This is a genomic window from Gynuella sp. (assembly GCF_050297175.1).
GTDB lineage: Bacteria > Pseudomonadota > Gammaproteobacteria > Pseudomonadales > Natronospirillaceae > Gynuella.
The window spans coordinates 287,643-345,313 of sequence record NZ_JBNKSF010000035.1; the positions used below are offsets into that span (position 1 = coordinate 287,643).

A 57,671-nucleotide genomic window follows, 5' to 3' on the forward strand; every position below is an offset into this window, starting at 1 on the left:
TCTGGCGGAGATCAGGAGCAAGGAAGGTTATATGGCCACAATTCAGGAAATGGATGATGGCTGGCTGCTATTGGAGAATCATTGTCCGATCTGTGCAGCTGCCCGGCAATGTCAGAATTTCTGTCGTTCAGAGTTATCCATATTTCAGAACTTACTGGCCGGACAAGCGAATATAACAAGGGAGGAACACATCATCGCCGGGGCCCGGCGCTGTGTGTATCGGATCACTCCTATTTGACCGGACAAAATAGAATGTTTCATCCGCTATAAACGCTGGATGAAACAATCATGACCGGTCAGATGACAATCAATTCAGCATGTAATGCACCTGCCTCTTTGATCGCCTCCAGAATGGCCACCAGATCACCCGGTGCGGCACCGACCTGATTCACCGCATCGACAATGTCCTGCAATGTTGCGGTACCACCAAACAAAAACATACGTCCGTCTCCCTGCTGAACGTTAATCTGGGAATCCGGCACAACAACGGTATCACCTTCAGTCAGAGGATTTGGTTGGCTGACCATGGGATTTTCTTTAATGGTGACGGTCAAACTGCCGTGAGTCACGGCGACCGGGTCAATCGTCACCTTGTTACCGACCACAATTGTGCCAGTACGGCTATTAATAATCACCTTGGCACGATCTACTGCCGGCTGTACTTCAATATTTTCGAGCACGGACAAAAAAGAAACTCTCTGATTGGCATCACGAGGTGCATTCACTCTGACAGACCCGGCATCCATCGCGTAGGCACTACCATCTCCTAACAGGTCGTTGATGGCCTTCGCCACCCGTGTTGCCGTGGTAAAATCGGCGTTGTGCAAATTAAAGGTCAGAAAATCTCCCTGATTAAAACCACTCTTGACTGCACGTTCGACCGTCGCACCGTTAGGAATTCTGCCAACGACCGGAACATTGACGGTAATACTGGAACCGTCCTGGCCATCAACACCAAATCCGCCAACAATCAAATTACCTTGAGCCACTGCATAGACATTGCCGTCAGCACCAGTCAGAGGGGTCAATAACAGGCTACCACCACGCAGGCTGGTCGCATTACCAATGGACGATACGGTAATGTCGATTTCCTGGCCAGGTTTGGAAAAAGCCGGCAAACTAGCGTGAATTGAAACAGCCGCCACGTTTTTCAGTTTTGGATCAGTACCGGGAGGAATGGTAATACCAAACTGTTTCATCATATTGGTGAACGTCTGGTTGGTAAACGGCGCTTTATCACCGGTACCATCCAGACCAACGACCAAACCATATCCGACCAGTTGGTTACTCCTGACACCGTCGACCTGGGCGATATCTTTCAACCGGTCCAGTCCCCAGGAAAATTGAGCACAGGTAACCAGCCCCAACGTAATCATTAAAGTACGAAATTTCATAGGTCACCCCTTAAAATGGAAACCATGGGCTGTTAAAGAAGCGACTCAACCAGCCACTGGAGTTGGAATCCGCCAGTGTTCCGGTCCCCGCATAACTGATACGGGCATCCGCCAATTTCTGTGACGACACCATGTTGTCCAGAGAGATATCCTCTGGTCGAACCAGACCGGATATACGAATATATTCATCACCTTGATTTAAGGTCATCCATTTTTCCCCACGGACACGCAATACACCATTAGGCAGAATTTCGGAAATGGTCACCGTGATATACCCTTGTAGACTGTTACTCTGGTTTGCCTGACCTGAGCCGGAGAAATCCCGCTCACCGGACAACTGTGCATCCATGCTAAGACCACTGATATTGACGGCACCTCCACTGATTACAGGATTGTCGATTGAAGTCGATGAGTTCTTTTTAGTCGTTGTCGCTGAAGATTTTTTCGATACGGTTTTTTCATCCAGTTCAATGGTAATAATATCCCCCACCCTGCGGGCCTTTTTATCTCCATACAATTGCAACCCCGAGGCGGCATTGTAAATCGAACCGCTGGGAGTCGGTGGTGGAATCAACGACTCCGAGGGGACAGGTGCAAAATCCGGGTCATTCGGCATAGCACGATACTTGGGGTAAGTGGAGCAACCAACCATGGAGATCGTCAGCAGAAAAAAAGCCAGACTCACCAAAATGATTTTGATAAAACCGTCCATCACACAATTCTTTTTCCGTTTCATCTCATGCCCTCCTATAGATTTGAGGTAATGAATCCCAACATCTGATCAGCCGTACTGACCACTTTTGAATTCATCTCATAAGCTCTTTGAGTGGCAATCATATCCACCATCTCTTCAACGATTTTAACGTTTGAACTTTCCAGCGCTCCCTGCACCATCTTGCCAAAACCTTCTTCACTGGGAACGCCAATCTGCGGTTCACCACTCGATCCAGTTTCCAGGAACAGGTTATTGCCGATTGCCTGTAATCCCGTCGGGTTAATAAAATCGACTATTTCAATAGTACCGATTTCCTGCGGCAGATTGTCACCAGCGGACACAACCGAAACCGTACCATCAGAACCAATGGTGACAGTAGAGGTCTGTTCCGGTAACTGTATGGCCGGCTCCAGAAGATAACCGCTGTTATTAACGATTTCGCCATCAGCATTCTGAGTGAATGTACCGTCACGGGTATAGGCGATCGTGCCATCTGGCAGTACTATCTGGAAAAAACCCCGACCATTGATAGCCAGATCAAGGGGATTATCGGTAATCTGCAAATCACCTTGGGAAAATATTTTTTGGGTACCAACGGTCCTGACCCCAGTACCCAGCTGCAAACCAGAGGGCAATTGTGAGTCCTGATTTTCCTGCGCTCCAGGCTGACGCTGAATCTGATAAATAAGATCCTGAAATACGGCGCGGTCTTTTTTGAATCCGGTGGTACTGACGTTGGCCAGATTATTGGAAATAGTCGACAGACTTATATCCTGCGCTTCCAATCCGGTTTTACCTACCCATAATGCTCTGTGCATGTGCCTGCTCCTGTTACCCGCTTAACGACTCTGGGGAACTAAATAAAACTGTTTTGCTTAGCTCATTTGTAAAATACTTTCCGATGCCCTGGAAACTTCGTCGGCAGTTTTCATCATTTTGACCTGCATTTCATACTGACGATTCAGGGAAATAATGTTGGTCAACTCTGCCACACTGTTAACGTTAGAACTTTCGACAAACCCCTGAACCACTCGTAACGCCGGATCTGCCGGTAACACCTGACCAGCCGCCTGACCGGTTGGACGAAACAAACCGTCAGTACCCTTCTCAAAATTCTGCAGATCAGGATTCACCAGTTTAATTTGGTCCACCACAACCAAGGCATTAACGGCGGCGCCAGCGGGCCGAATGGTAATGGTACCGTCATCACCAATATCCAGATGTTCGTAGTCCGGAATGGCAACCGGCGCACCACCGACTCCCATGACAGGTTCACCATTACCATTGATCAACTCTCCCAATGCCGTAACAGTAAAGTCACCGCGGCGAGTATAGGCTTCCTGACCATTGGCATCCTGAACCGCAAAAAAACCATCTCCCTGAATTGCGGTATCCAGCGGGTTGCTGGTTTCAATCAACGGGCCATCGTTGAAGTCAGATGCTGGCCGTTCAGTCAATGCATAGGCACGAGTCGGAAAATGTTCCCCCCATACCGGCATTGAACGGGCCTGTTCCCAATCGGCTTTAAAACCGGTAGTCCGGGCATTAGCCAAATTATTGGCGTGTGCCTGCTGCGACAGCATGTTCTGGCTGGCTCCGGTCATAGCTACATATAGAGCACGATCCATTGATTTCCCCTGACTGCAAAACTGCAGAACTAATCGGTTATGACATTCGTATAATCAGGATATAGCGAAGGTTGTGCCAAGTATTGGCAACCCTTAAACGACGGGGGTTACAGCCATTACCAGTAATAGTGTGAGAAAAAAACGGCAACAATTTTCCGTTTTCCATTGCCTGTTGCGACGGGGTTATCCGCCTGCCGGATGGTGATGGCGATTTGGGATGGGTTACACGGAACATTGCTGGTAAAAGGCGAAATGAATATTTCTTTACCAGCTCTCCTTCTGGCACTCAATCCTCTGACGGGAGTCAGAGCGACAGAGCAGGTCTTATGACCTGCTCAATCTCCAGAAACACGATTACCTGAGGTTAATAATGGTCTGCGTAACGGCATTGGCCGTTTCAATAGTTTTGGCACTAGCCTGGTAATTACGCTGGGCGATAATCAAATGCACCAGCTCTTCTGACAACTCCACTGTAGAATCCTCGAGTGCGGATGAGTCAATGGACCCCAGAGTTCCGGTACCGGCAACACCGACAATCGCATTTCCGGATTCGTAGCTTTCTATCCACTCACTTGAGCCAACAGGTATCAATCCTTCGATATTGTTAAATGTTGACAGCACCACCTGACCCAGTGCTCTGGACTCACCATTGGTATAGTGGGCATAGATGGTTCCATCATCGGCGATATCCAGATCAGTCAAACTACCGCTGGCATAGCCGTTCTGTTGAAAGTCATCATTAGTGAACTTAGCGCCCCACTGAGTGGTTTCATCAAATGAAATAGCAAAATTGGAACTGGTGGACGGTTCAGAAATCGGTAACGAACCACCCTCTGACACATTCACCGAAGAATACGCGCCGGTCGGATTGCCTTCTTCATCCACCGGATCCCAGTTGGATATCAACCAATCACCCGTAGCATCGACATTCAATGTTCCATCCGCATTAAAGTACAGTATGTGTGAGGCCATCGTTGGCTGGGTATTTTCCGGAAAGTCGAGACTGGTATCCGGGTCACCAATATCGGCGCCATCGATTTGCGCGTACACAGTCCAGGAGTTAAGACTCAGCGGAGTATTTTCATCGGATGGATTTTTAACATAATACAATTGCAGATCATGCTGATTACCCAAAGAATCATACATCGCTATCGTCGCGGTTTCGTTGTAAGTATCGGGATCATCGGGATCAAATGCATTGATGGTGTAGTCTTCAAAGCTGGAGTCAGACAAACCATTAAACAAACCGGTCACCCGTGGCTCCGGGTCGGTCATGCTATAGCCTTCGTTTAGAATGACTTCAACCGACCCACCAATCACAGCATTGGTTTCTGCACCATCTGCCCCGCCCAAGGTCTGAGAAGCGGTACTCTCAAGCCCGCGCACAACGAGTTGATCACTGCTATCAGAAGATTCAATCCGCACACTGATGTCAATACCAGTGCTCGATGTTAAGGTGATGTTGCCGGTGTCTGCATCATATTCGGCCGTAATACTGTTCAGGCTGGTTTGTTGATACTGGTTAATTTCATCGGCCATGTCCTGAAAATCATCCGCGGTAATAACCTGACCGTTAATGTAAATGTCCATATTGCCGGAATTCACGTAATCACCTGCCAGCAGTTGTACTGAGGTTTCAGCCGATGCAGTAATACCGGAATAGTTCGTCAACTGAGCTGCGATAACAGATGCCTGGGCACCTTCATCAACGGTAACACGTGTGGAATCACCATCAGGATCCACCAGATAAAATGACTGCTCGGGGTAGCCATTATCCACTGCGGCCTCTCCAGCCTCCAGCAGACTTGAGTCATAGGGATCCACCTGCAGCAATGCATACAGCTCAGAAATATCAATATCACTACCAATGGCCTGAACATTGGAAATAGTGATCTGTGACGCCTCACCTTCCTGTGTAGCTACAAACTGCAGCACATCGTTGCCGTCTGTATCTTTGCTCACCACGGCCTGTACACCGATATAATCATCGGCATCCACGGAAGCCAATTCACGATTAATGGCTGCCGCAAGTTGATCCATAGAAGTGATTTCCTCATTCAGGGAAATCTCCACGGAACCAGAACGTTCTTCCGGGTCCGGATCCGGTACAATCAGGTTAATACGAAAACTATTGGTCCGATCAATAGGATCCTCACCGGCCACGTCATACACACTGTTCAATCCCAGAGATTCGAGCGCCTCATTAGTACCGGTAATATTAACATCCAGAGGAAATGCACCCACTTGAGTCCGGGAAATCATGAGTCGGCCATTGGTGTGAGAAACCTCAACCTCTCCGGATAATGCCGGTGTGATCAGAATCTGGGTATTGATTGCAGCGACCAGTGCATCGTAATTGTTATACACGTCTTCCGGAATCGTAATGGTGGAATAAGCACCACCATCTACAGATATCTGCAATTGATTATTTGCCAGTACCGCAGGATCACCAAGCGTAGTGGTCGGTCCGGGTGAGGACACAGTTGCCATACCCAGAGTACTCATATTCACGCCGGCAGAGGTATTGTTGGTGCCGTCGTGAATAAATGAAATACCGATAGGACCGGTACCAGCGGCAGTATCTGCAGCCACTTCCAATTGATTGGTGGATGCATTCACACTGACACTGACATAAGTGCCACCTAACTGAGTGTTAATGGCCGTCTCAAGATCATTCGCAAAAGCCGCCTGTGAAGCCCAACCACCTGCTGGTACCGTCAGCGACACGGATGAAGACGCACTACCCACCACAGCGGTAAACACAATGTCATTGCCGGCATCAGCATCGGCGAAATTACCGACACTGTCCAAAGCATTCATGGTAGTACCGGATGAGACCACGGTAGCAGTACCCGGATCAGCACCGTGGAAATTCAATTCACTGACAATATTGCCCTGCACACTCGCAGCCGTACCTGGGTCACTGCTCAAATCGATAGAGCCACCACTGGCAAACAAATCGGTGCCGGTTACCGGAGCGATAACCGTATAGGCATCAAACCCCAGATAAGGATCCGTCAATAGATTACCGGTCGCATCTGCCAATGAGACAATCGCGCTGCCATCCGTCGCGTAAGTGCCAGCCATTACAAAGTCGATGCCGGTTCCGGCAGCATTCACTTCAGCAGAGACTTTACCGGCCAGATCTGATCCACGCAGGGCACTGTTGATGGCACCAACGAGGTCAGAGACCGTTGAATAGGTTGTGGTATCGGAAAATGGCTGAATAGTATCGGTCAATGTTGCTGTACCACCAGCGATACTGGGTCCCTGAACGGTAATCCCAAACGACCAGTTTGCCTCTGCTGCCGAAGGCGTCCAGGGCCCACCACTCAGAACACCAACAGTTGAAATATCGCCAGCTCCCTGAAACTCAGAGCGGGTACCGGCGGTCGTTGGATAACCCACAGTGGACAGAGTCGTAGCACTGTCTTCTGCTGGACCTACCTGTGCAGCACCAACGGCCAGACCATCTGTTGTCGTAATTTTACCGTCAGACTGCAATACCTTCGCTCCGGCCGGAACATTCACTTCTGATAATACAGATGTTGTCCCTCGCGGAGCCTGGTTACTGGTATCCACTTGTAGATCTTCCAGTACACCACTGATAACTTTTCCGCGACTGTCGGTCGCGTAACCCTGTAACTTGGCTCCACTCGTGGTGACGATATAACCCTCATCGTCGGTACCAAAAATACCAGATCGGGTATAAGTCACATCACCGTTGTTATACTTGGTAATGAAAAAGCCCGTACCATCAATCGCCAGATCGAGCACAGAATCAGTATCATTTATGTCCCCCTGCTCGAATTTCTGACCAACATTCTCCAGCGTTACACCACTGCCAGAAGTATCCTGACCGGTACCAAGGATGCTGTTGGTATAAGCATCGCCAAACTCTGCTCGGCTGGCTTTGAAACCCGTGGTGCTGGCATTGGCAATGTTATTTCCGGTAATACTCAAATCTTTACTGGCCGCAGCAACACCACTCAAACCTGTACTAAAGCTCATACTTTCTCTCCTGCTTTATCCTCTAACCCAGATGCAATCAGTGTCACCTACCAGGCCACCAGCATGTAGCCACACCCAGGCATACCAATCTACCGTTTTACCCGTTGCCCTGATTAACCATCAAGATCATTAATCTGTACAACGTCCTTCAAACCGACCGAATCACCACCCAACAGATTCAGAGTCACATTACCTCGACTGTCTATCGCCACACTCTCAACCTTGGTACTCATGGAAGTATCAAGAATGGTGTATTGGTCATCGATGTCCGCCGATACTGTGAACGTATAGTTACCTTCATCATGGGCAATGTAATTACCCTCTTCATCCTGCTCCAGATTCATATCTTCGAGGTCAAGAATCTCACCATTGATTTCAAGATAAGCACCATCCCATTTGAACTGCAGCTTGTCGCCAAGATCTGACAACGCAATTTCTTCAACAATCTGTCGGTCTTCGTTCTTAATAGTCAGCACAATGTTAGATGCAGACTCCGGTATATCCGTGATGCCATAAATAATGTCACCATGAACCAGCTGACTCTCATCACGCCCATCCAGCGTCACAGAACTGCCCACCAAACTCGAAGCCTGTAACGCCTGACTGGAGGTATATGCACTCGCCAGATCAGCCATTGAGCCATTCACGTTTTCAATGCCTTCAACCATACTGAACTGTGCCAACTGGGCGACGAACTCAGCATTATCCTGCGGGTCCAGCGGATTCTGGTTATTCAGCTGAGCAATCATTAATTCCAGAAATTCTGTCTTGCCCAGCTCTGTAGAACTGGAATCACTGGATGACGGATCGAGAGCATATTGGTCCAGCACACCATTACGGCCACTGACACCATTCACATTACTCATGACTTATTCTCCCCTATTTACCCATGGTCAAGGTCTTTTGCAGCATGGTTTTAGCGGTGTTAAACACCTCCACATTCACTGCAAAACTCCGTGATGCAGACATCATGTCTGCCATTTCCTCAACTACATTTACGTTGGGGTAGTAGACGTATCCGTTTTCATCTGCCATTGGATGAGTCGGTTCATAGCGGATATCCAGCGGCGCATCTTTTTCAACAATCGCGGCTACCTTGACGCCACTGCCGACATCAGTCTCTAGATCCACCGGGCTGAAGTCACGGTTGATCAACGAATCCTGTAATACCTGAAATACCGGCTTACGCGCACGATAGGTTGTGTCAATACTGCTACTAACGGTTTCGGCATTCGCGAGGTTGCTGGCCGTAGTGTTCAGGCGAACAGACTGAGCCGTCATCCCTGAACCCGAAATATTGATCACATTAGTCAGGGACATGATTACTCTCCTCGAATGGCATTAGTCATGCCGTTAAATTTACGGTTCAGGAATTCGAAACTGGCATTGAATGCCATGGCATTTTTAGTGAACTCTGCATTCTCAACATTGTCATCCACCGTGTTGCCATCGATGGAAGGCTGTGTTGGCCAACGGTACTGAAGGTCATAGTTCTCTTGAACACGACCGCCGATGTGACGATTGTCAGTAGTGTTCATTTCCAGGCTACGCTGTTTTTCCACTTCTCCATTCAACACCGCTTGGAAGTCAAAATCCCTGGCTTTAAACCCTGGGGTGTCCGCATTAGCCAGATTATTTGCCAGCACTTCCGAACGCTCGGCCCGGACCAACAGGGCCTGGGGATGTATACTGAGTGCGTTTTGAAAACTAATTGCGGACATTATTGGACCTTCCATTCTCGAATATGACATTGCTATAAACCTTATAGCAGTGACCGTGCCAAAAAATAGGCCCTTAAAAATCAAGCAGTTACTGAGTTTTAACGAAATTATGAGGAAACCGGCGGCAACCATTTTCCGCAAGCGGCAAGGAGCAGCAGGATACGGAAGGGAACCATTCTGTCGAAACCCAGAACCAACGACACATCCAGCGATATTCAGATCAACGACGGCCTTCGAGTAATCAGCCCCCCATGTCACCATGGGTCAGAAGTTCCTTAATGAAGATAACCAGGAGCAACGGATAGATCTCAATATAACCTGACAAAAACAATGAATATGGAGATCAAGCAAGCAATAACCACAAAAAAAATATGCTTTATTGTTACCACAAAATAACACAAATAATTTTCGTAAGAACTTCTAACCGCAAATATAAAATCCACAACAAAAAAATATTATTTTGCACACTAACAGTTCCAGAAAATAAAACCATGCACCACATTTGTATAAACAATTTTCTCACATAACTATAAAAAATAACGATATTACAAAATAAAAACACAACATCCCCTATAAAACACCTAAAACCTCCATTAAAAGAATATTTTCCTCAACCTTTAGTATGATATCTAAAATGAACGCATGGATATTGCCTTGCCTCATACCAAGCAACACAGAAAAATTTGCCACTGGTGAATTGCACTGCAAGCTAACACTCTGATAACGTAATTATCAGACTAACCAAAAAATCAAAACCAGATAGCTTTTTACCGTACATATCATTTTTATACGGGTGTATTTTTTGATTTTTTAAAAAAATTTAAGCAAAGATATCACTATTGAGCGTCTAGTGTGATAAGGAGTCGTTTTTGATAATGAATTTGTTTTTATGATTATTTTCGTTGTATATATACGGCGTTAATCACTATTAAAAGACGTGCTAACGGAACAATGCATTAGCGGATTCATTGTGTATTTCTATGGCAATAGTGACAGCTTTCAGCCAGCCTTTTTCAGCGAAATGACTTAAGGTCATATAAATCACTTATCAGGATGAGAGATGTGCTGTAAGCCTTTTCAGTTTATCTCACCAAGACCCGACAAACCTTATCAAAAAAGAAAATTGACTGAGGGGAGGTCTACAAGGAATGACTGGGATAGAAGCAATTATCAGAAAAACCATCGACTACGATAACGACATTGTTCCTTCTCTGGATGGAACAGATGTCAATACAGTTGTCGAAGCACTATGTTACCGTGCAATACATAACTGCAAACAAACTGCGTTTGTTCACCTGACCGATGGTGAAGACAACGAAATATTAATTACCTACGAAACCTTATGGGGTAAAGCCCGCAGCATTGCCAACCTGCTGGAACCATATGAACCTGAAGGCAAACGGGTACTGATGCTATTTGAAACCGGTATCCAATATGTGGCTGCCTTATTCGGTATATTTCTGTCAAGAGCGGTGGCCGTTCCATCATTTCCGCCGGTAGGCTCCAGAGCACTGGATCGACTGCATTCGATTATTCATGATGCCCAACCAGAAATCATTCTGGTCAACAAAACCATGTCCCGTTATCGCGACAGAGTACTAGCGGAAAAAACCGACAGCGATATCAGCGATCACTCCCCTGCCTGGATTGAAGTGGATGATCTGGATTTACAGACTCCCAAGGTCGTTCAAGACCCAGACTGTTTTCCCAACCCCGAAGATCTGGCATTGATTCAATATACCTCCGGATCCACATCTGATCCCAAAGGGGTACTACTCACACACGCCAACTTATTCAGCAACTGCCGGACTGCCAGTATATGGATGGGCGGTCAACGCCACCGAATAGGCTGTAGCTGGCTGCCTCCCTATCATGATATGGGTCTGATGGGTGGAATACTTCAACCGATTTATGAAGGCTTTAAAACAGTACTAATATCCCCCGGACATTTCGTCCAAAGACCGTTGCGATGGCTACAGGCTATCAGTCGTTTTAATGCCACTATTACCATCGCACCTAACTTTGCATTTGATCTATGTGTGGAATCCATCACCGAAGCCGAACGATCGCAGCTAAACCTGAGCACGTTAGAGGACATATATTGCGGTGCTGAACCTATTCGCAAAGCGACACTTGATCGATTTAAAGACTATTTTTCACCAGTTGGTTTCCATTCCAAGGCTTTTGGTCCGTGTTATGGCATGGCGGAATCCACCGTGTTCGTTTCTGGAAAACCACGAGGCACTGAGCCTTTGGGTATTCGGGTCAGACAAGCCGCGTTAGCAGAAGGACGCCTGCTCCTTGCGGACAATAACGAAACCGAGACAATATCACTGGTCAGCAGTGGGCAGGCTGCCACTGGACATACAATTATGATTGTCGACCCAAATACAGGGCATGCGGTTACAGAAGCCAGGATTGGAGAAATCTGGGTACAGGGACCAAATGTCGGAGCCGGTTACTGGCAGCGTGCCAACAGCAAGGATGCCTTTGGTGCCACTATCGAAGGGATCGAAGGCACCTTCCTGCGCACTGGTGATCTGGGAGCGATAATGGGTGGTGAATTATTTGTTACTGGACGGCTAAAAGATCTAATTATCATCGCTGGCCGCAACCATTATCCACAGGATCTGGAACTCTCAGCGCAGTCGGCCGACCCGCGTATTCGTAATAATGGTGTCGTGGCATTCAGTATTGAACACCCCGAACATGGAGAAGTACTGGCACTGGCGGTGGAAATACAACGCAACGAAAAATGTAGTCAGGCACAGTTGGAAGAAATCCATCGGGCAATAACTGCTATTCTGGTGCGTCATCACGGCATATCACCAGAAGAGATTCATTTTTGTCCGACTGGAACCATACCATTCACCACCAGCGGCAAGCCACAGCGACAAGCAACCAAACGCAATTTTCTCGAAGGTTCACTTCGCTGTTATGTCGTCAGTGATAAATCCAAACGTTCAATCAATTGAAAACCACCATAGAGGGAACAATGATGGATATGACAATCACTGCCAATGATCAGACCGGTATTCGTGAACGGCAACTCGCCTGGATTACCGTCGGCACCCCTACGATAGGAACCCTTATCGCTCTGGGACTTGCCTGGTATGAAGGGATTGGCACTCTTGAAATCGGCCTATTGTGTGGCATGTATTTATTGACAGCACTGGGTGTAGAAGTAGGTTTACACCGGTTTTTTTCTCACCGTGCATTCAAAGCCGGGCCAGGTGTGACAGCTTTTTTTGCCATTGCCGGGTCGATGGCTGCGCAAGGCCCGATATTATTCTGGGCTGCGACCCATCGCCAGCATCATTCATTTACAGATAAAGAGGGCGATCCACATTCCCCCTGCCTTGAAGGCGATGGCTTTACCGCCCGACTGAAAGGCTGGTGGCATGCCCATGTAGGATGGCTATTTACCGTTAAACGGAAAAACTGGAGCCAGTTTGTACCGGACCTGTTCAGTGACAGGACCATAGTAAAACTCAATCAATATTATTTTTTGTGGGTATTGCTCGGCTTGCTGATTCCAACCGCCATTGGCGCTGCGATTGACCAATCCTACCACGGTGCCCTGGCAGGCCTCCTGTGGGGCGGATTTGTCCGAATTTTTCTGGTGGACAACGCCACATGGTGCGTCAACTCAATGGCCCATCGTTTCGGCCGTCGTCCCAATAGCACCCGTGACAACAGTCGCAACCTGTTCTGGCTGGCCATCCCAACTGTGGGTGGTGGCTGGCACAACAATCATCATGCCTATCCGGCACTGGCGTACACTGGCCTGAAACCCTGGCAGATCGATATCGGTGGTCGCTTCATAGATTTGCTGGGTTTGTTTGGTTTGGTCTGGGATATTCGCAAACCCGAGAAAAACACTCCCAAAGAGACTCTCGACGAAACGCCTGGGATAGACGAAACCACTGCACCGGAGGGCATCAGTTATTTAGCGCCTCCTGCAGCAAGGTTAAAAGCAGCGGTTGCCCTGGCAGTCATGCTGATTCCGCTGGCCGGTTTTGTGGAAGCCATGCGGCTGCTGCTGGCCGGACAATTAGGATCTCTCGATCTGACCCTGTTTCTGGTGTTTTATGCAGTGCAAATGTTCGGTGTTTCCATGGGATTTCATCGTTACCTGGCTCACCGTGCTTTTAAGACCAGCCGTATTTTTCGCGCATTACTACTCATTGCAGGCTCTATGGCTGCCCAGGGTCCGATTCTATTCTGGGTAACCACACATCGACGTCATCACCGTTACAGTGATCATCAGGGAGATCCACATTCTCCCAACCTGCTCGGACAAACCCGATGGCAGCGACTCAAAGGGCTCTGGTACGCCCATATGCCATGGATGCTGGCTCCGGATATGACCAGCTGGAGTGTCTATGCCAAAGACGTGCTTCGTGACCGATCTCTGTTCTTCTTTAATCAAACTTATCTGTTGTGGGTACTGGCTGGAGTCGCTATTCCTGCGGCCATTGGTGGCTGGGTCACCGCAAGCTGGGCGGGTGCCTGGTCAGGTTTTATTTGTGGTGGTCTGGCGAGAATGTTTCTGGCTAATCAGTTCGCCTGGGCGGTTGGCTCCATTTGTCATCGTTATGGCAGTCAACCTTTCGACAACCGTGATCACAGCACCAACAACTGGACAGTCGCCACACTGACTTTCGGTGAAGGGTTGCAAAACAATCATCATGCATTTCCTGCCTGGTATCGTCATGGAGTGCACTGGTATGAACCGGATTTGTCCGGTTGGGTATTAACGCTACTGGGCAGAATGGGCGTGGTGTGGGATTTACGCTCTCCCTCCAGGGCGGCCATCGAAAAAGCCCGTCAAAAAAAGACTAACAAGTAAACGGGAAGAGGAACGAGCCAATGAATAACCATGGGTAAGAGTTTTAATGTGGTATTGCCCATAACAATCAAAGGCTTACAGGAAGTATTTTTTAATCATCGAAACAGTAAGGAGAACATCCTATGACAAGTCTCGTAACCACTCTGCTGAATAAATTAAGTTTTGCGGAAACTCAACAGGAAAATTTGGTCATCAACGAAACTTCCATTAAAGACTGGTTGATTCAGCGAATGGCCAAAATGAAAAAAATCCCACCTGCGGAGGTAGATACAGCCCGAACGTTTGAGGAGTACGGGCTGGACTCTATTGTCGCCGTTAGAGTTGTGGGGGATCTGGAAAAATTTATCGATCAACGACTGTCACCGGCACTGCTGTTTGAGTACCAAAGCATCGATGAACTTTCAAGCTATCTTGCTAATGAATTAAATACTCAGGAAGCCTGATCAGACAGGAGGGACACTCATGACAAAGTTACACATACCGACCAAAGAATCTGTTGAATTCAGGCAACTGATTGACAACATGAAAAAACTTGATGGCGTCAAACTGGCGGACGCCATTCCCAAAGATCTCTATCAGCCCAGGTTATGGCGTGGGATGCTCAGTTTTGCCACGAACTATATATTGTATTTTTCAGCCTTGGTCGCCATCGCCTATGCGCCGCACTGGTCGTTATATCTCCCCTTGTTTCTGGTCGCCGGACTTGGTGGTTGGGGACTGTTTTGTGTGGCGCATGACTGTGGACACCACTCGTTTTCGAGATCCAAAAGACTCAACTACGCCATAGGTCATATTTCCCTGATCCCATTGTTATATCCATTTCATGGCTGGCGGCACATGCACAACATGCATCATGCCAACACCAACAGTTTTGAAATGGATACAGACTGGCGACCGGTCATGCGGGTTCAATATGATCGAATGTCTCTGTGGGAAAAATTTGTTTATCACAGTACCCGTAGTTGGGCATTCTGGCTTGGAACTGTCAACTATCAGCGTCACTCTGGCTTTAGGCCCTCAATGTTTGCAAAAATGGAGGCCCGCAATGAAGTTCGCCGCTCCATTCTGTTTAACGTGATTGTGGCGGCAATCGCATTTCCCATATTAATTTACTTCACAGGAATAAGCGGATTTTTTCTGTACTTTCTCGGTCCCTGGGTAGGTATACATGCTTGGTTCAGTCTAACAACCATGATGCACCACATCAGTAACGAAACACCGTTTCTGACCAAAGATCACTGGACCATGAACGGCAGCCGGCTTTTATTGACTACAGATTATATGTATCCCAGCTGGCTATTGTTTCTGACCAACTACATTACGGTACATACCGCACACCACGTTGCACCCATTATTCCGCACTATAACCTGATGAAAGCACAGAGTGCACTCAAAGAGGCTTATCCTGACTTACTCAGAATCAAGCCCCTGACAGTCAAAGATGTCTGGCATGTTATCCGTAACTGTCACCTGTACGATCCAGTCACTGGTTACTACGAATCATTTGGACAGCATCAAAGTCATCCGGCAGCGGGCGCGAACAAAGCATCACAACAGGACAACAAGATTACACTTACCCGGCTAACCGCTCCCGCGCTGACCGTTAAGGCACTGTCGGTTATCTCACCGGCATTGGCAGGACGAAAAGCCACCGACATCTTTGCCAATACCCGTTCCCTGATTAAAAAACCGCCAAAAGACACGCTGCCTCTGGGTGCTCAGCGATTTACGATCTCCGGCGTACCTGGAATCAGTCACGGTTATGTCTGGGGTAAAGAAGACAAAACGATATTGCTGGTACACGGTTGGGGTGCTAACAGTAGTAGTATGTACAGTTTTACCAGAGTACTGCGACAATGCGGATTCCGGGTTGCTGCCTTTGACGCCCCAGCCCACGGCATATCTCCAGGAACCATGACGACACTGACCGAATTTCAGAACGCTGTCATGGCAGTGATCACCACACTGGGGAATGTCGTCGGTGTCGTTGCCCACTCTCTCGGCGGTATCGCAGCAACTGGGGCCATTGCCAAACTGCAACGGGAAAACACTCGATTACCGGACATTCGTGCACTCGCGCTGATCTCTGCGCCAGCCACCCTGCCTGCGGTTATCGATCGCTGGCAACGGGAAGCAGTACCACTGTCACCGTCCGTCGCAGAAGTCATGCGGGCAGAACTCTGGCAACGCAACGGGGTTCCGGTAGAGCACTGGAACATTCCAGAACTGGGTCGGGACATAAACGCAGAAATTCTGCTTATGCACGACAAAAACGACACCACCGTACCCGTTTGCGAAGCAGAAGTGATTGGCCGTCAAATACCGGATGTCGAACCGGAACTGACTCAGGGACTAGGACATATCCGCATCCTTGCAGACAACCATGTGCTGCAGCGAGTGGCCGGATTTATGGAACAGACGTGTCAAGACAACGTTGCTTTTGAGACAGATGAGCAGGTTCAGGTCAAAGCCTTATGACAACGGCCGAACAACAGTTATCCACCAAACGATGGATGTGCCTGGTATGTGGTTGGATATACGATGAACAGGCTGGCGCTCCGGAAGAGGGAATTGCTCCGGGGACAGCCTGGGAGGATATACCAGATGACTGGATGTGTCCGGAATGCGGTGTCACCAAAGATATGTTCCATATGGTGTCTATCTGATTGTGCTGAGCCGTTAGCCCGGCAATATTGATTGCCGGGAGCTGTCCATCAGTCACAACCGTACACTGTCAGGCGAACATGGCCATCTGTGTGGTGAGCTGCTAGGCTTATGGGCATGTCAGACTTTTACAGAATTCAGGTAATACCATGAACGACATACCATCATCCACTTTTGCCACAATCGCCAGAGACTGTCTGTGTCGAAAAGCACGTATGGCGGATCGGATTATCACCCGCGCCTATGATGAGGCCCTGCGGCCATGCGGACTGAAAATTACCCAGTTCACGTTACTGGTGGCGATTGGCTATGGTGAACCGGGTTCCATTTCAGAACTGGCAGACTGGCTGGCCATGGAAAGGACAACATTGACGCGAAATCTGAAGCTGTTGGAAAAAGAAGAGTTGATCATCGCCGGTACCGGCAACCATCATAAATCCAGAGTATTTAAACTGACTCGAACAGGTCAGGAGAAAGTGAAACAGGCCTATCCCCTGTGGCAGGAAGCACAGGCCAGATATCGTGAAAAACTCTGTGAAGACGGCTGGAACAACAGCCATGAGATACTGTCGCTGTTTATGGAACCTGAGCATACAGTAACCAGCTGATGAACCATACAATCGACAGCGCAAGTAATAAGGCCTTCTTGGCTTTTTTTAAAAATATCTATAGTGTATATACACAATTAAAAAGAGGAAGGATGTCATGAATACCAAGTCCACTGGCTCAACATCGTTTTTCGAAGTCATAATCCGCTTCCGATGGTTGGTTATTCTGCTCTGTATTGGAATGATTGCAGCCGCCATTAGCTTCATCCCCCGTCTGACCAAAGACACCTCCGCAGGGGCTTTTATCGCCCCGGATAATCCGGCACTGCTGTTCCGGGATCAGGTAAAAGAGCAATTTGGACTGGCCGACCCGATAGTGATTGGAGTCATCAATCAGGGTCAGCATGGCGTCTTCAATCCTAAAACACTGGCCCTGGTGTCCTGGCTGACCGAACAGGTAAAGAGCATCGACAATGTTGACCCCGAAAAAGTCATGAGCCTGGCAACCGAATCCAATGTGGTCGGTACAGATACCGGGATGGAAGTGGACGAATTCCTGGCCACTCTGCCGACGACTCAGGCCGAAGCCGAAAGTGTCCGCTCTGCAGTGAAAGACTTTCCCCTCTACAACGGCAGTTTGGTAGCCCGTGATGGCCTCGGCACTCTGATCGTAGTGGAATTGGTGGACGAAAAGAAAGCACTGGCCACCTATGAGGCCATTCAGGATGTCATTACCCAAGCCCCCAAAGGTCCGGACGATCAATTGCTGGTCGCTGGTGAGGGTGCCGTGGCCGGTTATCTATCCACCTATATCGATCAGGATGCCAAACGGTTGAATCCGCTGGCCGGTATTACCATCACTATTATTCTGTTCGTGGCATTTCGAACACTCAGAGCCACCCTGTTGCCTAACCTGATCATTCTGGCCACCGCGGCGATCACCCTGGGCATTATGGCTGCCAGCCAGACACCTTTTTATGTCATCACCAATGGGCTGATTGTTTGTATGATCGGTATCGCCGTTGCGGACTCTATTCATGTCTTCAGCCAGTATTATGAAGAACGGGAAAAAACGCCGGATGCCAGTCAGCGGGAACTGACCATACGCACCATGAAAATCATGACCCGTCCGGTTACCCTGACAACGTTCACCACGGCTGCCGGTTTTCTGGCTCTCTACCCAACAACGGATATGCCTCCAATTCAGTCTTTTGGGCTTTTTGGCGCGCTGGCCGTCCTGGCCGCCTGGTTTTTTACCATGACTCTGTTTCCTGCAGTGCTCAGCCTGCTAAAACCGAGAAAAAGCCGTTCATTCACTCAAAACGCCGGCACCACCGGTAGTGCCAGCCACCAATGGATGACCCGCTTTGGCCACCACGTTCTCGGGCATCCCAAAACGGTACTGGGTATAGGCCTGCTAATCATCATTGTTGGTGGCATTGGTCTGAGCCGGGTTAAGGTGGAAGACCAGCGCATCGAAAATTTTAAACCTACCGAACCGCTCTACCAGGCTGACAAACAAATCAATCAGGTCATGGATGGCACCTATAACCTGGATGTCGTGGTCGAAGCAGCCGATCATGAGGGACTTCATAATCCGCACTTTCTGGCCAAAATTGAAAAACTGCAGGATTATCTGACCTCACTGCCCCATATCAACGGCGCCAACTCTGTGGTGGATTACATCAAACAGATGAACAAGGCCGTCAACGAAAATCGCCCGGAAACGTACATCATCCCCGACGATGACACCCTAATCGCTCAATTGTTCCTGCTCTACTCCATTTCTGGTGACCCGACCGATTTCGAGGAGGAAATCAACAGCGATCACACTAAAGCCCTCGTCAGGGCTTACCTGGATACCGACACTTTTGAAAACAACCGGAAGCTGATTCCACTGGTCGAAGAGTATCTGGGCACTGAGTTTAACGAACCAGGCCTCACCGGTACCGTAACCGGCCTGATAAACGTCGACTACCACTGGATCAACGGCGTGGCCAGCAGTCATACCGGCAGTGTGATCGTCTCGGTACTGGCGGTATTGGTCATGGCCTGTCTGCTGTTTCGCTCGTTTGTCATTGGATTGTTTGCGGTTATCCCCGTAGCTGTTTCCATATTGCTGGTATACGCCACCATGGGATTTGCCGGCATCTGGCTGGGAGTCGGAACCTCTATGTTTGCAGCCATTGCCATCGGCCTGGGCGTGGATTTCGCCATCCATACCATGGAACGTATCCGCGACCTGACCACCCGCAACGGTAATCAAAACCTGGGTGAAGTACTGCTGGATCTGTATCCGACCACTGGCCGGGCACTGTTTTTCAACCTTGCCGCTGTCGCTCTGGGTTTCAGCGTGCTGTGCAGCAGCGACGTTCCGCCACTGGTGCGCTTCGGTCTGTTGGTGGCCATGGCGGTCAGCGCCGCTTTTCTGGCCAGCGTTACCCTGCTACCAGCACTGGTTATGGTACTAAAACCCCGCGCACTGTCTGCCCAGGCAAATCACTCTGTCGGCCCCAAAGCCCGGGAAGCCATCGTCACCAGTATTATCGTTGGAGTCATTGCCATGGCTTATCTGACCCAGCAGCATGCGTTTGCTGCCGAAGCCCTGCCCTCAGGAATGGACATTATGAAATCGGTGTCACAACGAGAAGAAGGGGATCAGATCACCCGTAATCTAGAGTTGGAACTGATTGACCGGCAAGGCAAGACCCGAACCCAACAGGTGAGAGCATTCAGGCGCTACTTTGGTGACGAAAAACGAACGGTCTTGTTTTACACCGCCCCAGCCAATTTACGTGGTACCGGCTTTCTGACTTACGATTATCCGAGCAGCCAGAAGGATGATGATCAATGGTTGTATCTGCCGGCACTCAGAAAAATTCGCAGAATTCCTGCCTCAAATCGCGGCGATTATTTTCTGGGAACAGACTTTACCTATGAAGAAATCAAAAGCGAAAACAAAGTTGAATTGACCGACTACAGCTTCACCACCACAGGCAAAGAAACCATTGATGGTGTGGATTGCTACGTCATCGAAGGCACACCGGTCAATGACAAAATTGCCAAGGAACTGGGGTACAGCAAAGCCGTCTGGCGCATTGACCCCGATATCCTGATTTCACGAAAAAGCGACTACTGGGATACCAACAGCAACCACCTGAAAACCATTGAAAACAAGGAAATTCAGCAAATTTCAGGCATCTGGACCGTCATGAAAGTCATCGCGGTCAATCATAAAACCGGCCACAGCACGGTAATGATCAGCAGCGATGTGGATTACGACAGCCCGATTGCAGAACTGGCTTTTGAACAACGGAGTCTGACGCGTGGTTTGTAAGATCATTCCGAAAATGTCATTGGCGATCAGCCTGATCTCCCCCATAGCCTTCGGCGCTCATGTCGAAGGCATACTGGATTACCAACTGGCAATAGACAGCGATGATGCCAAGCTGCAACAGTCACAATGGGAATTGACGCCACGCCTGGATTTTCGGCCGACCAGTTTTATGGACATCAGCATCATCCCCAGACTACGAGTCGACAGCGAGGACAGAATAGCACCCGGGAAACCGGATCAGGACAGCAGAAGCCACTGGAACCGTCGCTGGTATCCTAATGACCACACCGACGTAGAGATCCGTGAACTGTATGCGGATAACTATATCCAGAATGTGTTTATCCGGACAGGCAAGCAACAGGTCGTGTGGGGCCAGGCGGACGGCCTGAAAGTACTGGACGTCATCAACCCGACGGACTATCACGAATTCATTCTACCCAACTCCGAAGACCGCCGGATTCCACTGTGGATGCTCAATGCTGAAATACCGTTCGCAGGCGGGACATTACAAACACTGTTTATTCCTGACACCACTTACGATGAAATTCCAGCTGCCAATGCAGCATTCACCATGACGACACCGATGCTGGTGCCAACAGCGCCAGCTTCCGTGCCAGTCCGGCTGGCCGACTATGACAAGCCTGATAACCCTATTACCGACGCCGATGCTGGTGCCCGCTGGCAAACATTTGCAGGGGGTTGGGATATTTCTCTCAACTACTTTTATCACTACAGTGATCAGACTGTCTTTATGCTTGAAAGCGATAACAGTGGCGTCACGGTCAGACCACAGTACCGTCGCACACATACACTCGGCACCACGTTTTCAAATGCCTTTGGAGACTATGTTCTGCGTGGTGAACTGGGTTATTCAACCCAACGCTATTGGGTTGCCAACCCAACCCGCGTCAGCCGGGGAGTCGTGAAGAGCCCTGAACTGTCATATGTTACCGGGCTCGATTACAACGGCATCAGTAACACCCTGATCAGTACACAACTGTATCAGAGCTACCTGACGGATCATGCCGAAGCAATCATTCGCGACCCCGTAGAAACGCAATTAACCCTGCTGATCAGGCGCAATTTCTGGAATCAAACCCTGGAGCTGGAGGCATTTGGCATTCAGAGCCTGAACGACATGGATCGTCTCGTGCAACTGAAAGGCAAATACTTGTTTCCCGGTAATATAAATGTCCATCTGGGGGCAGATCTGTTTTCCGGTGATGAGGATGGTTTATTCGGACAATTCCGTGACAGCAGTCGGATACTGGCCGGATTCAGTTACTCGTTTTAAAACAACCCGACGATCATGCCAGCAAAGGCAGACATGAGAAAAAAGCAAATTCAGGCGAACTTATACCTGCTCAGCCAACACAACAATAATAGGAGAAGACTATGGGATTCGATCTGACCGTCACAGCAAGAAAAGCAGTGGTAGGTTCTCTGTCGGCAGCCATGCCAGACTATTTTGGCAATCTGGGAGCACGTATGTTTCTGCATCCCAGAGCAAACAAAAGCAAACGTCACTGGGCCAATGCGTATAAGGGATTTGAACATCGCAGCATTTTTGTTGATGGCCATAAAATACCTATCTGGACCCGCGGCGAAGGCCAGCCCGTGATGCTGGTCCACGGCTGGGAACGCGATCACTTCACCATGGGAGGATTCGTCGCCCCGCTGTTACAGTCGGGTTACCAAGTGGCGGCACTGGATCTACCTGCTCACGGTGAAGCCGAAGGTAGAGCTGCTCCTCTGCCCCTACTGGCCAAAGCGGTCGCCGCTGCCACTAACAGCCTCAATCACCCTGCCATTGTTATCGCCCACTCCATTGGCGCAGCCATGACCGTTCTGGCCATGGAGGACTACGACCTGAAACCATTGGCAGCAGTGCTGATCAGTGCCCCCTCCTCCGCCAAATCCTATGCAGTGTCGCAGGCTGTGGACATTGGTCTGAGTCAAAACGCCATCAATAAAATGGTGGCACGAATATCAACCACACTGGAAGCACCATTGGAACGTTTTCGGGTCGACCTGGCGCTAAAAAAAATACCGACCCAGACAATACTGATTCATGCAGAAGACGATAACATCGTGCCCTTTTCAGAAGCCGAAACCAACGCCGCTGCCGCTGCATCACAGACGCTCTGGCAACCTAGTGGCGGACACAACAAAATTCTTGGAGATGCGGAGATGATAAATCGGGTTGTGGAATGGCTGCACACCCATCAAGACGACGGTGTTCTGGCAGCTCAGACAGAAACACAGGGAACCTCTAATGTAGTATCTTGAATAAAACCTATATTAAAAAAGCACCTCAAGATGCTCACAGCGAGGCGTAGCTCGCAGGCAATGGTCATTTCCTTGTCAAGCGCTGGAACGAAGCGGTGGGCGTCTTGAGGGCTTCTTGAAGATTGGGACGCCGTTGGCTGAACTTAACGTAGAGTTGCGAAGTGAATTCGGCGCCCCATTTAAATATGCGTTTTATTTGAGACACTACACTCAATAGTTTCCTGTGTCGGCAACGTTATTCAGGGGGCTCTTGGAAAAAATATTTTTGCGGTACTCATCAGTACCGCAGACGTAAAAACACCGCCAGCGGACTAGATCGCCCGATAAATTATCCCAGGACGACAATGCACCATTTCGTATTTATCCTGCAGACTGCCAACCGACTCAGAAGCACCAACCACCAAAAAACCACCTGGACGTAATGTCCCGTGAATTCGGGTCAGAATATCTTTCTTAAGATCCCCGGTGAAATAAATCAAAACGTTCCGGCAGAAAACGATATCGAACTTACCGAGCCCAGCATAGCTATCCTTCAGGTTCAACGCCTTGAATTCCACCTTGCGAGTGTATTCAGGCTTGACCTTCCAGCGCCCCTCGCTGACTTTGGTGAAATACTGATTGATTTTTGGTGTATCGAGCCCTCGCCCCAGAGACAACATGGGATATTCCGCCTGCTTTGCCTCCGCCAGCACAGAAGACGATAAATCTGTGGCAATAATTTTATCAGAAGCGCTGATTTTGCCCGGGTTCAATTTACCCCACTCCTCAAGCGTAAACGCAATGGAATAAGGTTCCTGACCGGACGAACATGCCGCTGACCAGATCCTCAGGGGCCGACCTTTCACATGCGCAAAATGTTCCGGCAAAATCACCCGTTTGAGAATGTCAAACGGATGCATATCCCTGAACCAGAGGGTTTCGTTGGTGGTCATGGCATCGATAACTTTGGTTCTCAACTGCCCCCTGATATCATTTTTGATTTGAACCAACAACTCTTCCAGACTGCTTAAATGGTGCTCCTTCAGAATGTTTCGCAACCGACTGGTCACTAAATATTGTTTATTATCACCCAAGCTGATCCCAGACACTGTTTCGAGGAAACGGGCAAACTCTGCATATCCTTTCTCTGTCGCTGACATATTCTGTTCTATTCACCATCAAGAGCCGGTACTACACCACCACGTTTTTCGATCTGGTGCACTACAATTTCGGCCAGTTCATCGGGTTTAAACTTGGGTAGAAAATTATCCGCCCCCACCTTCTTAACCATCGCTTCATTAAACACACCACTTAAGGAAGTATGCAACATAATATACATACCTTTAAGTTGCGGATGCGCCCTGATTTCGGCCGTCAACGTATAACCGTCCATTTCTGGCATTTCAATATCCGAAATAATCATCAGATATTCTTTCATCGGATCTTTTCCCTCATCCAGCATTTCCAGCAGATGTTCCCAGGCTGCTTTACCATCCATCAGTTTTGTGGTCGTTACACCGACCTGCTCAATACAACGGGTAGTCTGCTTCAATGCAATCTTGGAATCATCCACAACCAGCACATGAAATGAAGGCGCTTCTGCCGCCATGGCCTCAGACACAATATTATCAGAGACCTCAACGGTCATAGGTGCCACTTCAGAGAGAATCTTCTCAACATCAATTATTTCAACCATACGGTCATTGAGTTTTGTCACCGCCGTCAAATAATGGGCATTACCCGTTCCTTTTGGTGGTGGATGGATCTCCGACCAATTCATATTAATAATGCGTTCCACCGAACTCACCAAAAAACCCTGAGTCTTCATGTTGTATTCGGTGATTATGACAAATTTGTTCTTAAGGTCAGTCAACGGCGCATTGCCGGTCGCCAGACTAAGATCCATGATAGGAATGGTTCCTCCACGGATATGAGCAACCCCCCGGACAACAGGATCACTCTTCGGCATACTCGTTAAATTCGGGCACTGCAGCACCTCTTTGACTTTAAATACATTTATTCCGTAGATCTGATTTCCCTGTAATCGGAATAACAGCAGCTCCAACCGGTTTTGGCCCACCAGTTGTGTTCGTTTATTTACAGTATCTAAGACCCCAGCCATTTTGATCTCCAACAGCTTTGTATAGGCACAGCAATTGCTTTATTTCATTCAAACCGGCAAGTTAATACTCAAATTGCCAATTTAGTGACAGATTCTAACTACAGCATAGACCGCGATGCATCGAGTACAAGTATTTAACCGCAAAGCTTTTTCAGGTGTGTGTTTTTTGACACTGAGCGGACTTATGTTGCTTGCTTCTTTGGCATCTGCTGCCAACAGGCAAATCGAAGACAGCGTACTGAAGTATGTGGTCGACGCTTATAGCACCCGGATCAATAAGTTTCAACGTGACCGGCTGACGATCAGTTTCGAAACTGTGCTGGGTGATATTGATAAGGACTACTGCAATTCCGGCCTGAGCATCAAACCTGAGTCAGATCTACCTCTGGGCAGAGAGAATATTGCTGTCAGCTGTATAGAACCCTCTGGCGGCTGGAAAATATATGTACCCATAACCGTGTCATATTTCCTGCCGGTAGCTACTCTGAAAACAGCGGTATCCCGTAATACCCGCCTGACTGCAGATATGGTGGAAATGGCCGATATGGACATCGGCGGATTGTACCGGGGATACTACACTGATTTGGATAACGTGGTTGGACAGAAGGCGGTTCGCCATCTGCAGCCAGGTACCGTGCTGAACAACAAGCTGATCGAACCACCAGTATTGGTCGAACGGGGTGATGCGGTGGTGATCGTGGCCCGTAGCAGTGTTATTCAGGTCAGAATGACCGGTATAGCCCTGTCAGCCGGAAGCAAAGGTAAACAAATCCGGGTACGCAATGAAAGATCGCATAAAGTAATCAAAGCGGAAGTGATTGGCGAAGGGTTGGTAAGAGTGGTGTTTTGAGATTTGGAGGACTTGCATCACATTTTTAAATCTTTATTTATAAAGATACTAAAGTTTTGATGATAACTGCCGCCAAACCGGATAGCAGTCTATTTATTTTTTTGGGGAAACAGGAAACATATCATGAATATTAACGGCTTGACTCCCAATAGCGGGGGTAGTGAAAAAACCAGAAGCGGTGAGACTACCGCTAAATCAACAGAGGGACGCACCCAGACCAGTGTTGAAAACGGCAGCAATGCTGACACCGTGCAGTTGAGTCCGCAGGCGAAAGTTCTCAAGGACCTGGAAACACAGGTGCAATCCATGAACGATGTCGATCAACCGAAAATTGACCGGATCAAGTCCGCCATTCAAAACGGCGAGTATTCGATCAACTACGAACGGCTGGCCGAAGCGATCGAAAATTTCGAAATGGATTTTTAACCGGCGCTTTCCCCAATCCCGGTTAAAACTCTGTTCCTTATCAGGAGTGTATAAATATGACTGCACAACCATGGTTAGACTCCGTGATTGACCTGCTTCAGCAGGAAATCGCCTTATCCTCACAAATTGATGCACAACTCACCCTGGAACGGGATGCACTACTAAACAGAGATGCCCAGTCGGTAGCTCAGTACAGTCAGCAAAAAAACACTCTGTTGATCGATCTCGACAGCAAACATTCAACACTATTACAAACCATCAGCGATGCAACGGGTCAGTCCCCTGAAGCCCTCAGCTCTCATCAATGGCTGCAAACCCTCACTGATGACAGAAAAGATCAGCTGTCAAAGCTCTGGCATGATCTGCACGATCAGCTGAAGTCCCTTAAACACAAAAATCTGCAAAATGGCGTTTCACTCAATCGCGTCATATCAAGAAGTCGTTTCCTGCTCAGGCTACTGAAGGGCGAAAACAGTCCGCAGACTTATGATGCCAAAGGCATGGAAAGCAGTTCCAGGCAGGGGTCTTTAGGCAAGGCATAGGCTTGCAGATATGTATTTTGAGCCACTCACTCTATTTATTCTCGGCGAATTTCTGGTTGTATATATCGCCATTTCCACATTCCTGTTTTATCGCGGGCGGCTCTACCAGCTGCTAAAAGATCTTCTGAAGGAAATGCGTCGAAACCGCATGCTTCGAGAAACCCTGAATGCCAAGCGTGCAGCGGGTGAACGGGCCAAGAATGTCAGTTTCAGTAAAGACTTCATGGAGGCCGTCAACAGCGGCGGGCGTGACATCTATACCAACATGGTCGAAGTCAAGCTGCAGCATACGGAGGAGGCAAAGGCCGAACTGGGTCCGGAGAACCTGGAATATAATCCTACTCACCCTCCCATGGCACGCTATCTGGCATTACGTAGTACGCTGCTAAACATGGAAAAAGAAGCACCTGAAAGTGGTCAGCCTGATCAGGCCGATGCAGAAAAACTGCTGGATATTTTTCATCAACAGATTATTCGCAAGCACCTCGAAAGTGCTGGTCTGGAAGACCCTCAGCACACCCGAAAAATGGAACAACAGCTACGCCAGTTGCAAGACCAGCTTTCCCAGCTGGAACCACTCCAAGAGCTCTATCAGGATTCACAGGCCAGCCTTGATGCGGCAAACACCGAAATAGAACAACTGAAAAGCATCATTCCGCCCGAGATCATCGCCGATGAAAACCTCGATTTTAAAGGCAAAGGTTATGCGGATGAAATATATCGCCTAAAAAGCGAAAAATTCGATATGCTGGAAACCATTAACAAACTCAAGCTCAGGCTGGAACAAAAGGAAGCTGGTACCTCACCTGAAGAATATATCGAAATTCAGGAAGAACAGATCAAACAACAGGCCCGCTATATGAAAGAAGCGGATGTCTGTATCAACCTGCTGGAAAAAGAGCTTGAGACCGCTAATAAAGAAAACGAGCAACACCTGGAAGAAATCAACGAACTGAAAGGCAAACTGCAACAGCGCCACGCTGAACAACATTCATCAAGCGAATCCTCCTCTTCGCGGACGAAAACCAAAAATGCCAGTAAATTGCAAGACCTTGCAGCTGCACAGCAATCTTCCGTTAATAACATAAAAACCCAGTTAGACAACCTCAAGGAAATCTCCGAAGCCAAGGCCATTGCAGAGCAACAGGAGCAGGAAATTCATCAACTTGAACAAAGTATCAATGAGTCTGAAACCTGCATCCGCATTCTGGAAAATGAGCTGCAAGATGCCAACGAAAAACTGGAAAAAATGCAGCGCGAATTAAGCGCCTTTAAAGAACTGGACCAGAATGCAGACCATCTTGAAGGTGTGGTTCAAAACCTGATCCAGGACTCCAAGGAAATGCTTGAATGCATCGACAAGTATCAGCAGGAAAATGCCATGCTGAGCAAAAAACTGACGGATTTACAGGACAAAGTTACCGTTGATACGGAGATTCAGGAGGATGTTTAATCCTTTAAGATTTCCACCACTGCCACCAATAATGTGCTTGTATACTAAGGGAACTCTGAAAAACAGGAATATTTTTGATGAGGAAGCACCGCTCGCAACACCATAGTTTATTGACGTAAATGAAAATGAGAGAACGGAGCTGACAACGCCTGCGCGAAATTCAGAGGCTCCCTAACAATCCGGTCTTCTGACATTACATGACTCACTTCCGCCAGGAGCTTTCCGCCACTAATCAGCGAATTATTTGACTCCGCCACTTGGACCACTATCATCGGCTTCTTTTGGCCAACACACCCTATGCCTCGCGAGTTTGAGATTATCCGCAAGTACTTCCGCCCTCTGGCTGACATTCCAACATCTGAAACTGACATCCTGGTCAATCAGGGCGACGACTGTGCCGTTGTGGAATACTGCGGCAAACTGGCATTTTCCATCGATACCCAGGTTGAAAATGTTCATTTTCTGCGCTCTATGTCCGCTGCAGACATTGCTTATCGGGGACTTGCCTGTGCACTCAGTGACCTGGCAGCAATGGGCGCCCAACCCGCATTTTTTTCCCTGGCACTCAGTCTGACAGGCCAGGAGGATGAATCATGGCTGGCAGACTACACCCGCGGGCTAACTGAACTGGCCACGCAGCTCAAAATACCACTACTGGGAGGAGATACCACCCGGGCAAGCAGTATCATTCAAACCTTTCAAGTGCATGGTACGGTTTCCAGACCATTGACCCGTGCCGGTGCCCGGCCAGGCGATCTGATTGTGATCTCCCATACCCCAGGGCTAGGCATGGCAGGCCTGAATGCTTATCATCATAACGGCCCAACAGAACTGCAGGCCTGCTACCTGCGCCCATATCCGCAAATTCCGTTAGGCGTGTTTATCAGTGAATTTGCCACCGCTGCCATTGATATCTCCGACGGCCTTCTGGCAGATCTCGGACATATCCTCGATCAAAGTGATGTGGGTGCTGAGCTGCAACTGGATACACTCCAGCTGGATCCGCGGTTTTGCCAATGGGTAGACCCATCACGTCAGCTTGAGTGGGCCCTGACCGGCGGCGATGATTACCAGCTGTGTTTTACCTGCTCGCCGGAACACCGGAGCCGACTATTGCAGGCACCCGCTCCATTACAAATCATTGGTGAAATTACCACTCATAAACATCTTCGATGCCTGCACCATGGCAAAGAAATCCAGTTCGACCATACTGGTTATCAACACTTTTAACAGGCAGTACTCCTTACCATGACACCTCAAACCCGACAGATTCTCACTTCACCGGTTTCACTGCTGGCCTTTGGGCTGGGTTCCGGCCTGGCACGCAAAGCACCTGGGACCTTTGGTACTCTGGCCGCCATGCCATTTCTGTGGCTGTTTGAGCCGATCCGGCAGGATATCTGGTTTCTGGCGGTTCTGTTGCCAGCATTCCTGGTGGGGATTTACTTGTGCGGTGCCACGGCCAAGAAACTGCGAGTGCACGATCATCCAGGCATTGTCTGGGACGAATTTGTGGGCCTGTGGTTCACCTTCTGGTTCATCCCTCTCACTCCTATCAATCTTGTCGCCGGATTCCTGTTATTCCGGCTGTTCGATATTGTTAAACCATGGCCCATCGGCTGGCTTGATAAGCGGGTCAAAGGGGGCTTCGGAATCATGGTTGATGATCTGCTGGCAGCGGTATATGCCCTGATTCTGATGCTGGGCATTAACTGGTTACAGAGCTGACCGATCTACGAGGTATCAGTCGGTCGCAGCTCGACTGCGGACCAGAGAAATTTGCAAAACTGTATTCAGGTTGGGGCAAATTCCGAACAACTATCGCTGAGGCAGATTAAACACCACATACCATCGATCAGTTTGGCGGGAAAACTGCTGCAACTGAAAGTCAGGCTGCATATCACTGGTTAATTGAATAGCGATTCTGACCAACAGACCAGAAAATGAAGCTCCCGACAGGGTTCGATAAAACTGAACACCGCATAATCCGACAAACAATCAAGCCAATTGGACAACCGGATCAATGCTGCTGCCTCAATCAACGGATGTCCAATTTAGCAGTACTAATAACCCGGCAATTAAATAAATCATCCTTATCTCTTTAATTGCCACCACAGAAAACCTGGCGATGTGACGCAAAACACCTTAATTTCCAGGGGCTCGCATTGGCTAAGACCAATGGTGTGGTCCGACACTAAGGTGCATCCCTGCATCACGCAATTAACCCGACATGCATACTTGCCGGGTTAATAGCACGACACTCAGTCATAATAGACGAACGTCTCCATTTCATATTCCGGTAACGATGTTATTCTGGCATCCTCGGGTTCGGTACAGCTCAGATCAGCCACCTGCTTTCCTTTCTTAATCACATAGACACCCGCCGATTCCTGTTTTTCACGGATGCCAGCTTCACGGTCAATCCATTCGCCACTGATGATTTTGGAATACACTACATAATCATACTTGCCGTTATGAAAGGTCAGCCGCCCTTCTCCACCACCGCTATAACCAGTAGCACTGAAATGAGTATCGGATGCCAGATTCATCTCAAGATTCTGACGGGTACCATAGCGATAGAACAGCGAGTCATCACCGGCCACACAAACCGACAAAGATTTCTGTTTGATATCACACGAAAATGCCGGCTGTTCACCTATAAAACACAAGGATTCAGCCATGCTATGGACACTCAACACAAGCAGGGGCACAAACAAAAAACGGTGAACGAGCATAAGGCCTCTCTGGAGTAACGGACAAAAACGCAATTATCAACCCAGTTGTTCATTACATCGGGTTGATATATCTGACAGGCTCTACCTGTGAAGTTACGGACATAAACAATACTTTATTCCGAAACAACATCAAGATAACGGTATCCCGCCCGTTCTGACAAGCTTCGATATCAAACTTCGTTGAAAACATCCATCCGATATTCAGCGACCGCTTTAATGTCATCAGGAGAGGTTCGGCAACAACCACCAATCAGCTTCGCCCCCAGTTTTTTCCACTCTGCCACCTCTGAGCCCAAAGATTGATGACCACAGTGTTCACTAACCTGCCAGGTCTTGCTGTCAGCATCATACTGTTCACCGGAGTTGGGATACACAATCAAGGGTAACCGGGTATGCCGCCTCATGTTTTCCAGTAATACAGGAATATGTTCCAGAGCCGTACAATTCACACCGGCCGCCACGATTTGCGGATGCTCATCCAACGCTCTGACACATTCGGCTATTGGTGTACCATCGCTAATACATTCACCATCACGGGCAGAAAATGTTATCCAGGCACAGATCTGCGGAAACTCCTCCAGCAACTCAGACAAAACTTTAGCCTCCTGCAATGAAGGCAGGGTTTCACACGCCAACAAGTCAGCACCGGCTTCCACCAACACTGCCATCCGCGACCGATGAAACACTTTTAGAGTCTGATCATCCACACCATAATGCCCACGATATTCTGAGCCATCGGCCAAATATGCCCCATAAGGACCAACAGAAGCTGCGACCATGGGTTTGGGACGATCATTGCCCTCATATTCCTGCCAGAACCGATCCCTCGCTGCAGCAGCCAGTTCAACCGAACGGGCGATCGTTTCGCGGGCTTGCTGTTCATCCATGCCATACGCTTTAAAACCAGCAAAACTGGCCTGATAACTGGCGGTAATCGCAATATCCGCACCGGCTTCAAAATAGCGCTGATGGACTTCGGCAATCAGCTCCGGCTGTTCCCGCAACACTTTGGCAGACCACAGCGCATGGTTGAGATCACAACCGCTTTTTTCCAACTCGGTTGCCATCGCACCATCCACAACCAAAAATGGATACTGCTCTAGCACTTTTAAGAAATCTGCTTTCAACATCAGGATTCAGCCTCCGACAAAGCACTGTTTATTTCAACTCCGACCTGATTTCTGCCAGTCAGCAGATAGGCCAGATAACACAATACGGTAAAACCAAGCCCACAATACAAGGCAATACGCTGTTGCGGATCAAACGCGATACCGGCAATACAGGCGACACAAAACACGATGGAAATTATGGATACCCAAGGGAAAAAAGGTGCCCGATAAGCCAGGTCAGCAATGTTACCTCCACCAGCCTGAAAGCGGCGGCGAAAGTTAAAATGGCTCCAACCAATAACCAGCCAGACCACAACAACCGCAAACCCTGAAACAGATACCAAAAACAAATACAGAGAATCTGCCGCATAATAACTTGATAACAATGACAACAATCCACCCAACATGGTTAAAATCAACGCATTCCGGGGTACCCCATTAGATGACAAACGCCCCAGAAATGATGGCAGGGTTTTCTGATCTGCCAATGTCCATAACATGCGAGAGGCGGCATATAAACCTGAGTTAGCAGCAGACAATAACGCAGTGATGATCACCAAATTGATAATGTCATCAGCATAAGGGATACCCATTCGTTCCAGCACAATCACAAATGGACTCTGTTTAGCACTGGCCAGATCACTCGGTAAGAGCGCCCCGATGATGATGATAGTGCCGACAAAAAAGATGATCAGCCGCCACAAGGTCGTTTTAATGGCGACAGGCAGGTTTTTATCCGGATCGACTGTTTCTCCGGCCGCAACACCAATAAGTTCTGTCCCGGAAAAAGCATAACTGACAGTCAGCATAATCATAAAAATTGGCAAAATACCGTGAGGAAACACGCCATTGGCAACCAGGTTATGAAGCATCGGCGCTGACTCATTCTGTCCAGGCACCATTCCAAAAACAGCGACCCCACCCAGCACCAGAAATACCACAATCGTCAACACTTTAATTAATGACAACCAGAACTCGGCTTCAGCAAAGATCCTGACTGCGAACATATTCAATACAAAAACCAAAACGATGCTGGCCGCACACCAGTACCACACTGGAACGGCCGGAAACCATTTCCCCATCAGCAGGCCAATACCGGTAAACTCCGAAGCCAGCGCCACTGCCCAGGTCAACCAATACAACCAGCCAACCACATAACCGGTGGCCGGATTGATATATTCAGTGGCATAACGACTAAAAGCGCCTGACTCCGGCATATGTACCGCTAGTTCACCCAGGCACATCATGATCATATAAACGCCAAAGGCGACAATCAGATAGGCAATAATGGCCCCTACCGGCCCGGCCTGATGAATCGTGTCACCTGAGCTGAGAAATAATCCGTTACCGATGACGCCCCCCAGGGACAGCATTACCAAATGTCTGCTGTGCATCGTTCGTTTAAAACTGGAAATAGTGTTGTCCGACATATTCACCTTCAATCGTTGTTCAACATACCGCCCCTTACGCGGACAGAAAATGCATTTAATGGCGCAAACAATTCATGAATTTGCGGACCTGTCCAAGCGGCGCGGGCATTATATAGAGGATGAGCAAATAAAGAAGTCCGGCTTTACAGACAATGCCTGTTCAATGACCAAAATGATTACCTCAGATAAATCAAGGGGGCCTCTGAAAAATAGGAATAGTTTTGATGCAGGCGAAGAAGCACCACTCGCAACACCGAAATTCACTGGTGTAAATGAAGATGTGAGACTGGGGCTGACAACGTCCGGCGCGAAAACAGGCCATGTTTCAGAGGTTCCCTAGGTTTTTGGTCTGCGATCTTATAGTGACCCGACCAACCGGAAAGATCGTCTACATACAGCAGGGAAATTAATAGTAAATTCCCCCGTTTCAATACCGTCGCGAATTTGTCCCCATACACTCAAGAGCGGCATTCAGTCTGAAAAAGAGGCGCTCATTTCAAACATCCTGTTGATATGAGCCAAAGTTCCAGCACACGTACTATCAATGTATTTTCAAACGCGTTCACATGACAGCTCATAACATATGGTTTATGTAGAGCTTCTGACAGTGATACTAAAACGTGACATTTTTCCAGGATATAAGAGATGCACAACCAAGGTAAAAAAACATCAATTGGGAACTCAGGCAAAAATCGACCAAAAGCGAGCGTAGGAGATTTATATGACCGGGCTGAGTTAACACTTGGTACAACATGAGGAAACAGACCCTAAAAATCTTGCCAAAAATGAGCAACATTTTTCACATCAGAGAATCCATTATGAGCATTAATTTTTTAGTCAAAAAATATTTCCGCCAACCCACCTGTCCGTTGACATACAAGTTGACTATGGATTCATCTGTGCTTTGAGTTTGCTTTATATCAGAGGTTGATCTATACAATTAGTAAACTGTTATTTCGTATACTACTAAACCGACAAGCATTTATGTCGTATTAATAGTGTGACACGGAGATGCACCGAAGTGTCGGACCACACCATTGGCCACAGCCAATGCGAGCCTCTAGAAATGAAGGTATTTCGTGTAACACGGCTAGTTTTCTCGGGGCGACAATCAAAGAAATCAGGACGATCTGTTTGATTGCCGGGTCAATAGTCACGTGATATAGCAAATAAATATTGCAGGTATTGCCGTGACAGTATTGGTGAACTGTAGATTTCTGGATGGCTTGTTAAAACGTTAAGAATACATTCCAAGACAGACTGGACGATCCAGCCAATTACGAAAGTAGTCGCTGTCAACGTTAATTGATCAAGCACTCTGATTTCGAAACCCACATAACCGATATCGTAAAACACACATTTCACCTGCAGTCACTATGAGCATTAAAAATTAGACAACTTCAGGTATCTGGAATCAGAGGTCCATTATGAAATTCAGCTACAAAATTGTCATAACATCCTCGTTGTTGTTATTGATTACAGTAGGGCTATTGAGTCTTTATCAGATAAGAATGGTCGAAGACGAAGTAACAACGCTGGTAACCAGCAGCGTTGATGAATTGATGAATGGTGTCCGTAATACCATTAGTGGAGAAATGCATACCAAGAAGCAGATGGCACAGACCATTACAGAAATTATTGCGCTGGATTATCGAAACGAAGATGAGGTGACCGAAATTGTCCGGGGCAAAACTCTGAATGAAAGCTTTCTCAATTCTGGTATCGGCTATGAAAGCGATGGCGTAATCCTCTTTAGTGAACCCTCGTGGATCGCCCCAGCCGGTTATGACCCGCGCAAACGCCCCTGGTACCAACAGGCTAAAACATCTGGAACATTGATACTGACAAAACCCTATGTCGATGCGACTACCAAAGACATGATTATTTCCATCGGTGTTCCAGTCACCCACAACGGCCAGTTTGTCGGTTCCATGTATTATGATATGGCGCTATCAGGACTGGCCAAACTGGCAAACTCCGTTAACCTGTTCGATGCAGGTTATCTGTTTATTACTACCAATGACGGCATACTGATCGCTCATCCGGACAAAGAAAAAAATGGTCATAATATCTCCGAATATCTGCCCATCAAACAATTACAACCAGGCAGCCAGGACATTAAAATAAATGGAAAGTCCTACCTGCTCAATTTTGTCCTTATACCAGATGAACAGTGGTATATCGGCGCGATTGTCGATAAATCAATAGCCTTCCAGACCATCACTAAACTGCGTAACAATTCTATGGTCTATCTGGTTCTGGGGCTGATCATCAGCCTGTTGGTACTCAACTATTTAATCAAAGTTCTGATGCGACCATTGGGGTCACTGAACAATGCCATTAAAGGAGTGGCTTCTGGAAACGGAGACCTGACCCAGCGTCTCGATGTCGATACAGATCCAGAGTTTGCAGAACTGGCTATTGGCTTCAACCAGTTTACCGAATCACTGCAAAAACAGATTACTCAATCAAAAACCATCAGCCGGGAAATTAACGATGGAATAACCGTGACATTGGAAAATGCCAGACATTCAACCGATGCCATGCGCAGTCAGATGCACGAACTGGAACAACTGGCCACAGCCATGCATGAGATGGCCGCATCTGCATCCGAAGTTGCCAATAATGCCCAACAGGCAGCTTCAGCAGCAAGAGACGCAGATGATGCCTCAATGAAAGGCGAAAATGCCGTTACAGAAACCACTGAATCCATCGATGCGCTGGCTGCACGCATCGGTCAAGCAGTCACTGAAGTTCAGGGACTTGAATCAGCCACCGCCAATATTGAAACCATTCTGAAGGTTATCAACGAAATTGCTGATCAGACCAACCTACTGGCACTGAATGCGGCCATCGAGGCAGCCCGAGCCGGTGAATCAGGCCGGGGTTTTGCGGTAGTGGCAGATGAAGTGAGAACACTGGCACAGAGAACCCAGGAATCCACGACTGAAATCCGCTCCATGATCGAACAACTGCAGGCCGGTGCTTCCGCCGTATCGTTAGCAATGAACGACAGCAGGGATACCACCATCATTGCGGTTGATAAAGCAAAGGCTGCCAATCAGGTATTACAAACCATTCGCCAGGCCATTCAACATATCAGCGATATGACGGTACAGATTGCATCAGCCGCAGAAGAACAAAGTTCAGTCGCCGAAGAGATCAACAATAACACCTTTAAAATCAAAGATATCAGTACACAAGTGGCTGAGACTGCCGATCAATCGAATCAAGCAACTCAGCAGCAAGCTGAAAAAGTACGACAGCAGGATGCACTATTGAACAAGTTTGTCGTATAAATTAAAACATTCAGGCAGGGTCCATTCGGACTCTGTTTTCTTATCAGCAAATCTCACCATAAAATATTTCGGCATACACCTTTCCATCACTGGACTACAAACTCTGCCATCATTTGTCTGGTTTTTTCGCACTCATTCAGTGCAAAAATTCACACTTGCAGCTAAACATTTTCGTTCCTACAGTGAAAACAACAGACTCTGCGAAGCAAGCAGATATCGTTTTTGAGATGACTTGTTGTTGGGGGTAGTCTGTCCCTGATCTAATAAAAATAAGAATCAGAGCATTATGTCGATCAAAACACTGGCTGCAAAATTGGGGGTTTCGGTTTCCACCGTATCCAGAGCACTGAATGATTATCCTGACATCAGTTCTCATACTAAGAACCGGGTACGTAAAGCCGCCGCCGAACTTGGCTATCAAATCAGCTCCCGAGATCGTTATCATACGATCCAAAAAGTCTATTGTGTGGGGCTGATACTGTTACAACAGGACGACTATCTTGTCGATCCTTCCATCTCTGCCCTGCTTGGATCAGTGACCCGTTGTTTGCAGCAGCATAACTATCTGGCGCACATCATTACGCTACCACACGGTGAACAGGAACTGGTGGCCTTTGAACAGACAATCAAACTCGGGCAATTTGACGGCCTGATTGTCATCAGAACCCGAACCAATGACCCACGGGTCAACAGACTTCTGAAGCTGAATATTCCATTCGTCTGTTATGGTCGTACCGATAAATCCAGCCAGTTCGCCTGGGTGGATATGGACAACGTTCAGGTATTTACCGCTGCAATCGAACGCTTATTGAGCCTCGGGCACCGTAACATTGGGTTCATTAACATTTCTGAACAATTTCACTTTGCCCGGGATCGCCTGACCGGTCTGCAAAACACGCTTCAACAATACAACTTCAAATTGCCGGAATGGCGCTATCGCAGCTGCGATTTCAGTGCCACCCAGGCACGTCAACTGACTATCGACATGTTGGCACATGATCACTCGATCACTGCACTGGTCTGTGCCACTGACCACATTGCCAGAGGTGTGTACTCGGCCTGTCGGTCACTGGGTCTGAAAATCGGTCTGGATCTTTCTGTGATCGGATGTGATGACGCCGTGGATGTTGCCTATATGGATCCACCACTGACAACGGTCGGCACCGATGAAGACACCGGTCGCATACTGGCGGAAACATTACTGAAACGAATCGACGGAGAACCTATTAGCGGGTTGCAACGATTACTGTCACCAAAACTGGTGGTCAGAGAATCTGATCAGCCCTTCACTCACCTCTCCCATCCACAGGAAAGGATTAAGTCATGAAAATAACCATAACACTGAAACTGACCCTGGCAGCTCTCGGGCTGATGTTATCTGGCAATCTATTTGCCACAACGGTGGAGTTCTGGACCACTGAAACCCAGAGCGAACGCATGACGGTTATAGAAACTCTGGCAGCAACCTTTGAAGCACTGAATCCGGATGTCACGATTAAAGTGGTACCGGTGGATGAAAATGACATGGCGACTCAAATGGCAGCAGCGGCAGCGGCCGGGACACTGCCCCAATTGATTGAAGCCGGCTCGGAACTGATCATGGCATTTGGAGAAGAAGGGATTTTGAATACCGATCTGAGCAAAAATGTTCTCAAAACCGTCGGCAAGAAAAATTTTTATACCGGCGCGCTGAATATGCTGCGCACCCCAAAAGGTGGACACTATTATGGCCTGCCCTATCACGGCTGGATACAAGGGATCTGGTATCGTAAGGACTGGTTCGAACAGGCCGGCCTGAAACCACCTACTGACTGGAAAAGTATTCTCAAGGCCGCGGAAACATTCACCAAACCGGACCAAAATCAATATGGCATTCTGGTCGGCACCAAAGTCGAAGGTTACAGTGAACAGGTATTTACCCATCTGGCACTTTCAAATAAAGCAGCAGAATTCAACAAAAAAGGCGAACTGATTTTCGATAGCAAGGCAACCGTTGAAACGCTGGAATTTTATAAAAAACTGGCACAGTACAATCCACCCGGACCTCAAAACTGGCGTGCCCGTGACTATTACCTGCAGGGTAAGATGGCAATGTTTTTCTATTCCACCTACATCATGGATGATCTGGCATTAGCAGAAGTCGCCAAAGGCTCTTTGACCGCCGACAATTTTGCCGAACTCAACGGCGGAAAGTTCGACCCCAACCTGGTCAAAAATACGGGTTTCGCACCCATTATTCACCATAAAACCGATGCCAGTTACGGTGTACTCGTCGGTCTGGCCGGAGTCAACCTGAGCGACACTGCCAAAGCCGATGCCACCAGTCGGTTCGTCGAGTTTCTGTATGAACCGGCCCCCTACATTACCTTCCTGCACATGGCACCCGGCGGCATGAACCCGATGGTCAAAGGCATCGCCGAAAACCCACAATACCTGAAAGATCCAAATGGTGTCTTCGAACTTTATGGTGTCGATAAGATCAAGGAGATCATTACCGGATTTGAAAAAATCAAAACCTTCAGTGTGGTCGACGGTGAAGTGTTCCCGCAGTCCGGAGAAATCTTCGCCAAACAAATTATCCCGCAAATGATTTACAACACAATTTTCGAAGGCGTCAGCCCCGAAAATGCCGTCAAACAGGCAACCCAAAAAATGCAGCAGTTAATGGATTGATGCTCCCGACTTAGCGCCCGGTAGGATGGCGGGAACGCCATCCACCGGTAAATAACAATGACCAGGATTAAGAACCAGCATGTCCAGTTATCTACGACAACAGGAATCACGGCTCGGTATCCGACTGGTGGCACCCGCCGTCGGCATTATCGGTCTATTAGTGGTATATCCGATTGCGTTTAACATTTACCTGAGTTTTTTTGATGTTCAATTGAATGGCGACAAACACTTCGTCGGTATTCACAACTACACTACACTATTGAGTAACACAGAATTTTATCACTCGGCCTGGACATCACTGATCTACTTGATGGGCACTGTCGCCGGAACAACAATGCTGGGGCTGGCAGCGGCACTGTTGATGAATCAACAGTTCCGCTTTCGTAACACCGCCCGCAGTCTGATATTGCTACCCTATTTTGCTCCAGTCATCAGTGTCGTTTTTGGCTGGCAGTTCATTTTTGATCCGGTTAACGGTATCTATAACCATTTGGTCGTGGATGTATTGTCGTTAACCGGCACCCGACGCAACCTGATCGGTGATCCGGATACCGCACTGTGGGTGGTCATCGTGTTTGATATCTGGAAACATTTCCCCATTGCCTATTTGCTGTTGCTGGCGAAACTACAAAGTATTCCACGAGATTTATACGAAGCAGCCGCAATCGACGGTCACGGCCCCTGGGGACGGTTCTGGGCAGTCACGCTGCCGGAGATTCGCTTTGTCCTGGGCACCGTGATACTGCTGCGGCTGATCTGGAACCTGAACCGCTTTGAAGAAGTTTTCCTGCTCGCCCCCAATGTTAAAACCCTGCCAGTATTTACCTATTACCAGGCATTTACCGGCGTCATCGACCAGGGTTTGGCTGCAACGGTATCGGTATTACAGCTGCTACTCCTGACGGGGTTAATCTGGTATTACGTCCGCAAAGTACTGAAATGGTGATCACATGTTGAATCGTCGTCGCTCCTTTGGTCAGAATATTTTTCTATATAGCATGATAATCATGATTATCCTGTTCTGTATTTTTCCGTTCCTGCAGATTCTCTCCACTTCTCTGAAACATCAGATAGATTGGGGCAATCCGTCACTGATCCCCAGAGTCATACATCTGGATGCCTATAAAGAACTACTCGGCCTGATGCCTCAAAAAACCATTGAGATCCCTGATTCACTCAAAACCATGCTGGACAACCCAGCCCTGAGTGAAGCGGCAAAACAGAAAATCATTGCCCGCTTCACATCGCAGGATGCGGATTTTCCGTTTGCCCGATATATGCTGAACAGTTTCCTGATCAGCCTGATTACGTCAGTGGCCTCAACGTTTTTCGCCTCCCTGGCGGCTTACGCCATTGCCCGTCTTCGTTTTCCCGGCCGTTCAGTATTTTCCAATGCAGTTTTGTTTGTGTATATGGTCGGCGGGGTACTGTTGATGGTGCCACTGTATCAGATGGCCGTGACTGTTGGTCTGGCAGCGTCTATTAGCGGAACCCTGATCTGCATTTTTCTGATCTATCTGGTTCAAACATTGCCCGTCGCCATGTATATGCTGGGTAACTATTTTCGTACCATTCCCTTTTCGCTCGAAGAAGCCGCCATGATGGATGGTTGTTCCCGCACAGAGGCATTCACGACCATCATCATTCCGCTGTCACGCCCGATGCTGATGACCGTATTCGTATACTGTTTCGTCATTGCCTGGAATGAATATCTATTCGCCTCGGTATTCCTCAAACAGTATCAGGATTTTCATACCCTGCCACTGGCACTGCAAACATTATTCAACTCCAAAAACGCCATCTGGGACCGGATCATGGCAGCCTCCATGCTAACGCTGGTACCGGTAGTAATCGCCTTCATGTTCGCCAATCGTCACCTTTCAGGCGGCCTTACCGAAGGCGGCGTCAAAGAATAAGGAAACCATTATGAGCTCTGTGCATCTGAGAAATATCAACAAATCCTATGGCAGTCTGCCCATCGTCAAGAATCTGAATCTGGAAATCAACGCCGGTGAATTTGTGGTACTGGTCGGTCCCAGTGGTTGCGGCAAAAGCACCACATTAAGGATGGTTGCCGGTCTCGAAGAAATCACCAGCGGTGAGGTAAGAGTTGGTTCTGAAGTTGTGAACGACCTCGCTCCACACAAACGGAATATTGCCATGGTATTTCAGAACTATGCGCTATATCCGCACAAAACCGTTCGTGACAACATCCTGTTTGGACTAAAAAAATCCGGTGCCAGTCAACAATTAATGGACCAACGCTTAAAGCAGGTATCGGAAATGCTGCAACTGGAGGAGTACCTTGACCGACGCCCATCTGATCTCTCCGGCGGCCAGCGCCAAAGGGTGGCAATGGGACGAGCGTTGGCGCGTGATGCCAATGTTTATCTGTTTGATGAACCGTTGTCCAACCTGGATGCCAAACTACGCCATCACATGCGAACAGAAATGGCCCGCATTCAGGCTGAATACAATATGACGGCTATTTACGTAACTCATGATCAAGTGGAGGCCATGACTCTGGGAGATCGCGTTGTGGTTATGCGAGATGGTGTGGTCGAACAGATTGGCACACCTATGGAAATTTACCTGCAACCAGCCAATACATTTGTCGCCACTTTTATCGGTTCACCTGCCATGAACCTATTGGAAGCGAAGGTGGAAGGCGATCATATTATCATCGCCAACTATCGTATGCCCATCGCCGGTATTCCATTTACCGACGCCAAACAACTGAGCGAATTTGATGATATATTGGTCGGTATCCGTCCCGATTTTTTTGAGGATGCCCGTTTTATTCATGACGAAAGCGAACGCTTTGTATTCGAGAAACTGCACGTCAATCTGGTCGAAAATCTCGGCTTCGATAAAGAACTGATGATCAATATCGGCAACCAGGAAATCAAAGCCCGGCTTGATCTGCGCAGTCATATTCAGCGTCAGGAGACGATTTCATTATCTGTCGACTTAAGCCGGGTATTGTTGTTTGACATGAGTACCGCAGGTGTACTGATCAATTCAGGACACACATTATGACACCGTTGAAATACAACTTCTGCTACGCGATTCTGTCTGATCAAGGTCAGGCCGACCATCGCAATGATGTCAACCAGGGCATTTATTATTTCGACACCCGTTATCTGAATTGCTATTGGTTTGAGTTTGAAGATTTCTCATTGATATATCAGGATGCCACCAGCAACACCCAGCTGCTGCAATACTGGTCCCGGCATCACCACCACCAGCAGATCGGTCAGATCGATCGTTGTTTGAAGCTAAAACAGGATGGCTTTGAAGATATCATCAGATGCCATAATCCAACACCTGATCTTCAGGAGATAGTGATCCACCAGCTTATCGACAGCGATTTTCAGGATATGTTTGAGATTCGAGGACAATGGCTGGCGCCACTGTCCCGGGAAACGGAAAAAAGCCTCACAGAAAACGAATACCAGGCCCAGTATCACAGCAGAGACCGACAAATCAATCAGGTGACTATGGAATTCTGTCCGGCCCGGAATTTACCAGAGGGCTGGCATTTTGATATCCAGCCAGGGCAAACAGTAGAGCTGGTTATTCGAGCAAAACTGATCAGTCCATTAACAGAGAGCACCACACTACTGCCGGACTATTCATCCTTCATGCAGAATTTTTCGACCGTAAAACAGCAGCCATCTATCAAACAGGCCATTGATGATGTTTATGCGCTGTTACTGGCACCAGCTGAAGGGCTCACAATTGCCGCCGGTCTGCCAAGATTTGTTACACCGTTTGGTCGCGATTCGCTCATTTGCAGTTTTTTTCTATTGCCGATATTTCCACAGCTGGCCAAAGGCACTTTACAGTTTCTGGCTCATCATCAGGGCACTCAGACAGATACAACAAACGATGAACAAGCCGGCAAAATACTACACGAATATCGTTACGGCGAACGCAGTCGCATAGGTGACATTCCTTTTCATCCTTATTTCGGTGCCAGCGACGCCACAGCACTGTTTATCATTCTGCTGCACGATTACTGCCTTGGCAGTGAAGACTGGTTACTCATGCATCACCTGGAACCGCAGTGGCGTCATGCCCTGCAATGGCTCGAAAATCAACAGAACGACGAAACCGGTTTTGTTGGTTTTCATGACAACCAAAAAGGACTGATCAATCAATGTTGGAAGGACTCTGCGGATTCCATGAGCCATCAAGATGGGAGCCTGGCCAAACACCCGATTTTCGTTTCTGAAATTCAGGCTTATACCTACAAAGCCTTCGCTTGTGCCAGCATCTTTTTTATTCACCTGAACCAACAACACGAAGCAGATCGCTATCAGGTTAAATCCGAATATCTGAAAAATCAGTTCGACCAATATTTCTGGCAACCGAAAATGGGTTCCTACGCACTGGCCCTTGACGCTGACCGGCAACCACTCAATGTGCAAAACTCCAATGCCGGCCACTGCCTCTGGGCCGGTATCGTTAAACCCGAGCGGGCAGACGAACTGGTCAAAACACTATTTTCTGCAGCACTTTGGAGCGGCTGGGGACTGCGAACACTGGGGTGCAACGAGGTTCGCTATAATCCTCTCAGTTACCACAACGGCTCGGTCTGGCCTCACGATATGGCATTAACGGCATTGGGCCTAAAACAATATGGTTATCATCATCAGGCTCAGCGCATTGCCGACACACTGTTGGACGTAGCGGAAAGACAACCCGATCATCGACTGCCAGAGTTATACTCCGGCCATGACCGAAACCACTATCCGGTTCTGCCTTACCACCTTTCCTGTCGGCCGCAGGCTTGGGCTGCGGCCGCGTTACTGGCGCTATGGTATTAGCGCAATATTGTCCGGATTATCAATGCAATAGTGCTTCTATGCAGTAAATGCCGGTGGGTAGTTCAACTGGCACCCGACCTTCGGAGCAGATTCTGGTGTCTTCTACAACCGATTCCACAACCTCAGCCAACCCTTCCAGACTACTACCTACAGACAATACTGCACCGCCCGTATACTCTGCCAACTCTTCTGCAGGATTGGTGGCCAATGCATAGGGCTTCAGGTTTAATAACTTTCCGGTCTGTTGATCGATCAGAGATTCACTTTTATAAAGCGTTCCATCGGAATTGAGCATTTTAAGTGCTGACGGGATCAGGGTGTATAACATGCAACCTGCCTGAACCCTTTTGAAACCACCAGCATCATAAACATCCACAGTAGTCACAGGGCAAATCGCATCGATTGCAGATTTCACTGCATCGACATCCGCTGGATGGTTGACCACTCCACTATATGGATAGTTCACTTCGATAGCAGGGTAATTATGAAAACTCAGAGGATATGTGAAGTGGAAAATCAACACCTGGGGAGTAGATGGATTTATACCAAGAAGTTTAGGTTTGATGTCACCTTTATCCAGATAATCTCCATCACCATTTAGATCCAGCCCGGAACCACTGATTGCCTGGCGCAATGCTTCCAACTGGGATTCAGGAGCATCTCCACCACCGGATGAACTCAAAGCGTCAAGTGCGGTAATGAGATCGGTGGTATCTGCATCCAATGGAGCTTCCACTCTATACCCATAGTCACTGGAACCGCCGTATGGACTATAAGGAAAATCACGGTGTGACACCAGTGCGAAACGAGTCCCCGAGGAACCCAGACTGAGTGGCGCGATAAAGTCAGTAATGATTTTGGTCTGCCAGTTTGGTAACAATGCGCCGGTACTACCAGTTACATCCAGGATCAGAATAACATCTGAGGCTGTACGACCAAACATGGCCAGTACAGAAAAAAGAGCTGCGATTAAAACTTGATATAGATATTTATTTTTATTTGATAGCGTGTTCATAAATTTACTCTCACAGTTGATAGAGTTTTTTATTAACAGGCGATTGAATGAGACAGAAGACGCTAAAGATGCAGTGCAAACGGAACATTTATGCCGGTTTAAACAACGCAAGCGCAACACGGGCGTTTTTCAACAACCTGTGCGGCTGCTTCTACTTCTTTAAAAACAGGTAAGCAGTCCGGCGCCCTTTCTATTCCTTTATCATGATAATTAATATCACTCATTTGGATGACATGGACATCCTTCCATATCATTATGCAGATATTTTTTTTAGAAAGGTAAATGACAATAATGTGACTGAATCAACGTATCCGGCGGAACAGCGTGCTTAGGTTAAGCAATCCCATCACTGCAGAACTGACATAAGTTAATGCACAGGCTCTCAGAATTTTTCGGGCTTTGGTTATATCAGATTGGTTTAGATACTCACCTTTCTGCAAGATAGGAAGCGCTTTATTAAAACTGGCGTCAAATTCGACTGGCAAAGTAATCAGATGCACCAACAGATTGAAAACAATACTGACGACAATTACCAGGAACAATCCCCGCCCTAGTATTGCAGTTGCCGGGATCAGAGAAAGTATCGGCATCAACATGATGGCAATCTGTGCGAGTTTTTGCACCATGGCCGCCAGCAAAGCCAGTTTTGAACGGAGCTGCAAACGCCAGTCACGTTGATGAAACTGAATGGCATGGCCTACTTCATGAGCAGCCACGACTACGGCTGTTAGTGATTGGCCCTGTAGATGTTCCTGCCTGAGTCTCACAATATTGTCACCCGGATCGAAGTGATCACCCTGAAGGGTCTCCTCCAGTCCGGCCTTGAGTTCAAAGCGATTGATCAAGTGCCGGGCCAACTCTCCTCCCGTCCCGGGCAGGTAGTCCAACCTGACCGAATATCGTTTGAGTACCGCCTTCACCCAAATACCCGGTCCGGCAACGACAGTGACCAACAGCAGCAACAGGATTAACCATATCATGGCATCTGGTTTCCCGAATCAGTTGTCCAATCGCGTTTGGATGGCCTGAATAATACCTGCGGCATCGAGACCGATCTCAGGATAAAGTATTGCCGGCTTGCCATGGGCCAGAAACTGATCCGGCAACCCGAGGTTCATGACCGCAACGGTACAACCGGCGGCTTGCAGTACTTCGTTTACTCCTGAGCCAGCGCCCCCTTTTATAGCGTTTTCCTCAATAGTTACAATTAGCTCATTCTGAGCGGCCATTTCCAGAATCAATGCTTCATCCAAGGGCCGGATAAATTTCATGTCGACCAGAGTGGCATCGAGTTGCTCCGCAACCGGACGACAGACCTCAACCATGGAACCAAAAGCCAATAACGCTACTTTCTGACCATTACGAAGAGTCTCGGCCTGACCAATCGGCAACGTTTCCAGAGAGCTGCCCACAGTGACCCCAATACCGCTGCCACGGGGATAACGCACGGCGGCTGGTCCCTGATATTGATAACCGGTGGTCAACATTTTGCGGCATTCATCCTCGTCCCTCGGGGCCATTACCACCATATTGGGAATACAGCGTAGATAAGTCAGATCAAAACTACCGGCATGGGTAGGCCCATCCTCTCCCACCAAACCGGCACGATCGATGGCAAACAGGACATCCAGGTTTTGGATGGCTACGTCATGAATGAGTTGATCGTAGGCTCGTTGTAAAAACGTGGAATAGATGGCAACGACTGGTTTCATGCCATCACAAGCCATTCCGGCCCCCAAGGTCACGGCATGTTGCTCGGCAATGCCCACATCGAAATAACGCTCAGGGAATTGTTCGGCAAACTGGATCAGATCCGATCCTTCTTTCATGGCCGGAGTAATGCCGACCAGCAGAGGATCAGCCGTTGCCTGATCTACCAGCCATTGACCAAAAATATTTGAGTATTTGGGCAACGACTTGTCAGTCTGACCATTTTTCTGCGGTTCAATCTTGCTGATCGCATGATACTTGATTGGCTCATCTTCCGCGGGTCGAAACCCTTTGCCCTTGGTGGTGGCAACATGCAGAAATTGAGGCCCCTTAAAACTACGCAGATTGCGTAAGGTCTTTACCAGATCAAGAACGTTATGACCATCTACCGGGCCAACATAATTAAAACCCAGCTCCTCAAACATGGTACCGGGGGTCACAAACCCCTTCATATGTTCTTCCGCCCGGCGGGCAAGTTCCCATACCGGTGGAATGGTTCCAAGCACTTTCTTACTGCCTTCACGCATATGTGAGTAGGTTTTGGAAGCAAAAATTCTCGACATGGCCTTTTGTAAACCGCCCACATTTTCGGAAATGGACATGTCATTGTCATTCATGACCACCAGCATGTCCGTTTCATCATGGCCGGCATGGTTCAAAGCTTCGAATGCCATCCCCGCTGTCATGGCGCCATCACCGATCACAGCCACCACCTTGCGGCCGTTACCCTGCAAGCGATTGGCTATGGCCATACCCATGGCCGCGCCGATAGAGGTGCTGGAATGGCCAACCCCAAAAGTATCGTACTCACTTTCATAGCGGCTCGGAAAAGCAGACAAGCCATCTTTTTTGCGGATGCTGGTCATCCGGTCACGCCGTCCGGTCAGAATTTTATGAGGGTAAGCCTGATGCCCCACATCCCAGACCAACCGATCATCCGGGGTGTCATATACGTAGTGCAGAGCCACCGTCAGCTCGACAACTCCCAATCCTGCCCCCAAATGGCCACCCGACTGCCCTACACAATAGAGCAGGAACTCCCTCAATTCATCACACAATGCCGGTAACTGATTCAGCTCCAGCGCCTTCAATTGTAGGGGGCTATCAATTTGATCCAACAACGGCGTACTGGGTCGTTCCCTGGGAATACGTTCAAAAGTCTTCATTAGTTGTGCTTAGTCCAGAATAATTGGCGCCATTTTAGAGCATTTGCCCATTCACTGAGAAATCGGATTATCAGTGGGCCGGCGAAAGGTATTGAGGAGGCCTGGTTAGTGGTCGCGAATCAATACATATTCAGTGATCTGCTTCAGCAGTTCCACGTCACCAACACCTTCAAGCCTGGCAATTTGCCCGTCAACTCTCTCTTTCAGGGTCCGGGCGTAGTCTTTGGCGGCGTCCAGTCCCATCAGGGATGGGTAGGTATTCTTATTGTGATGTAAATCCGAACCCTGCGGCTTGCCCAGAGTATGGGTATCTCCTTCCACATCAAGAATGTCATCAACCACCTGAAAAGCCAGCCCAAGTAGCTCACCTATGCTCAGCAATTGTTGATAGACGGGGGATTCAGGGGATTCGGTACACAAGCATCCCAACCCCAGCGAAGCCTTGATTAATGCTCCGGTCTTGAGGCGATGCATTTTTTCTAACTGCGCCAGCGTAATAATTTTGCCCGACGATGCTTCGTCGATCGCCTGTCCGGCCACCATACCGTAAAGTCCGGATGCGCGGGCCAACAGTGCAACCATATGCAAACGCTGTCGATTACTGAGGGAGGCATCTTCACGGTTAGCCAGACAATCAAACGCAGCGGCCTGTAGACCATCAGCCGCCAGTATCGCTGTTGCCTCGTCAAAAGCGACATGGCAGGTCGGCTGTCCACGGCGTAGATGGTCATCATCCATGGCAGGTAAATCATCATGAATCAGCGAGTAGGTGTGTACCAACTCAACGGCTATGGCCGGTGTCAGCCAGCTCTGCTGTTCGCAACCTGCAGCTCGGGCACCCGCTTTGACCAAGATTGATCGTAAACGTTTGCCGCCGGCCATTAGGCTGTAAACAGTGGCTTCTTCAAGTCGTTCCGCCCCTTGTGGCAGAGTCCCGATTACATCGCGCAGGCTGGGTTCGAAGGAGGTCTTAAAGGCCTCAAGAATGGCTTCAAAACTACTCATGATTGAACATCGAAATCCCGTGTCGCCAAACCATCACCTTCCTGCATCAAAATCCGGACTCGTTGCTCAGCCTCGCTTAAAGCTGTCTGGCAACTGCGAACCAGGGAAACCCCCTGCTCAAATGACTTCAGAGAGTCCTCCAATGACAGCTCACCACTTTCCAACTTATGGACCAGTGCCTCCAACTGACTGAACGACTGCTCAAAGTTAATCGGCTCTTGCTTTGCCATATACTACGTGCCCCCTTAAAAAGAACCGCAACCCTAACTGAGGGTAAAAAAACGGTCAACTCTATCTCACCACTGCCGATAATAATTGAGATGCTATTTATTTACATCGCGCTTCTGAGAATTTGTCTAGACTTAAGAGGCACGTGATTAATTGTTACTATCTGTAACTATAGATGTATAACATACTGGTTGGGTCCGGCAGCCTGTACAGGGACAAATCCGTCGCTGATTCCCGGATATAACATGCAGATACTTAGAGGTTTATAGTGGATTTAGCAACCATCGTTGGCCTGATAGGCGCGCTTGCTATGATCATAATGTCGATGGTACTGGGTGGAAACCTCGGCATGTTCTACAACCTGCCATCGATTCTGATCGTTGTCGTCGGTTCAATTTTCGTGGTAATGCAAAAATATTCCCTGGAACAGTATCTCGGTGCCATGAAGATTGCTGGCAAAGCTTTTTCATTCAAAATGAGCAAGCCCGAGGACGTTATTGAAGAGATCGTTGAGATGGCCGATACCGCCCGCAAAGGCGGACTACTGTCTCTCGAAGGTAAGGAGGTCAGCAATGAGTTCATGAGTAAAGGCATTCAGCTGCTGGTCGATGGCCATGATCCTGAAGTGGTTCGGAGCCTGCTGACACGGGATATGAAACTCACTACGAGCCGCCACAGTGCTGGCGCGAGTATTTTTAATGCCATGGGTGACGTAGCACCAGCCATGGGCATGATCGGTACATTGATCGGTCTGGTGGCGATGCTGGCCAACATGGATGATCCAAAGGCTATTGGTCCGGCTATGGCGGTAGCGCTGCTGACCACCCTTTACGGATCTGTCATGGCCAATGTCGTGTTTCTACCAATACGAGACAAACTGAACCTGCGGGCCTCGGAAGAGGACCTCATGCAAAAGCTCATTATCGATGGTTTGCTCGCCATCCAGGCCGGCCAAAACCCTCGAATTATCGAATCATTACTGAAGACCTACTTGCCTCCAAGTAAACGTGGTACTGAGGAATAATGGAAGTCACTAATGTCTGACGATACCGAAGACGATTGCCCCCCCTGTTCGCCAGGCCTACCGGGCTGGTTGGCCACTTTTGCAGACCTGATGAGTCTGTTGATGTGCTTCTTTGTGCTGTTGTTGTCATTTTCAGAAATGGATGCACTGAAGTTCAAACGTCTGGCCGGGTCCATGCGCAATGCCTTTGGGGTCCAGAATCAAATAGATGTGAATGCCATCCCCAAGGGCACCAGCATCATTGCCCAGGAATTTTCACCCGGTAAACCAGAGCCAACTCCCATCAACCAGATCCGACAACAGACCATAGATGACCTGCGTGATAGTCTCGAAGTCCTGTGTCAGGACGAAATGCAACAGCAGCAGACCGCCCAGGGCACCTCAGGAAAACAGTCTCGTGATATTGCCGTTATGCAGGAAGCCGAAGCTGAAGCCCGCGAAGATGCCAGAGTACTTGCCAAGGCACTGGAAAAACAGATCGAAGACGGAAAGCTGCAGATAGAGACCATCAAAGAAACAATAGTTATCCGAATATCAGAACAATCCTTTGGGCCGGGGTCAGATTATGTGGCTGACGAGTTTCTGCCAATACTGGACATGATTCGGGAATTACTGATCAATATTCGTGGCGACATTTATGTAGAAGGTCATACCGATTCGGCACCAATGGTAGGTGGCCGGTTTCGCAACAATTTCCAGCTCAGTGCCGCCCGAGCTCTGGCAGTAGCCGAGTATCTGTTCGAGGCCCCGGAAATGAATGCCCAGCGCTTTACCATTGTCGGCCATGGCTCAACACGCCCATTGACGGATCAAACCACGCCGGCAGCTATGGCACAGAACCGTCGTGTTGAAATACTGATCAAGAAAATAAATGATGAATACCAGGACGAAATCATTCCACCCGAAGAGCAGGGTGACAATGCAGACTTTAGTGATCCATCACTATTTGGCCTAAGCCCTGAAGACATTTTCTGATTAAGTTATCACCTAAACCACCTGAAACCGGTACGGCTGGTTTCAGGTGTTCTCAATGTCCTTTACCCCATAACCGATCAAACACCTTCAGAAATATGTTCTAACTTTATCATTTTGGTTGAAACGGACGAAAACGCACATCAATGGTACTAAGGGGCCGTTGAAAATAACCTGTTTTCACACAAAAGATATTTTCCACTCCTCCATAGCCGGCACTTTCACAAATCTTCACTGATTCCAGAAAACTGCGGTTTCCGAGCCGACACCAACACTATTCCTATTTATCTGAGGCTCACTTGCTTCTTTACGATATATATCTGACCAATTTCAAAGCGATGGCGTTGGGGGGATCGTGCATTCATCAGGTACTGAAAATATGTTAAGTAAGACACCCTAAAAAATCATGATCACTCACTAAAACAGAAAGCGAATAAAAATTCTATCCAAAAAATTTTATCCAACCCCAAGAATGCGGAACGGCACATGGTTACTCTGTCGTAACGTACCTTTTTATGATAATTCTTTCCGTATTAACAAAAATATCTCCGACTAAAATAGAGCTTCTGAGAAAAATAAGACACTCTGTATTTTCAAAAAATACCACCAATATTCGCCTTTTTTAAACGGAATATTGCCATACTAAAAAACATCATCCTTTTGTATGAAGATGGAAATTTCACGTTTAAAAAAACTTTTCTTTTGACTTACCATCTTTCCCAATAACTAAAAAATACTAAAGCAACTTTACAAACGTGAATTACTTCAAAAAAAATCAACCGTTGAAAGTACTGTTAAGGGGCCTCTGAAAAATAGGAATAGTTTTGATGCAGGCGAGGAATCGCCACTCGCAACACCGCAATGTACGGGCGCAAATGAGAATGTGAGACTGGGGCTGACAACGTCCTGCGCGAAAACAGGCCATTTTTCAAAGGTTCCTTAAATATAGAGATAACATTAAAGCCATACTGGAAAATACTATCCGAAAAAACTACATCCGTATTTGCTGACAGTCATTAACAGGATAAACAATACATTGAGAAGGTGTTTTCGATGCAAAACAGAAAATTTAGAGAGTCTCTGAAACACCTTAGGTCAGTTCAATTGTTCAGAAAAACTGACACAGATGACAGTTCAGAAAAAGTTTCAGCCCAAAAAAGGAGAATACTCCTTTAATAAAACTCAGGACTGCCAGACATGATACCGGACGATAACAACTGAATTGTACAGTTTATTCCGGCGAAACCAATCGTCCAACGATTAGCAGGAGAATCTGAGAGACAGAAAATGAACAATTAATATCTTCCGGAAAGATTTTAAAATCAATAACTTATTGAAAAATCTGAAACCTCCGGAATGCAAGCAATTAAAAACGTTCAGCCACTGACCGGAGGAAACAATGATCAAAGATTACATAATTATCGGTGCAGGCCCGGCGGGTCTACAGCTGGGGTATCTGATGCAGCAAAACTCTGCTGATTACCTGATTCTTGAGTCAGGTTCTGGAGTCGGCAGCTTTTTCAAACAATACCCTCGTCATCGACAACTCATTTCGATAAACAAAAAGTACACCGGCGACACTGATCCTGAACGAAATCTGAGATCAGACTGGAACTCATTGCTGAACGACGACCATAAGCTGCAGTTCCCTAATTATTCCAGCCGTTATTTTCCGTCAGCGGATACCTTTGTGACCTACCTGGAAGACTTTCATCAGCATCACCAAATCAACGTACTCTTCGATCAGACAGTGGATCGCATCGAAAAGACCGACGTGTTTACCATTCACTGTAACAACGGACAAACCTATCAATGCCGTGCACTGATTGTGGCGACTGGCGTGTCTCAGGAGAATATCCCTGATATTCCGGGAATCGAACTATGCGAGCGTTATTCCAACACAGTTACTGATCCAATGGATTACGTGAACCAACGGGTGTTGATCATTGGCAAGGGTAATTCCGCCTTTGAAACCGCTGATAATCTAATTGAAACGACGGCATACATTCATGTTGCCGGCCGCAGTTCTATACGTCTGGCATGGCAGACTCATTACGTCGGACATTTACGTGCAGTCAATAATAACCTGCTCGACACTTATCAACTTAAATCACAAAATGCCATTCTGGATGGCGAGGTCGTCAATATTGAAAAGCTGGATAATGAATATAAAGTCATATTCAGTTTTTCCAGATCCAACGAAGTCCATAAAACGCTGTATTATGATCGGGTAATTTGCTGCACTGGATTTCGTTTCAATACCGATATTTTTGCCACATCCTGCCGCCCGAGTATGACAATCCATGACAGATTCCCTGAAATGAACAGTCAGTGGGAGTCCGTTAATGTGCCTGATTTATATTTTGCCGGCACTCTCATGCAGCAACGGGATTTTAAAAAATCAACCTGCGGATTCGTTCATGGTTTCCGCTATGCGGTGCGATCACTGTTTCATATCCTAAATCTCCGTTATCAAAACATCCCGCTGCCCACTCATACATTGCCTCCAAGTGAAACCCAACTCGCGAGCTTTATTGCTGAACGCATCAATAGAACATCGGCACTATGGCAACAATTTGAGTTTATGTGTGACTCAGTACTGTTTGATCAGGCAGGCTGCCATTATATTGAGGAACTGCCCGTAGCATTCTGTCACGACACCTTCGGCCAGGAACGTAAAAGCTATCTCAGTCTTTCTCTTGAGTACGGTCCTGATCATGACAAAATTGACCCATTTAACATTGATATCGACCGAGTTTCGCAAGACGACCATGAAAATGCTCTAAACGCTCAGTATCTGCATCCGGTGCTGCGTTTTTATTTGCAGGGAAAATATGTTTCCACCCACCATATGGCTGAAAATCTCGAAAACGAATGGAACCGATACGAGTCGCATGTCGTACCGCTGCAACAATATCTGAGCAGCTGTCTGAAGCTTGTTACCGAAGCCACAGTACCGGATACCGCCGAAGTCTGATATCGGAGAGTTATTATGATCAGTCTGAACGAGTTGGAAAATATGGCTCTGGCACGTCTGCCAAAAATATATGCAGACTATTTCATCGGAGGCGCTGGTACAGAAACGACAATCCGGGAGAATCTGCAATCATTTGAGAATATTCATCTTTGGCCAAGAGTGTTGCGCGGTTCATTTGAGGACAATTTCAACACTCAAATGCCTGGTGGCATGCTCGAGTTTCCTATCCTGGCAGCACCGACGGCTTTTCATAAACTGGCACACCATGATGGAGAACTGGCCACGGCCAGAGCGATCGCCCGGAGTAATAGCCTGATGATCGTTAGCCTGGCCGCCAATACTCGAACGGCGGATATCTGCAGGGCTGCTAAAGATGTCAACCCCAACGCGCCTGTCTGGCAACAGCTTTATATTCAACCGGACAGACAGTTCACTCTTAGCCTGGTACGCCAGGCAGAGCAGGCCGGTTGTTCCGGTCTGGTTGTCACGGTTGATTCGCCGGTCTTTGGCATTCGTGAACGAGATTTACGTAATGGCTTCAACGACTTGCCCCGGGGACTTAGTTGTCCAAATATGATCGATGAGCATGGCATACTCCGGGAGATAGAGTTCAATGAAAGCCTGAAATGGGAGGACATTTCCTGGCTACAACGACAAACCTCTCTGCCGATTATTCTAAAAGGCATCCTGCATCCTAAAGATATTGTTCTGGCCATCCAACAGGAAGTGCAGGCCATCATCATCTCCAACCATGGCGGCAGACAATTGGACGGCGCACCTGCAACCATAGAGTTATTACCAACATTGGCAGACGCAGCACAAAACCGCATACCGCTCATTCTGGACGGTGGGATTCGTCATGGTACTGATATATTGAAAGCTCTGGCGTTGGGTGCCTCTGCTGTCGCACTGGGTCGCCCTGTCATATGGGGGCTGACCGTGAACGGTGAACAGGGCGTTACTGATGTTCTGCAGACTCTGCAGCAGGAATTACTGACTGCAACAAAATTATGCGGTTGTCGAACCAGAAAAGACATAAACCAACACTTGATTTACTCCAAATCACTGACCACAGGCTAACTGATATGAATATAATCCTATTAACAGTTACTGTTGCATTCGTATTGTCGTTACCGTATTGGCTGCCACCTCTGATCATCCGCTTGAGGATGAACGTGTTTACCCGCATTAATGGCGAAGAAGCGTTACACCTTCCCAGCGATTCATTCAGTGCCGAAGATTTCAAAACACTTTATGGTAACCCGGCCCTGAATGGCCGAAGTAAAGGCGCTGAATTGTCAGATTTGTTCTGGTACTGGCTCGCTCCCGGCCCGGAAGTTCATCCCGAACATCTGGAACTGAATGATCGCTACCGTCACTTATCTCGCTTTACCCGGCAGTTAATGGCTAAATCCAGAGCAGAACTGGAGAGTATGATCGATCAATATCAGGACGACCCTCTCAAATTATCACTGAACCACAAAAAAAACTGGACCAGCGTTCGTTTGCGGGACGCCTTCATGCCGATTTGGGCCGATTTTTTTTATCGACTGTTATTTAACGAACCATGTAATGAGAAAACCAGAAACCTGATCGTGAACCATGCCAGTGATGTGGTAAATGCGCTCAAATGCTGCAAGTTGAGAAACATGTCGACACGTCATCAGCTCACAGAATTTCTTGTGAACAAACTGAACAACAATGAGTTTCCCCATACCTTCCCTCCCGGATTGACAATCCTGGAACAGGCACACTACCTTCAAGGAGCCTTTTTTAACACTGCCATTGTTCAAATGTCTGAAGCCATGAGCCACCTGATGCTGGTCATTGCTCAGCATCCACGCTGCCAGGAACAGTTGCGAAACGGCAATCATGATCACTACCTGGATGATGTTATTAATGAGAGTCTGCGACTGAATCCATTGTTTGGAATCGCACATCGAATCGTTACCGACACCGTGAACTTTAAAGGATCCACGATCAAAAAAGGCACGGTCGTTTGCTTTAATTATCCTGAATTTCACAAACAAGGTTATGAAAACCCCGATCAATTCAATCCTGATCGCTGGCAACAATGTCCGGCCAAAGACTCAAACTTTATGCCATTTGGCATAACCAGCAATCGCTCCTGTCCGGCTCAGGGTCTGGCAACAGTAACCATGCGACGGCTGGCATCCCATGTAATCGACAACTATTGGTTTAGCAGCCCCGTCCCACACACCCGTTCACTACCAAACCGGGGACCATGTCTGGTCATGTTGAATCAGGCAGTTTCGGATCACACATTTATCAGACATATGATTCTCCCTCTCATGCTGCTTAGGGATCATTGGGAGGACCTCTATCGCAGCCTGACTCAATTGTTTTTTGGCACCATTATGATTCTGCACGCCAAAAGACTAAAACTGTGTAAAAAATATTTTCAGCAACTGGAAAGTTCTTGATATATTCGTGCGAACCAAACGATTGCTGGAGCACGCCTGAATATTCCGCAGAGAAGTATTCATTCGAGGTAAATAACACCGTGACGACGCCTGTTGAAACACCTGCCAAATCATATTTATATAAAGGCGGGGACGTTGCCCGCAAAATTCTATCTCACCCAGTTATCTGGCTGTACGGAATATTGTTCCCATGCTTCTATTTGACCATCATCACCTGGGAAGCCGGGTTTCAAACATTGATCAGTGAATATGGGATCTTTTTTATACTTGGCTTAATTGGCGCTTTGGTAGCCAACTCTACGGGGGCCGGTGGTGGCGTAGTGTTTATTCCTTTTTTCGCCGCAATGGGAATTATGCCTGTGCAGGCAATAGCCACCAGTATGGCCATCCAATCCTGTGGCATGACTGCCGGAGCTTTGTCATGGTTACACGCTCTGCATCGGCAATACCAACACGATGACAACATGCTGAGACAGTTAAAACAATTGATGCTTTTCAGTGGCCTGGCAACCATCACCGGG

General features: G+C 48.0%; 48 protein-coding genes (2 of these 48 cut by a window edge). 30 read left to right on the forward strand and 18 right to left on the reverse strand.

Annotated features, from left to right (window positions below; genetic code table 11):
* On the forward strand, positions 1–238 hold the end of the coding sequence (locus tag ACQY6I_RS14425; protein ID WP_428242194.1) for a helix-turn-helix transcriptional regulator. The gene continues 380 nt to the left of window position 1, outside the view; the window shows 238 of its 618 coding nt (coding positions 381–618); its start codon lies beyond the left edge, outside the window; it ends in the stop codon at positions 236–238.
* A 58-nt stretch (positions 239–296) separates the two neighbouring features.
* Here the strand turns inward: ACQY6I_RS14425 and ACQY6I_RS14430 are convergent, their stop codons facing one another.
* The 8 genes from ACQY6I_RS14430 to flgB all read right to left on the reverse strand — a co-directional run bounded on the left by ACQY6I_RS14430 (position 297) and on the right by flgB (position 9,469).
* The gene (locus ACQY6I_RS14430) at positions 297–1,394 is read right to left on the reverse strand and encodes a flagellar basal body P-ring protein FlgI (protein WP_428242195.1); all 1,098 of its coding nucleotides are present in this window, start codon (positions 1,392–1,394) and stop codon (positions 297–299) included.
* 10 nt (positions 1,395–1,404) lie between these two features.
* A complete protein-coding gene (gene flgH, locus ACQY6I_RS14435; protein ID WP_428242196.1) occupies positions 1,405–2,130 on the reverse strand; it encodes a flagellar basal body L-ring protein FlgH in 726 nt (241 codons plus the stop codon).
* Between the two features lie 11 nt (positions 2,131–2,141).
* Positions 2,142–2,927, reverse strand: a complete 786-nt coding sequence (flgG, locus tag ACQY6I_RS14440; RefSeq protein ID WP_428242197.1) for a flagellar basal-body rod protein FlgG — start codon at positions 2,925–2,927, stop codon at positions 2,142–2,144.
* Between the two features lie 57 nt (positions 2,928–2,984).
* Positions 2,985–3,737 carry a flagellar basal-body rod protein FlgF gene (flgF, locus tag ACQY6I_RS14445; RefSeq protein WP_428242198.1) on the reverse strand — a complete coding sequence of 251 codons (753 nt, stop codon included), beginning with the start codon at positions 3,735–3,737 and terminating at the stop codon, positions 2,985–2,987.
* Positions 3,738–4,091: 354 nt separating this feature from the next.
* Positions 4,092–7,748: a flagellar hook-basal body complex protein gene (locus tag ACQY6I_RS14450; RefSeq protein WP_428242199.1), complete on the reverse strand. Its 3,657-nt coding sequence runs from the start codon at positions 7,746–7,748 to the stop codon at positions 4,092–4,094.
* A 113-nt stretch (positions 7,749–7,861) separates the two neighbouring features.
* On the reverse strand, positions 7,862–8,614 hold the full coding sequence (locus ACQY6I_RS14455; RefSeq protein WP_428242200.1) for a flagellar hook assembly protein FlgD: 753 nt from the start codon (positions 8,612–8,614) through the stop codon (positions 7,862–7,864).
* Between the two features lie 13 nt (positions 8,615–8,627).
* Entirely contained in the window at positions 8,628–9,068 is a 441-nt protein-coding gene (gene flgC, locus ACQY6I_RS14460) for a flagellar basal body rod protein FlgC (RefSeq protein ID WP_428242201.1), read from the reverse strand.
* Positions 9,069–9,070: 2 nt separating this feature from the next.
* Positions 9,071–9,469, reverse strand: coding sequence for a flagellar basal body rod protein FlgB (gene flgB, locus ACQY6I_RS14465; protein WP_428242202.1), 399 nt, complete (start codon positions 9,467–9,469; stop codon positions 9,071–9,073).
* A 1,148-nt stretch (positions 9,470–10,617) separates the two neighbouring features.
* On the opposite strand from flgB, the gene ACQY6I_RS14470 reads away from it, so the two are divergent.
* The 9 genes from ACQY6I_RS14470 (at position 10,618) to ACQY6I_RS14510 (ending at position 23,159) form a co-directional block, all read left to right on the forward strand.
* A complete protein-coding gene (locus ACQY6I_RS14470) occupies positions 10,618–12,444 on the forward strand; it encodes a fatty acyl-AMP ligase (RefSeq protein WP_428242203.1) in 1,827 nt (608 codons plus the stop codon).
* A 20-nt stretch (positions 12,445–12,464) separates the two neighbouring features.
* On the forward strand, positions 12,465–14,321 hold the full coding sequence (locus tag ACQY6I_RS14475; protein WP_428242204.1) for an acyl-CoA desaturase: 1,857 nt from the start codon (positions 12,465–12,467) through the stop codon (positions 14,319–14,321).
* A 122-nt stretch (positions 14,322–14,443) separates the two neighbouring features.
* Positions 14,444–14,764 (forward strand): acyl carrier protein, encoded by a 321-nt coding sequence (locus ACQY6I_RS14480; RefSeq protein ID WP_428242205.1) that lies wholly within the window; start codon positions 14,444–14,446, stop codon positions 14,762–14,764.
* Between the two features lie 19 nt (positions 14,765–14,783).
* Positions 14,784–16,799, forward strand: coding sequence for an alpha/beta fold hydrolase (locus ACQY6I_RS14485; RefSeq protein WP_428242206.1), 2,016 nt, complete (start codon positions 14,784–14,786; stop codon positions 16,797–16,799).
* Positions 16,796–16,987: a rubredoxin gene (locus ACQY6I_RS14490; protein WP_428242207.1), complete on the forward strand. Its 192-nt coding sequence runs from the start codon at positions 16,796–16,798 to the stop codon at positions 16,985–16,987. Before ACQY6I_RS14485 ends, ACQY6I_RS14490 begins: the two co-directional genes overlap by 4 nt.
* Positions 16,988–17,134: 147 nt before the next feature.
* On the forward strand, positions 17,135–17,593 hold the full coding sequence (locus ACQY6I_RS14495) for a MarR family winged helix-turn-helix transcriptional regulator (RefSeq protein ID WP_428242208.1): 459 nt from the start codon (positions 17,135–17,137) through the stop codon (positions 17,591–17,593).
* Positions 17,594–17,690: 97 nt separating this feature from the next.
* The gene (locus ACQY6I_RS14500; protein ID WP_428242209.1) at positions 17,691–20,870 is read left to right on the forward strand and encodes an efflux RND transporter permease subunit; all 3,180 of its coding nucleotides are present in this window, start codon (positions 17,691–17,693) and stop codon (positions 20,868–20,870) included.
* Between the two features lie 13 nt (positions 20,871–20,883).
* Positions 20,884–22,164: a DUF1302 family protein gene (locus tag ACQY6I_RS14505; protein WP_428242210.1), complete on the forward strand. Its 1,281-nt coding sequence runs from the start codon at positions 20,884–20,886 to the stop codon at positions 22,162–22,164.
* A 101-nt stretch (positions 22,165–22,265) separates the two neighbouring features.
* Positions 22,266–23,159, forward strand: a complete 894-nt coding sequence (locus ACQY6I_RS14510) for an alpha/beta fold hydrolase (protein WP_428242211.1) — start codon at positions 22,266–22,268, stop codon at positions 23,157–23,159.
* Between the two features lie 311 nt (positions 23,160–23,470).
* Here the strand turns inward: ACQY6I_RS14510 and ACQY6I_RS14515 are convergent, their stop codons facing one another.
* Positions 23,471–24,298, reverse strand: a complete 828-nt coding sequence (locus ACQY6I_RS14515) for a CheR family methyltransferase (protein WP_428242212.1) — start codon at positions 24,296–24,298, stop codon at positions 23,471–23,473.
* An 8-nt stretch (positions 24,299–24,306) separates the two neighbouring features.
* Entirely contained in the window at positions 24,307–25,260 is a 954-nt protein-coding gene (locus ACQY6I_RS14520; protein WP_428242213.1) for a chemotaxis protein CheV, read from the reverse strand.
* Between the two features lie 115 nt (positions 25,261–25,375).
* Here ACQY6I_RS14520 and flgA point away from each other — a divergent pair, with 115 nt between their 5' ends.
* The 6 genes from flgA (at position 25,376) to ACQY6I_RS14550 (ending at position 30,259) form a co-directional block, all read left to right on the forward strand.
* Positions 25,376–26,110 (forward strand): flagellar basal body P-ring formation chaperone FlgA, encoded by a 735-nt coding sequence (gene flgA / locus ACQY6I_RS14525; protein ID WP_428242214.1) that lies wholly within the window; start codon positions 25,376–25,378, stop codon positions 26,108–26,110.
* Positions 26,111–26,233: 123 nt separating this feature from the next.
* Positions 26,234–26,536 (forward strand): flagellar biosynthesis anti-sigma factor FlgM, encoded by a 303-nt coding sequence (flgM, locus tag ACQY6I_RS14530; RefSeq protein WP_428242215.1) that lies wholly within the window; start codon positions 26,234–26,236, stop codon positions 26,534–26,536.
* 56 nt (positions 26,537–26,592) lie between these two features.
* Positions 26,593–27,078 (forward strand): flagellar export chaperone FlgN, encoded by a 486-nt coding sequence (flgN, locus tag ACQY6I_RS14535; RefSeq protein WP_428242216.1) that lies wholly within the window; start codon positions 26,593–26,595, stop codon positions 27,076–27,078.
* A 10-nt stretch (positions 27,079–27,088) separates the two neighbouring features.
* On the forward strand, positions 27,089–28,531 hold the full coding sequence (locus ACQY6I_RS14540; protein ID WP_428242217.1) for a hypothetical protein: 1,443 nt from the start codon (positions 27,089–27,091) through the stop codon (positions 28,529–28,531).
* Positions 28,532–28,828: 297 nt separating this feature from the next.
* A complete protein-coding gene (thiL, locus tag ACQY6I_RS14545) occupies positions 28,829–29,761 on the forward strand; it encodes a thiamine-phosphate kinase (RefSeq protein ID WP_428242218.1) in 933 nt (310 codons plus the stop codon).
* Between the two features lie 18 nt (positions 29,762–29,779).
* Positions 29,780–30,259: a phosphatidylglycerophosphatase A family protein gene (locus ACQY6I_RS14550; RefSeq protein ID WP_428242219.1), complete on the forward strand. Its 480-nt coding sequence runs from the start codon at positions 29,780–29,782 to the stop codon at positions 30,257–30,259.
* Positions 30,260–30,792: 533 nt separating this feature from the next.
* Here the strand turns inward: ACQY6I_RS14550 and ACQY6I_RS14555 are convergent.
* The 3 genes from ACQY6I_RS14555 to ACQY6I_RS14565 all read right to left on the reverse strand — a co-directional run bounded on the left by ACQY6I_RS14555 (position 30,793) and on the right by ACQY6I_RS14565 (position 33,805).
* Positions 30,793–31,266 carry a hypothetical protein gene (locus ACQY6I_RS14555; protein ID WP_428242220.1) on the reverse strand — a complete coding sequence of 158 codons (474 nt, stop codon included), beginning with the start codon at positions 31,264–31,266 and terminating at the stop codon, positions 30,793–30,795.
* 170 nt (positions 31,267–31,436) lie between these two features.
* Entirely contained in the window at positions 31,437–32,396 is a 960-nt protein-coding gene (gene mmuM / locus ACQY6I_RS14560; RefSeq protein ID WP_428242221.1) for a homocysteine S-methyltransferase, read from the reverse strand.
* Positions 32,396–33,805 (reverse strand): amino acid permease, encoded by a 1,410-nt coding sequence (locus ACQY6I_RS14565; RefSeq protein ID WP_428242222.1) that lies wholly within the window; start codon positions 33,803–33,805, stop codon positions 32,396–32,398. Before ACQY6I_RS14565 ends, mmuM begins: the two co-directional genes overlap by 1 nt.
* 49 nt (positions 33,806–33,854) lie before the next feature.
* Here ACQY6I_RS14565 and ACQY6I_RS14570 point away from each other — a divergent pair, with 49 nt between their 5' ends.
* The 8 genes from ACQY6I_RS14570 to ACQY6I_RS14605 all read left to right on the forward strand — a co-directional run bounded on the left by ACQY6I_RS14570 (position 33,855) and on the right by ACQY6I_RS14605 (position 44,609).
* A complete protein-coding gene (locus ACQY6I_RS14570) occupies positions 33,855–34,145 on the forward strand; it encodes a hypothetical protein (protein WP_428242223.1) in 291 nt (96 codons plus the stop codon).
* Positions 34,146–35,232: 1,087 nt separating this feature from the next.
* The gene (locus tag ACQY6I_RS14575; protein WP_428242224.1) at positions 35,233–37,104 is read left to right on the forward strand and encodes a methyl-accepting chemotaxis protein; all 1,872 of its coding nucleotides are present in this window, start codon (positions 35,233–35,235) and stop codon (positions 37,102–37,104) included.
* A 286-nt stretch (positions 37,105–37,390) separates the two neighbouring features.
* On the forward strand, positions 37,391–38,431 hold the full coding sequence (locus ACQY6I_RS14580) for a LacI family DNA-binding transcriptional regulator (protein WP_428242225.1): 1,041 nt from the start codon (positions 37,391–37,393) through the stop codon (positions 38,429–38,431).
* Positions 38,428–39,777 (forward strand): ABC transporter substrate-binding protein, encoded by a 1,350-nt coding sequence (locus ACQY6I_RS14585; protein WP_428242226.1) that lies wholly within the window; start codon positions 38,428–38,430, stop codon positions 39,775–39,777. Before ACQY6I_RS14580 ends, ACQY6I_RS14585 begins: the two co-directional genes overlap by 4 nt.
* Before the next feature lie 79 nt (positions 39,778–39,856).
* Complete coding sequence (locus ACQY6I_RS14590) at positions 39,857–40,723, forward strand: carbohydrate ABC transporter permease (protein WP_428242227.1); 867 nt, start codon at positions 39,857–39,859, stop codon at positions 40,721–40,723.
* Positions 40,724–40,727: 4 nt separating this feature from the next.
* Entirely contained in the window at positions 40,728–41,693 is a 966-nt protein-coding gene (locus tag ACQY6I_RS14595) for a carbohydrate ABC transporter permease (protein ID WP_428242228.1), read from the forward strand.
* A gap of 10 nt (positions 41,694–41,703) precedes the next feature.
* Positions 41,704–42,816: an ABC transporter ATP-binding protein gene (locus ACQY6I_RS14600; protein WP_428242229.1), complete on the forward strand. Its 1,113-nt coding sequence runs from the start codon at positions 41,704–41,706 to the stop codon at positions 42,814–42,816.
* Positions 42,813–44,609, forward strand: coding sequence for a glycogen debranching N-terminal domain-containing protein (locus ACQY6I_RS14605; RefSeq protein ID WP_428242230.1), 1,797 nt, complete (start codon positions 42,813–42,815; stop codon positions 44,607–44,609). Before ACQY6I_RS14600 ends, ACQY6I_RS14605 begins: the two co-directional genes overlap by 4 nt.
* Positions 44,610–44,628: 19 nt before the next feature.
* Here the strand turns inward: ACQY6I_RS14605 and ACQY6I_RS14610 are convergent, their stop codons facing one another.
* The 5 genes from ACQY6I_RS14610 to ACQY6I_RS14630 form a co-directional block, all read right to left on the reverse strand.
* Positions 44,629–45,624: a hypothetical protein gene (locus ACQY6I_RS14610; protein WP_428242231.1), complete on the reverse strand. Its 996-nt coding sequence runs from the start codon at positions 45,622–45,624 to the stop codon at positions 44,629–44,631.
* 302 nt (positions 45,625–45,926) lie between these two features.
* On the reverse strand, positions 45,927–46,604 hold the full coding sequence (locus ACQY6I_RS14615; protein ID WP_428242232.1) for a zinc metallopeptidase: 678 nt from the start codon (positions 46,602–46,604) through the stop codon (positions 45,927–45,929).
* Positions 46,605–46,622: 18 nt separating this feature from the next.
* Positions 46,623–48,500 (reverse strand): 1-deoxy-D-xylulose-5-phosphate synthase, encoded by a 1,878-nt coding sequence (gene dxs / locus ACQY6I_RS14620; RefSeq protein WP_428242233.1) that lies wholly within the window; start codon positions 48,498–48,500, stop codon positions 46,623–46,625.
* Positions 48,501–48,605: 105 nt separating this feature from the next.
* Positions 48,606–49,505: a polyprenyl synthetase family protein gene (locus tag ACQY6I_RS14625; RefSeq protein ID WP_428242234.1), complete on the reverse strand. Its 900-nt coding sequence runs from the start codon at positions 49,503–49,505 to the stop codon at positions 48,606–48,608.
* A complete protein-coding gene (locus tag ACQY6I_RS14630; protein WP_428242235.1) occupies positions 49,502–49,735 on the reverse strand; it encodes an exodeoxyribonuclease VII small subunit in 234 nt (77 codons plus the stop codon). Before ACQY6I_RS14630 ends, ACQY6I_RS14625 begins: the two co-directional genes overlap by 4 nt.
* Positions 49,736–50,001: 266 nt before the next feature.
* Between ACQY6I_RS14630 and pomA the strand changes: the two genes are divergently transcribed.
* From pomA to ACQY6I_RS14660, 6 genes are all read left to right on the forward strand, one after another.
* Positions 50,002–50,757 (forward strand): flagellar motor protein PomA, encoded by a 756-nt coding sequence (gene pomA / locus ACQY6I_RS14635; protein WP_428242236.1) that lies wholly within the window; start codon positions 50,002–50,004, stop codon positions 50,755–50,757.
* A 12-nt stretch (positions 50,758–50,769) separates the two neighbouring features.
* A complete protein-coding gene (locus ACQY6I_RS14640) occupies positions 50,770–51,732 on the forward strand; it encodes a MotB family protein (RefSeq protein WP_428242237.1) in 963 nt (320 codons plus the stop codon).
* Positions 51,733–53,128: 1,396 nt separating this feature from the next.
* Complete coding sequence (locus tag ACQY6I_RS14645; RefSeq protein ID WP_428242238.1) at positions 53,129–54,706, forward strand: NAD(P)-binding domain-containing protein; 1,578 nt, start codon at positions 53,129–53,131, stop codon at positions 54,704–54,706.
* A gap of 15 nt (positions 54,707–54,721) precedes the next feature.
* A complete protein-coding gene (locus ACQY6I_RS14650) occupies positions 54,722–55,786 on the forward strand; it encodes an alpha-hydroxy acid oxidase (RefSeq protein WP_428242239.1) in 1,065 nt (354 codons plus the stop codon).
* 5 nt (positions 55,787–55,791) lie between these two features.
* Positions 55,792–57,150, forward strand: a complete 1,359-nt coding sequence (locus ACQY6I_RS14655) for a cytochrome P450 (protein ID WP_428242240.1) — start codon at positions 55,792–55,794, stop codon at positions 57,148–57,150.
* A gap of 80 nt (positions 57,151–57,230) precedes the next feature.
* A protein-coding gene (locus ACQY6I_RS14660; protein ID WP_428242241.1) for a sulfite exporter TauE/SafE family protein crosses the window boundary here: on the forward strand, positions 57,231–57,671 show its 5' portion. The gene runs 543 nt beyond the window's last position; the window shows 441 of its 984 coding nt (coding positions 1–441); its start codon is at positions 57,231–57,233; its stop codon lies off the right edge, out of view.

Excerpts from the sequence above, each read along its gene's own strand:
- ACQY6I_RS14430 (WP_428242195.1), bottom strand. The coding sequence starts at position 1,394 with ATGAAATTTCGTACTTTAATGATTACGTTGGGGCTGGTTACCTGTGCT.
- flgH (WP_428242196.1), bottom strand. The coding sequence starts at position 2,130 with ATGAAACGGAAAAAGAATTGTGTGATGGACGGTTTTATCAAAATCATT.
- flgG (WP_428242197.1), bottom strand. The coding sequence starts at position 2,927 with ATGCACAGAGCATTATGGGTAGGTAAAACCGGATTGGAAGCGCAGGAT.
- flgF (WP_428242198.1), bottom strand. The coding sequence starts at position 3,737 with ATGGATCGTGCTCTATATGTAGCTATGACCGGAGCCAGCCAGAACATG.
- ACQY6I_RS14450 (WP_428242199.1), bottom strand. The coding sequence starts at position 7,748 with ATGAGCTTTAGTACAGGTTTGAGTGGTGTTGCTGCGGCCAGTAAAGAT.
- ACQY6I_RS14455 (WP_428242200.1), bottom strand. The coding sequence starts at position 8,614 with ATGAGTAATGTGAATGGTGTCAGTGGCCGTAATGGTGTGCTGGACCAA.
- flgC (WP_428242201.1), bottom strand. The coding sequence starts at position 9,068 with ATGTCCCTGACTAATGTGATCAATATTTCGGGTTCAGGGATGACGGCT.
- flgB (WP_428242202.1), bottom strand. The coding sequence starts at position 9,469 with ATGTCCGCAATTAGTTTTCAAAACGCACTCAGTATACATCCCCAGGCC.
- ACQY6I_RS14470 (WP_428242203.1), top strand. The coding sequence starts at position 10,618 with ATGACTGGGATAGAAGCAATTATCAGAAAAACCATCGACTACGATAAC.
- ACQY6I_RS14475 (WP_428242204.1), top strand. The coding sequence starts at position 12,465 with ATGATGGATATGACAATCACTGCCAATGATCAGACCGGTATTCGTGAA.
- ACQY6I_RS14480 (WP_428242205.1), top strand. The coding sequence starts at position 14,444 with ATGACAAGTCTCGTAACCACTCTGCTGAATAAATTAAGTTTTGCGGAA.
- ACQY6I_RS14485 (WP_428242206.1), top strand. The coding sequence starts at position 14,784 with ATGACAAAGTTACACATACCGACCAAAGAATCTGTTGAATTCAGGCAA.
- ACQY6I_RS14490 (WP_428242207.1), top strand. The coding sequence starts at position 16,796 with ATGACAACGGCCGAACAACAGTTATCCACCAAACGATGGATGTGCCTG.
- ACQY6I_RS14495 (WP_428242208.1), top strand. The coding sequence starts at position 17,135 with ATGAACGACATACCATCATCCACTTTTGCCACAATCGCCAGAGACTGT.
- ACQY6I_RS14500 (WP_428242209.1), top strand. The coding sequence starts at position 17,691 with ATGAATACCAAGTCCACTGGCTCAACATCGTTTTTCGAAGTCATAATC.
- ACQY6I_RS14505 (WP_428242210.1), top strand. The coding sequence starts at position 20,884 with ATGTCATTGGCGATCAGCCTGATCTCCCCCATAGCCTTCGGCGCTCAT.
- ACQY6I_RS14510 (WP_428242211.1), top strand. The coding sequence starts at position 22,266 with ATGGGATTCGATCTGACCGTCACAGCAAGAAAAGCAGTGGTAGGTTCT.
- ACQY6I_RS14515 (WP_428242212.1), bottom strand. The coding sequence starts at position 24,298 with ATGTCAGCGACAGAGAAAGGATATGCAGAGTTTGCCCGTTTCCTCGAA.
- ACQY6I_RS14520 (WP_428242213.1), bottom strand. The coding sequence starts at position 25,260 with ATGGCTGGGGTCTTAGATACTGTAAATAAACGAACACAACTGGTGGGC.
- flgA (WP_428242214.1), top strand. The coding sequence starts at position 25,376 with ATGCATCGAGTACAAGTATTTAACCGCAAAGCTTTTTCAGGTGTGTGT.
- flgM (WP_428242215.1), top strand. The coding sequence starts at position 26,234 with ATGAATATTAACGGCTTGACTCCCAATAGCGGGGGTAGTGAAAAAACC.
- flgN (WP_428242216.1), top strand. The coding sequence starts at position 26,593 with ATGACTGCACAACCATGGTTAGACTCCGTGATTGACCTGCTTCAGCAG.
- ACQY6I_RS14540 (WP_428242217.1), top strand. The coding sequence starts at position 27,089 with ATGTATTTTGAGCCACTCACTCTATTTATTCTCGGCGAATTTCTGGTT.
- thiL (WP_428242218.1), top strand. The coding sequence starts at position 28,829 with ATGCCTCGCGAGTTTGAGATTATCCGCAAGTACTTCCGCCCTCTGGCT.
- ACQY6I_RS14550 (WP_428242219.1), top strand. The coding sequence starts at position 29,780 with ATGACACCTCAAACCCGACAGATTCTCACTTCACCGGTTTCACTGCTG.
- ACQY6I_RS14555 (WP_428242220.1), bottom strand. The coding sequence starts at position 31,266 with ATGCTCGTTCACCGTTTTTTGTTTGTGCCCCTGCTTGTGTTGAGTGTC.
- mmuM (WP_428242221.1), bottom strand. The coding sequence starts at position 32,396 with ATGTTGAAAGCAGATTTCTTAAAAGTGCTAGAGCAGTATCCATTTTTG.
- ACQY6I_RS14565 (WP_428242222.1), bottom strand. The coding sequence starts at position 33,805 with ATGTCGGACAACACTATTTCCAGTTTTAAACGAACGATGCACAGCAGA.
- ACQY6I_RS14570 (WP_428242223.1), top strand. The coding sequence starts at position 33,855 with ATGCATTTAATGGCGCAAACAATTCATGAATTTGCGGACCTGTCCAAG.
- ACQY6I_RS14575 (WP_428242224.1), top strand. The coding sequence starts at position 35,233 with ATGAAATTCAGCTACAAAATTGTCATAACATCCTCGTTGTTGTTATTG.
- ACQY6I_RS14580 (WP_428242225.1), top strand. The coding sequence starts at position 37,391 with ATGTCGATCAAAACACTGGCTGCAAAATTGGGGGTTTCGGTTTCCACC.
- ACQY6I_RS14585 (WP_428242226.1), top strand. The coding sequence starts at position 38,428 with ATGAAAATAACCATAACACTGAAACTGACCCTGGCAGCTCTCGGGCTG.
- ACQY6I_RS14590 (WP_428242227.1), top strand. The coding sequence starts at position 39,857 with ATGTCCAGTTATCTACGACAACAGGAATCACGGCTCGGTATCCGACTG.
- ACQY6I_RS14595 (WP_428242228.1), top strand. The coding sequence starts at position 40,728 with ATGTTGAATCGTCGTCGCTCCTTTGGTCAGAATATTTTTCTATATAGC.
- ACQY6I_RS14600 (WP_428242229.1), top strand. The coding sequence starts at position 41,704 with ATGAGCTCTGTGCATCTGAGAAATATCAACAAATCCTATGGCAGTCTG.
- ACQY6I_RS14605 (WP_428242230.1), top strand. The coding sequence starts at position 42,813 with ATGACACCGTTGAAATACAACTTCTGCTACGCGATTCTGTCTGATCAA.
- ACQY6I_RS14610 (WP_428242231.1), bottom strand. The coding sequence starts at position 45,624 with ATGAACACGCTATCAAATAAAAATAAATATCTATATCAAGTTTTAATC.
- ACQY6I_RS14615 (WP_428242232.1), bottom strand. The coding sequence starts at position 46,604 with ATGATATGGTTAATCCTGTTGCTGCTGTTGGTCACTGTCGTTGCCGGA.
- dxs (WP_428242233.1), bottom strand. The coding sequence starts at position 48,500 with ATGAAGACTTTTGAACGTATTCCCAGGGAACGACCCAGTACGCCGTTG.
- ACQY6I_RS14625 (WP_428242234.1), bottom strand. The coding sequence starts at position 49,505 with ATGAGTAGTTTTGAAGCCATTCTTGAGGCCTTTAAGACCTCCTTCGAA.
- ACQY6I_RS14630 (WP_428242235.1), bottom strand. The coding sequence starts at position 49,735 with ATGGCAAAGCAAGAGCCGATTAACTTTGAGCAGTCGTTCAGTCAGTTG.
- ACQY6I_RS14640 (WP_428242237.1), top strand. The coding sequence starts at position 50,770 with ATGTCTGACGATACCGAAGACGATTGCCCCCCCTGTTCGCCAGGCCTA.
- ACQY6I_RS14645 (WP_428242238.1), top strand. The coding sequence starts at position 53,129 with ATGATCAAAGATTACATAATTATCGGTGCAGGCCCGGCGGGTCTACAG.
- ACQY6I_RS14650 (WP_428242239.1), top strand. The coding sequence starts at position 54,722 with ATGATCAGTCTGAACGAGTTGGAAAATATGGCTCTGGCACGTCTGCCA.
- ACQY6I_RS14655 (WP_428242240.1), top strand. The coding sequence starts at position 55,792 with ATGAATATAATCCTATTAACAGTTACTGTTGCATTCGTATTGTCGTTA.